General features: G+C 75.6%; 55 protein-coding genes (1 of these 55 cut by a window edge). 27 read left to right on the top strand and 28 right to left on the bottom strand.

Annotated features, from left to right (window positions below; genetic code table 11):
- From J5O08_RS03930 to J5O08_RS03915, 4 genes are all read left to right on the top strand, one after another.
- On the top strand, positions 1-342 hold the 3' portion of the coding sequence (locus J5O08_RS03930) for an ABC transporter substrate-binding protein (RefSeq protein WP_255589261.1). 1,359 nt of this gene lie to the left of the window's left edge; only the last 342 of its 1,701 coding nucleotides appear in the window; its start codon lies beyond the left edge, outside the window; it ends in the stop codon at positions 340-342.
- A 67-nt stretch (positions 343-409) separates the two neighbouring features.
- Positions 410-1,405: an ABC transporter permease gene (locus tag J5O08_RS03925; protein ID WP_218705541.1), complete on the top strand. Its 996-nt coding sequence runs from the start codon at positions 410-412 to the stop codon at positions 1,403-1,405.
- On the top strand, positions 1,402-2,277 hold the full coding sequence (locus tag J5O08_RS03920) for an ABC transporter permease (RefSeq protein WP_308281327.1): 876 nt from the start codon (positions 1,402-1,404) through the stop codon (positions 2,275-2,277). Before J5O08_RS03925 ends, J5O08_RS03920 begins: the two co-directional genes overlap by 4 nt.
- A complete protein-coding gene (locus J5O08_RS03915; RefSeq protein WP_218705539.1) occupies positions 2,277-4,184 on the top strand; it encodes an ABC transporter ATP-binding protein in 1,908 nt (635 codons plus the stop codon). The genes J5O08_RS03920 and J5O08_RS03915 overlap by 1 nt, the downstream gene beginning before the upstream one ends.
- A 12-nt stretch (positions 4,185-4,196) precedes the next feature.
- Here J5O08_RS03915 and J5O08_RS03910 read toward each other — a convergent pair whose 3' ends face one another.
- A complete protein-coding gene (locus tag J5O08_RS03910) occupies positions 4,197-5,210 on the bottom strand; it encodes a methyl-accepting chemotaxis protein (protein ID WP_218705538.1) in 1,014 nt (337 codons plus the stop codon).
- Positions 5,211-5,359: 149 nt separating this feature from the next.
- Between J5O08_RS03910 and J5O08_RS03905 the strand changes: the two genes are divergently transcribed.
- Both J5O08_RS03905 and J5O08_RS03900 read left to right on the top strand, forming a co-directional pair.
- The gene (locus J5O08_RS03905; protein ID WP_374225921.1) at positions 5,360-6,208 is read left to right on the top strand and encodes a putative protein N(5)-glutamine methyltransferase; all 849 of its coding nucleotides are present in this window, start codon (positions 5,360-5,362) and stop codon (positions 6,206-6,208) included.
- A 174-nt stretch (positions 6,209-6,382) separates the two neighbouring features.
- Complete coding sequence (locus J5O08_RS03900) at positions 6,383-7,033, top strand: isochorismatase family protein (RefSeq protein ID WP_218705536.1); 651 nt, start codon at positions 6,383-6,385, stop codon at positions 7,031-7,033.
- A gap of 204 nt (positions 7,034-7,237) precedes the next feature.
- On the opposite strand, the gene J5O08_RS03895 is transcribed toward J5O08_RS03900, so the two are convergent.
- From J5O08_RS03895 to J5O08_RS03865, 7 genes are all read right to left on the bottom strand, one after another.
- Positions 7,238-8,662: a sugar MFS transporter gene (locus J5O08_RS03895; protein ID WP_218705535.1), complete on the bottom strand. Its 1,425-nt coding sequence runs from the start codon at positions 8,660-8,662 to the stop codon at positions 7,238-7,240.
- A 114-nt stretch (positions 8,663-8,776) separates the two neighbouring features.
- The gene (locus J5O08_RS03890) at positions 8,777-10,714 is read right to left on the bottom strand and encodes an ABC transporter ATP-binding protein (protein ID WP_255589274.1); all 1,938 of its coding nucleotides are present in this window, start codon (positions 10,712-10,714) and stop codon (positions 8,777-8,779) included.
- A gap of 143 nt (positions 10,715-10,857) precedes the next feature.
- The gene (locus tag J5O08_RS03885; protein WP_218705534.1) at positions 10,858-12,591 is read right to left on the bottom strand and encodes an ABC transporter ATP-binding protein; all 1,734 of its coding nucleotides are present in this window, start codon (positions 12,589-12,591) and stop codon (positions 10,858-10,860) included.
- 226 nt (positions 12,592-12,817) lie between these two features.
- The gene (locus tag J5O08_RS03880; protein ID WP_218705533.1) at positions 12,818-13,564 is read right to left on the bottom strand and encodes a TetR/AcrR family transcriptional regulator; all 747 of its coding nucleotides are present in this window, start codon (positions 13,562-13,564) and stop codon (positions 12,818-12,820) included.
- A gap of 652 nt (positions 13,565-14,216) precedes the next feature.
- A complete protein-coding gene (locus J5O08_RS03875; RefSeq protein ID WP_217615709.1) occupies positions 14,217-15,440 on the bottom strand; it encodes an SPFH domain-containing protein in 1,224 nt (407 codons plus the stop codon).
- A gap of 73 nt (positions 15,441-15,513) precedes the next feature.
- Positions 15,514-15,996 carry an NfeD family protein gene (locus tag J5O08_RS03870; protein ID WP_217615710.1) on the bottom strand — a complete coding sequence of 161 codons (483 nt, stop codon included), beginning with the start codon at positions 15,994-15,996 and terminating at the stop codon, positions 15,514-15,516.
- A gap of 170 nt (positions 15,997-16,166) precedes the next feature.
- Complete coding sequence (locus tag J5O08_RS03865; protein WP_217615711.1) at positions 16,167-16,952, bottom strand: ABC transporter ATP-binding protein; 786 nt, start codon at positions 16,950-16,952, stop codon at positions 16,167-16,169.
- Positions 16,953-17,007: 55 nt separating this feature from the next.
- On the opposite strand from J5O08_RS03865, the gene J5O08_RS03860 reads away from it, so the two are divergent.
- Entirely contained in the window at positions 17,008-17,832 is an 825-nt protein-coding gene (locus tag J5O08_RS03860) for a hypothetical protein (protein WP_218705532.1), read from the top strand.
- A 7-nt stretch (positions 17,833-17,839) separates the two neighbouring features.
- On the opposite strand, the gene glgA is transcribed toward J5O08_RS03860, so the two are convergent.
- Positions 17,840-19,060, bottom strand: a complete 1,221-nt coding sequence (gene glgA, locus J5O08_RS03855; protein WP_218705531.1) for a glycogen synthase — start codon at positions 19,058-19,060, stop codon at positions 17,840-17,842.
- Positions 19,061-19,130: 70 nt separating this feature from the next.
- Between glgA and J5O08_RS03850 the strand changes: the two genes are divergently transcribed.
- Together J5O08_RS03850 and serB are read left to right on the top strand one after the other, a co-directional pair.
- Positions 19,131-20,372 (top strand): glucose-1-phosphate adenylyltransferase, encoded by a 1,242-nt coding sequence (locus tag J5O08_RS03850; protein WP_217615714.1) that lies wholly within the window; start codon positions 19,131-19,133, stop codon positions 20,370-20,372.
- Between the two features lie 55 nt (positions 20,373-20,427).
- On the top strand, positions 20,428-21,072 hold the full coding sequence (serB, locus tag J5O08_RS03845) for a phosphoserine phosphatase SerB (RefSeq protein WP_308281324.1): 645 nt from the start codon (positions 20,428-20,430) through the stop codon (positions 21,070-21,072).
- Positions 21,073-21,082: 10 nt separating this feature from the next.
- Here the strand turns inward: serB and J5O08_RS03840 are convergent, their stop codons facing one another.
- The 4 genes from J5O08_RS03840 to J5O08_RS03825 form a co-directional block, all read right to left on the bottom strand.
- Complete coding sequence (locus tag J5O08_RS03840; protein ID WP_218705530.1) at positions 21,083-21,604, bottom strand: histidine phosphatase family protein; 522 nt, start codon at positions 21,602-21,604, stop codon at positions 21,083-21,085.
- 19 nt (positions 21,605-21,623) lie between these two features.
- Positions 21,624-22,391 carry an enoyl-ACP reductase FabI gene (gene fabI / locus J5O08_RS03835; protein WP_147793710.1) on the bottom strand — a complete coding sequence of 256 codons (768 nt, stop codon included), beginning with the start codon at positions 22,389-22,391 and terminating at the stop codon, positions 21,624-21,626.
- Positions 22,392-22,426: 35 nt separating this feature from the next.
- Complete coding sequence (gene fabG / locus J5O08_RS03830; RefSeq protein ID WP_218705529.1) at positions 22,427-23,161, bottom strand: 3-oxoacyl-ACP reductase FabG; 735 nt, start codon at positions 23,159-23,161, stop codon at positions 22,427-22,429.
- A gap of 208 nt (positions 23,162-23,369) precedes the next feature.
- Entirely contained in the window at positions 23,370-26,507 is a 3,138-nt protein-coding gene (locus J5O08_RS03825) for a GNAT family N-acetyltransferase (RefSeq protein ID WP_218705527.1), read from the bottom strand.
- Between the two features lie 189 nt (positions 26,508-26,696).
- On the opposite strand from J5O08_RS03825, the gene J5O08_RS03820 reads away from it, so the two are divergent.
- From J5O08_RS03820 to J5O08_RS03800, 5 genes are all read left to right on the top strand, one after another.
- On the top strand, positions 26,697-27,455 hold the full coding sequence (locus J5O08_RS03820) for a DUF1266 domain-containing protein (protein ID WP_218705525.1): 759 nt from the start codon (positions 26,697-26,699) through the stop codon (positions 27,453-27,455).
- A 7-nt stretch (positions 27,456-27,462) separates the two neighbouring features.
- Complete coding sequence (locus J5O08_RS03815) at positions 27,463-27,603, top strand: hypothetical protein (RefSeq protein ID WP_217615719.1); 141 nt, start codon at positions 27,463-27,465, stop codon at positions 27,601-27,603.
- A 61-nt stretch (positions 27,604-27,664) separates the two neighbouring features.
- Positions 27,665-28,090: a DUF3099 domain-containing protein gene (locus tag J5O08_RS03810; protein ID WP_218705524.1), complete on the top strand. Its 426-nt coding sequence runs from the start codon at positions 27,665-27,667 to the stop codon at positions 28,088-28,090.
- Positions 28,087-28,389, top strand: a complete 303-nt coding sequence (locus tag J5O08_RS03805; RefSeq protein ID WP_218705522.1) for a hypothetical protein — start codon at positions 28,087-28,089, stop codon at positions 28,387-28,389. The genes J5O08_RS03810 and J5O08_RS03805 overlap by 4 nt, the downstream gene beginning before the upstream one ends.
- On the top strand, positions 28,386-29,246 hold the full coding sequence (locus J5O08_RS03800) for an SURF1 family protein (protein WP_218705520.1): 861 nt from the start codon (positions 28,386-28,388) through the stop codon (positions 29,244-29,246). Before J5O08_RS03805 ends, J5O08_RS03800 begins: the two co-directional genes overlap by 4 nt.
- A 189-nt stretch (positions 29,247-29,435) precedes the next feature.
- On the opposite strand, the gene abc-f is transcribed toward J5O08_RS03800, so the two are convergent.
- Positions 29,436-31,034 (bottom strand): ribosomal protection-like ABC-F family protein, encoded by a 1,599-nt coding sequence (abc-f, locus tag J5O08_RS03795; RefSeq protein WP_217615723.1) that lies wholly within the window; start codon positions 31,032-31,034, stop codon positions 29,436-29,438.
- 322 nt (positions 31,035-31,356) lie between these two features.
- On the opposite strand from abc-f, the gene J5O08_RS03790 reads away from it, so the two are divergent.
- The 4 genes from J5O08_RS03790 to J5O08_RS03775 all read left to right on the top strand — a co-directional run bounded on the left by J5O08_RS03790 (position 31,357) and on the right by J5O08_RS03775 (position 34,319).
- On the top strand, positions 31,357-32,013 hold the full coding sequence (locus J5O08_RS03790; RefSeq protein ID WP_218705518.1) for a biotin transporter BioY: 657 nt from the start codon (positions 31,357-31,359) through the stop codon (positions 32,011-32,013).
- Complete coding sequence (locus J5O08_RS03785; RefSeq protein WP_218705516.1) at positions 32,010-32,729, top strand: energy-coupling factor ABC transporter ATP-binding protein; 720 nt, start codon at positions 32,010-32,012, stop codon at positions 32,727-32,729. Before J5O08_RS03790 ends, J5O08_RS03785 begins: the two co-directional genes overlap by 4 nt.
- Positions 32,726-33,328, top strand: coding sequence for an energy-coupling factor transporter transmembrane component T (locus J5O08_RS03780; RefSeq protein WP_246855123.1), 603 nt, complete (start codon positions 32,726-32,728; stop codon positions 33,326-33,328). The genes J5O08_RS03785 and J5O08_RS03780 overlap by 4 nt, the downstream gene beginning before the upstream one ends.
- Positions 33,329-33,425: 97 nt before the next feature.
- Entirely contained in the window at positions 33,426-34,319 is an 894-nt protein-coding gene (locus J5O08_RS03775; protein WP_218705514.1) for a neutral zinc metallopeptidase, read from the top strand.
- A 113-nt stretch (positions 34,320-34,432) separates the two neighbouring features.
- On the opposite strand, the gene J5O08_RS03770 is transcribed toward J5O08_RS03775, so the two are convergent.
- The 8 genes from J5O08_RS03770 to J5O08_RS03735 form a co-directional block, all read right to left on the bottom strand.
- The gene (locus J5O08_RS03770; protein ID WP_147793719.1) at positions 34,433-34,789 is read right to left on the bottom strand and encodes a metal-sulfur cluster assembly factor; all 357 of its coding nucleotides are present in this window, start codon (positions 34,787-34,789) and stop codon (positions 34,433-34,435) included.
- Positions 34,786-35,286 carry a Fe-S cluster assembly sulfur transfer protein SufU gene (gene sufU / locus J5O08_RS03765; RefSeq protein WP_218705513.1) on the bottom strand — a complete coding sequence of 167 codons (501 nt, stop codon included), beginning with the start codon at positions 35,284-35,286 and terminating at the stop codon, positions 34,786-34,788. The genes J5O08_RS03770 and sufU overlap by 4 nt, the downstream gene beginning before the upstream one ends.
- Before the next feature lie 43 nt (positions 35,287-35,329).
- Positions 35,330-36,652, bottom strand: coding sequence for a SufS family cysteine desulfurase (locus tag J5O08_RS03760; protein WP_218705512.1), 1,323 nt, complete (start codon positions 36,650-36,652; stop codon positions 35,330-35,332).
- A gap of 122 nt (positions 36,653-36,774) precedes the next feature.
- Positions 36,775-37,539 carry a Fe-S cluster assembly ATPase SufC gene (gene sufC / locus J5O08_RS03755; protein WP_218705511.1) on the bottom strand — a complete coding sequence of 255 codons (765 nt, stop codon included), beginning with the start codon at positions 37,537-37,539 and terminating at the stop codon, positions 36,775-36,777.
- A 20-nt stretch (positions 37,540-37,559) separates the two neighbouring features.
- Complete coding sequence (locus tag J5O08_RS03750) at positions 37,560-37,892, bottom strand: non-heme iron oxygenase ferredoxin subunit (RefSeq protein WP_166939651.1); 333 nt, start codon at positions 37,890-37,892, stop codon at positions 37,560-37,562.
- Between the two features lie 52 nt (positions 37,893-37,944).
- Positions 37,945-39,291: a Fe-S cluster assembly protein SufD gene (sufD, locus tag J5O08_RS03745; protein WP_218705510.1), complete on the bottom strand. Its 1,347-nt coding sequence runs from the start codon at positions 39,289-39,291 to the stop codon at positions 37,945-37,947.
- Complete coding sequence (gene sufB, locus J5O08_RS03740; protein WP_158373512.1) at positions 39,291-40,739, bottom strand: Fe-S cluster assembly protein SufB; 1,449 nt, start codon at positions 40,737-40,739, stop codon at positions 39,291-39,293. Before sufB ends, sufD begins: the two co-directional genes overlap by 1 nt.
- A 51-nt stretch (positions 40,740-40,790) precedes the next feature.
- Positions 40,791-41,582 (bottom strand): metalloregulator ArsR/SmtB family transcription factor, encoded by a 792-nt coding sequence (locus J5O08_RS03735; protein ID WP_217615731.1) that lies wholly within the window; start codon positions 41,580-41,582, stop codon positions 40,791-40,793.
- A 187-nt stretch (positions 41,583-41,769) separates the two neighbouring features.
- Between J5O08_RS03735 and J5O08_RS03730 the strand changes: the two genes are divergently transcribed.
- The 3 genes from J5O08_RS03730 (at position 41,770) to J5O08_RS03720 (ending at position 44,520) form a co-directional block, all read left to right on the top strand.
- Positions 41,770-42,720, top strand: a complete 951-nt coding sequence (locus J5O08_RS03730) for an ABC transporter ATP-binding protein (RefSeq protein WP_308281322.1) — start codon at positions 41,770-41,772, stop codon at positions 42,718-42,720.
- Positions 42,717-43,511, top strand: coding sequence for an ABC transporter permease (locus J5O08_RS03725; RefSeq protein WP_218705508.1), 795 nt, complete (start codon positions 42,717-42,719; stop codon positions 43,509-43,511). The genes J5O08_RS03730 and J5O08_RS03725 overlap by 4 nt, the downstream gene beginning before the upstream one ends.
- 82 nt (positions 43,512-43,593) lie before the next feature.
- On the top strand, positions 43,594-44,520 hold the full coding sequence (locus J5O08_RS03720; RefSeq protein ID WP_308161032.1) for a COX15/CtaA family protein: 927 nt from the start codon (positions 43,594-43,596) through the stop codon (positions 44,518-44,520).
- A gap of 18 nt (positions 44,521-44,538) precedes the next feature.
- Here J5O08_RS03720 and J5O08_RS03715 read toward each other — a convergent pair whose 3' ends face one another.
- The gene (locus J5O08_RS03715; RefSeq protein WP_218705507.1) at positions 44,539-45,297 is read right to left on the bottom strand and encodes a DeoR/GlpR family DNA-binding transcription regulator; all 759 of its coding nucleotides are present in this window, start codon (positions 45,295-45,297) and stop codon (positions 44,539-44,541) included.
- Between the two features lie 143 nt (positions 45,298-45,440).
- Here J5O08_RS03715 and J5O08_RS03710 point away from each other — a divergent pair, with 143 nt between their 5' ends.
- Both J5O08_RS03710 and J5O08_RS03705 read left to right on the top strand, forming a co-directional pair.
- A complete protein-coding gene (locus tag J5O08_RS03710; protein WP_255589259.1) occupies positions 45,441-45,746 on the top strand; it encodes a DUF4406 domain-containing protein in 306 nt (101 codons plus the stop codon).
- 270 nt (positions 45,747-46,016) lie between these two features.
- Positions 46,017-47,030, top strand: coding sequence for a DMT family transporter (locus J5O08_RS03705; protein WP_218705506.1), 1,014 nt, complete (start codon positions 46,017-46,019; stop codon positions 47,028-47,030).
- A 204-nt stretch (positions 47,031-47,234) separates the two neighbouring features.
- Here the strand turns inward: J5O08_RS03705 and J5O08_RS03700 are convergent, their stop codons facing one another.
- Positions 47,235-48,314: a LysR family transcriptional regulator gene (locus J5O08_RS03700; protein ID WP_218705505.1), complete on the bottom strand. Its 1,080-nt coding sequence runs from the start codon at positions 48,312-48,314 to the stop codon at positions 47,235-47,237.
- A 78-nt stretch (positions 48,315-48,392) separates the two neighbouring features.
- Between J5O08_RS03700 and J5O08_RS03695 the strand changes: the two genes are divergently transcribed.
- From J5O08_RS03695 to J5O08_RS03680, 4 genes are all read left to right on the top strand, one after another.
- Positions 48,393-48,584, top strand: coding sequence for a hypothetical protein (locus J5O08_RS03695; protein WP_218705504.1), 192 nt, complete (start codon positions 48,393-48,395; stop codon positions 48,582-48,584).
- A gap of 287 nt (positions 48,585-48,871) precedes the next feature.
- Positions 48,872-49,111: a helix-turn-helix transcriptional regulator gene (locus tag J5O08_RS03690; protein WP_147793731.1), complete on the top strand. Its 240-nt coding sequence runs from the start codon at positions 48,872-48,874 to the stop codon at positions 49,109-49,111.
- A 95-nt stretch (positions 49,112-49,206) separates the two neighbouring features.
- A complete protein-coding gene (locus J5O08_RS03685) occupies positions 49,207-50,181 on the top strand; it encodes an ATP-binding cassette domain-containing protein (protein WP_217615739.1) in 975 nt (324 codons plus the stop codon).
- Positions 50,181-50,987, top strand: coding sequence for an ABC transporter permease (locus J5O08_RS03680; protein WP_147793733.1), 807 nt, complete (start codon positions 50,181-50,183; stop codon positions 50,985-50,987). The genes J5O08_RS03685 and J5O08_RS03680 overlap by 1 nt, the downstream gene beginning before the upstream one ends.
- A gap of 30 nt (positions 50,988-51,017) precedes the next feature.
- Here the strand turns inward: J5O08_RS03680 and J5O08_RS21515 are convergent, their stop codons facing one another.
- The 4 genes from J5O08_RS21515 to J5O08_RS03660 form a co-directional block, all read right to left on the bottom strand.
- Positions 51,018-51,983, bottom strand: a complete 966-nt coding sequence (locus J5O08_RS21515; protein WP_218705503.1) for a GGDEF domain-containing protein — start codon at positions 51,981-51,983, stop codon at positions 51,018-51,020.
- Positions 51,984-52,096: 113 nt separating this feature from the next.
- Positions 52,097-52,711, bottom strand: a complete 615-nt coding sequence (locus tag J5O08_RS03670; protein WP_308281320.1) for an NUDIX hydrolase — start codon at positions 52,709-52,711, stop codon at positions 52,097-52,099.
- Positions 52,708-54,402 (bottom strand): CTP synthase, encoded by a 1,695-nt coding sequence (locus tag J5O08_RS03665; protein WP_218705502.1) that lies wholly within the window; start codon positions 54,400-54,402, stop codon positions 52,708-52,710. Before J5O08_RS03665 ends, J5O08_RS03670 begins: the two co-directional genes overlap by 4 nt.
- Positions 54,403-54,562: 160 nt before the next feature.
- Entirely contained in the window at positions 54,563-55,654 is a 1,092-nt protein-coding gene (locus tag J5O08_RS03660) for a glycosyltransferase (RefSeq protein ID WP_218705500.1), read from the bottom strand.
- Positions 55,655-55,831: the final 177 nt, after the last annotated feature.

Genomic DNA, 55,831 nt, shown 5'->3' with positions numbered 1-55,831 from the left:
TGCTCGATGTTCCAGAACTACGACGAGCCGCTCGGCTCGGCGAACACCGCCCCGATCGGCGAGCGGGCCACCACCAACGAGGTCCGCTGGTCCGACGCGCACACCGACGACCTGCTCGCGCAGCTCGCCGGCACGCCCGACGCCGACGAGCAGAAGCCGATCGTGCACCAGCTCCAGCAGGTGATGATCGACGAGGTCCCGTTCATCCCGCTCTGGTACGGCGGCAAGTGGTTCGAGTACACGACCAAGAACGCGACCGGCTGGCCCAGCGCCGAGGACCCGCACGCGGGCCCGGACAACCAGCACCTGATCTTCACGCGGCTGACCCCGGTCACCGGCTGACCGCCCGCGGCGGGGTGCGCCGGGCTCGACCCGCGCGCCCCGCCGCGACCAGCGACGGAGCGACGACATGGCCTACTTCGCGCGGCGCATCGGGTTCTTCCTCCTCACCCTGTGGGGCGCCGTCACCCTGAACTTCCTCATCCCCCGGCTCTCCGGCGGCGACCCCGCGCAGGCGATCCTGCAGCGGATCGCCGGCAAGGAGGCCCGGGTCGACCCCGCGCAGCTCGCCGCGGTGCGGACGATGCTCGGCGTCCCCGACGAGCCGCTGTGGCGGCAGTACCTCGACTACCTCGGCAACATGGCGAGCGGGAACTTCGGCGTCTCGTACACCTACTTCCCCTACTCGGTGTCCGACGTCATCGGCGAGGCCGTGCCGTGGACGATCGTGCTGGTCGGCGTCACCCTCGTGCTGTCCTTCGTCATCGGGACCCTGCTCGGCACCTGGGTCGCGTGGCGGCGCGGCACCACGTTCGACTCGGTGCTGACCGTGACGTCCGCGTTCGTCGGCACGCTGCCGTTCTTCTGGATCGCGCTGGTGCTCATCTACGTCTTCGCGATCACGCTCGGCTGGCTGCCGCCGTCGGGCGGGTACTCGGGGCTGATGGAGCCGGCGCCGACCGCCGCCTTCGTCGCCGACGCGTGGCCGTACTTCATCCTGCCGGCGGCCGCGATCATGATCACCGGCCCGATCGGCTGGCTGCTCGGCATGCGCAACAACATGGTCCAGTCGCTCGGCGAGGACTTCGCGCGGTTCGGCCGCGCCAAGGGCCTGTCGAACCGCCGGCTGGCGATCGCCTACGGCGCGCGCGTCGCGATCCTGCCGAACGTCACCGGGTTCGCGCTCGCCCTGGGCGGCCTGATCGGCGGCACCGTGCTGGTCGAGCAGACCTTCAACTACCCCGGCACGGGCCGCCTGCTGCTCGAGGCCGTCTCGAACAAGGACTACCCGCTCATGCAGACGATCTTCCTGTTCATCGCGGTCGGCGTCCTGGTCGCGAACCTGGTCGCCGACGTGCTGTACGGCGTCCTGGACCCGCGGGCCCGGCGCAAGGAGGCGGCGTGACCGCCGCGGCGCTGCGACCCCGCGCCCGGGCGCCGCAGTGGTTCACGATCCTGTGGCGGAACAAGAAGGCCCGGTTCGGGATGCTCCTGCTGCTGGCGTTCGTCCTGCTGGCGCTGCTCGCGCCGGTCATTGCGCCGTACGACCCGCGCGACCGGTCGTTCGCCGGCGGGCTGCCTCCGTCGGCGGAGCACTGGTTCGGCACCACCGGCAAGGGCTACGACGTGGCGTCCCAGGCGATCTTCGGCGCCCGGACGTCGCTGGTGATCGGCCTGGTCGCCGGGGCGATCGCGACCACGATCTCGCTGCTGGTCGGCATGACCGCGGGCTACCTCGGCGGGATGGTCGACGAGGTGCTGTCCTTCGTCACCAACCTCGCGCTCGTCGTCCCCGCGCTGCCGCTGATGATCACGCTCGCCGCCTACGTCCCCGGCGGCGGCAGCGAGTGGATGGTCATCATCGTCATCTCGATCACCGGCTGGGCCGGGGCCGCGCGGCTCAAGCGCGCGCAGATCCTCACGCTCCGGAACCGCGAGTACATCCAGGCCGCGCGCATGGCGGGCGACGGCACGTTCCACGTCATCTTCCGGGAGATCGCGCCCAACATGACGTCGCTGATCGTCGTCGGGTTCATCGGCGCGGTCGGCGGGGCCATCGGGGCCGAGGCCGGCCTCGCGTTCCTCGGCATCGGCAACCCCGACACCATCTCCTGGGGGACGATGCTCTACTGGGCGAACACCGACGGCGCCCTGTTGACCGGCGCGTTCGCCCGCCTGGTCGTGCCCGGCCTGCTGCTGGCCCTCCTCACCACCGCGCTCACCTTCGTGAACTTCGGGGTCGACGCGCTCAGCAACCCGCACCTGAGGGAGCCGTGATGCCGCTCGTCGAGGTCCGCCACCTGTCCGTCGACTACCGGTCCCGGGACCTGCCGCCCGCGCACGCCGTCCGGGACGTGTCCTTCGACCTCGCGGAGGGCGAGTTCGTCGGGCTGCTCGGCGAGTCCGGCTGCGGCAAGTCGACGCTCGGCAACGCCCTGCTCCGGCTGCTCGACCGGCCCGCGCACCACGCCGGCGGCGAGGTCCGGTTCGACGGCCAGGACCTGTACGCCCTGACCGACCGCGAGCTGAACCGGCTGCGCTGGCGGGAGATCGCCACGGTGTTCCAGTCGTCCATGAACGCCCTGAACCCCGTGCTCCGCGTCGAGCGGCAGTTCCGGGACGCCATGGAGGCGCACCACTGGGACCCGCGCACCGAGGGTGACCCGCGCGAGCGGGTGCTCGAGGTGCTGCGCGACGTGGAGCTCGACGCCGAGCGGGTGCTGCGGTCCTACCCGCACGAGCTGTCCGGCGGGATGCGGCAGCGGGTCGTGCTCGCGCTGGCGCTGCTGCTCCGGCCGCGGCTCGTCGTGCTGGACGAGCCGACCACCGGGCTCGACGTGGTGGTGCAGCGGTCGATCGTCGACCTGCTGCGCCGGTTGCAGCGGGAGCACGGGTTCTCGGTGCTGTTCATCAGCCACGACCTCGGCACCGTGCTGGAGATCGCCGACCGGGTGCTGGTGATGTACGCCGGGCAGGTCGTGGAGTCGCGGCCCAGCGCCGCGCTGGCGGCCGACCCGCTGCACCCGTACACCCGGGGGCTGCTCGGGTCGTTCGCGGACCCGCGGGACGAGCACGTGTCGGTGACCGCGGTGCCGGGGCGGCCGCCGTCGCTGGACTCGCCGCCTGCGGGGTGCGCGTTCGCGCCCCGGTGCCCGGTGCGGGTGGCGGCGTGCGCGGCGGTGCCGCCGGTGCTGGCCCCGCCCGGGGTCGGGGGCGCCGGCGGCGCGGAGCCCGGTGCCGACGACGAGGACGGGCTGGTGCGCTGCCACCGGCAGACTCCCGAGGGAGCCGACGAGCCGACCGTCCCGGACGCCGCACCGCCGTTCCCGGAGGTGATGGCATGGGCGTCCGGGCCGGTGAGGTCCGGCGGGGCCACCACCGCGCCCTCGCCGCTGCTGGTCGCCGACGGCCTGGTGAAGACCTACACCCGCCGCCGCGGGCTGCGGCGCGAGGAGGTGCGCGCCGTCCGCGGTGTGTCGTTCGCGCTCGCGCCCGGTCGGGTCCAGGCGCTGGTCGGCCAGTCCGGCTCCGGGAAGTCGACGGTCGCCAAGATGCTCACCGGCACCGAGCGGCCGACGGCCGGCACCGTGACGCTGGAGGGCCGGGACGTCACGCACCTGCGCGGCGCCGACCTGCGGGCGTACCGGTCGCAGGTGCAGATGGTGTTCCAGGACCCGTTCGCGGCGCTCAACCCGACGAAGTCCGTCGGCGCCTCGGTCAGCCGCCCGCTGCGCAACCACCTCGGGCTGTCCGGCGACGCGCTCCGCGAGCGGGTCGTCGCGCTGCTCGACGGCGTCGGGCTGTCGCCCGGGTCGCTGTACGTCGACAAGCTGCCGCACCAGCTCTCCGGCGGGCAGCGGCAGCGCGTCGTCATCGCCCGGGCCATGGCGCCGCGCCCGCGGCTGCTCATCGCGGACGAGCCGATCTCGATGCTCGACGTGTCGATCCGCGCGGAGATCCTCGAGCTGCTGGCGACCACCGTGCAGGAGCAGGACGTCGCCATGCTCTACATCACGCACGACCTGCTGAGCGCGCGACTGCTCGCCGACGACCTCATGGTGATGCGGGACGGCGCGGTGGTGGAGCAGGGGCCGACGGTGCGGGTCGTGCGGGAGCCGGAGCACGCGTACACCGAGACGCTGCTCGCGGCGGTGCCGCGTCCGCCGGGGGTCGTGGCGCGGTGAGTCGCCCGGGGCTCAGCCCTGCTGCACCAGCGCGCCGTACCAGCCGAGCCCGGCGTACGTCTCGTACCCCGGGGTGGCCGCGAATCCCACCGCCCGCCCGTCCTCCTCGTAGGCCCCGGTCGCGCGGTCGCCGGTCCGCAGCGCGACCCGCTCCGCGAGCACCCCCGCCCGGTCGGACGCCGCGAGCACGAGCCCGTCCCGGTCGAGGATGAGCACGCGGGTGGCCTCGCGCTCGCCCGGTCCGAGCCGCACGCCGTCGACGATCGCCTGCGCCTGCCGCTCCCAGTCGAAGAACACGCCCAGCGCGCCCAGCGGCCGGCCGTCGGCGCGGCCGCCCTCCCGCACGGCGGTCGCGTACGTCGCCGTGAGCGCGCCGAGCGCGCGGTGCGGGGCGACGTCGAGGGCGGCGTAGTCGTCGCCGGACCGGGTGGCGAGCGCGGCGCGGAACCACGGCTCGTCGCGCACGTCCGAGCCGACCACGCCGGGAGCACCGCCGGTGCCCGCCCGGGCGACGACCCGACCGGACGCGTCGGCCAGCCAGAGATCGAGGTAGACGGTGTAGCTGCGCAGGATCGTCGCCAGCCGGTCGCCGGCGTGCCGCGCCGCCGCCGGGTCGCCCGTCGCCAGCGCGTCGACCAGCGCCCCGTCGGTCGCCCACCACCGCACGTCGCAGGACCGCTCGTACAGGTTGCGGTCCATCAGCTCGATCACGTTCAGCGCCAGGTCCGCGAGCCGCTGGCCGCGCACCCGGCCGACGAGCTCGTGCCCGAGGACCGTCAGCTCGTCGATCCGCGGGCGCAGCTCCGACGACAGCTCCTCCGACAGCGCCCGCGCGCGATCGGCGACCTCGCCGACCTCCCGCGCGACGACCGCGAACCCCGCGCCCGCCTCCCCGACGCGCGCCGACTCGATGAGCGCGTTCAGCGCGAGCATCTTCGTGCTGCGGGCGACCTGCTCGATGCCCTGCAGCTTCTCACCCGTGACGCGACCGACCTCCTCGGCCAGCCGCACGACCCGTTCCGGCACGACGTCGTCCCTCCGACGAACCCCAGTCCCCCGACTCGTCCGCTCTATCGGCGGGCGAGGCCCCGCGCTGAGCGACCCGGGGGCGTGGGTTCGGCCGGCGGCGTTCGGCTGGCGGGTGCGCGCGGCGGCGTAGATTGCCCGCCGTGCCCCTGGATCTCGACTCTGCCGCGCTGGCCGCGCTCGTCGCCCGGCTGCGCGCCGCCGGGTGCGTGTTCGCCGAGGACGAGGCGGCGCTGCTCGTCGCCGAGGCCCGGGACGCGGCGGAGCTGGACGCGATGACCGCACGCCGGGTGGCCGGCGAGCCGCTGGAGCAGGTCGTCGGGTGGGCCGAGTTCCGGGGACTGCGGATCGGGGTGGAGCCTGGGGTGTTCGTGCCGCGGGCGCGCACCGGGCTGCTGGTGCGCGAGGCGGTGCGGGCGCTGCGGGGCGGCGCGGGCAGCGCGATCGGCGCGATGGGCGTGACCGGCGCGACCGGCGCCCGTCCCGTTGTGGTCGACCTGTGCTGCGGCACGGGCGCCGTGGGGCTCGCGGTCGCCGCGGAGCACCCCGGCGTCGCGCTGTGGGCCGTCGACCTCGATCCCGCGGCCGTCGCGTGCGCGCGCCGAAACGCGGCGGCGCTCGGCCCGGCGGATGCGACCGTGCTGCTCGGCGACCTCGACGCCCCGCTGCCCGCCGAGCTCGAGGGCCGGGTCGACGTCCTGGTGGCCAACGCGCCGTACGTCCCGACCGCCGAGATCGCCCACATGCCGACCGAGGCCCGGGACCACGAGCCGCGCGTCGCCCTCGACGGCGGCGCCGACGGCGTCGACCTGCACCGCCGGGTGGCGGCGTCCGCGCCGCGCTGGCTCGCGCCGGGTGGGCACCTGCTGATCGAGACCAGCGTCCGGCAGGCGGGCGACACCGCCGCGGCGTGCGAGGGCCAGGGCCTGACGGTGCGGGTCGTGCACGACGACGACCTGGACGGCACCGTCGTGATCGCGACCCGCCGCGGCGCGTAGCCCCGCGACGCCCAGCGGCGCGCTCCACGAGCCCGATCACCACCCCTTTCTCGCGCGGACCCCCGATCGATCGGGGGTCTGCGCGAGAAACGGGTGGGGAACGGCTCCGCCCCACCCGCGCCTAGGGTGGGTGCGGACGGGCGCACCCCGGCGCCCGGCGAGGAGGAGGTCCCGGTGGCTCGCGCGCTGATCGTGGTGGACGTGCAGAACGACTTCTGCGAGGGCGGCGCCCTGGCCGTCGTGGGCGGCGCGGCGGTCGCCGAGCAGGTCACCGCCTTCCTGTCCCGCGCGGCCGACGCGTACGACGTCGTCGTCGCGACCGCCGACTGGCACGAGCCGCTCCCCCACGACAACGCGGGCCACTTCGCGGTGGGCGCCGAGCCGGACTACGTCGCCACCTGGCCCGAGCACTGCGTCCGCGATACCGCAGGCGCGGCGTACCACCCGGCGCTGCGGCTGCCCGCGGACGCCGTGCACGTGCGCAAGGGGCAGGGGCGGCAGGACTACTCGGGCTTCGAGGGCGTGCTGACGCCCGAGTCCGGCGGGACGGGTGCCGAGTCCGCCGCCGAGGCCGGGGCACTCGCCGACGCCGCCCCCGCCGGGCTCGCCGACGCGCTCCGGGCGCGGGACGTCGACGGCGTGGACGTCGTCGGCCTCGCCACCGACCACTGCGTGACCGCCACGGCGCTCGACGCGCTGGCCGCCGGGTTCGACGTGCGGGTGCTCACCGACCTCACCGCGGGCGTCGGGGTGCGGACCACGATCGACGCGCTCACCCGGCTCGCCGCGCGCGGCGTCACGCTCACCACGTCCGACGCCCGCTGACCGCACGGGCGTCGGCGAGCACCGGGGCCGTCTCGCCACGTGCCGACCGCCCTCGCGACCCGTCAGGTCGTCACACTCGTTTGTGACGACCTCGTTGCGGTGTGACGACCTCGTCGCGGTGTGACGACCTCGTCGCGGTGTGACGACCTCGTCGCGTGCTGACGACCTCGCGCCGACGTGACGACCTCGGCCCGCGCGCCCCTGTCAGGCCGGCTCGCCCGCCGCGACCGGCACGCCCAAACGCTCGCGCCGCCACGCGCGCCCGCCGGCCACCGCCGCCACCCCGCCGACGACCGCCAGCACCGGCACCACCAGGAACGCCGTGTGCGACCCCACGGCGTCCGCGAGCGCCCCCAGCAGGAACGGCGCGAGCCCCACGGCCACCCCACCGCCGACGGTCGCCCGGGCCTGCGCCGCGTCCGTCGCGCCGCCCGCGGCGCCGAGCAGCAGGGCGATCCCGAGCGGGTACTGCGCGCCGTACCCGAGCCCGGCCAGGAACAGCCCGGCGAGCGCGACCGCGGCGCTCGTCGCGGTCCACAGCACGGCCCAGCCGGCGACTGCCACGCCGAACGAGGCGGCCAGCAACCGGGCCGGCGACACCCGCAGCGACAGCGGCCCGACGACGAACCGGATCAGCGTCATCCCGGCGACCAGCCCCGCGGTCGTCGCGGTGGCGATCCCGGCGCCGGCACCGGTGCGGTCCCGGACCAGGTCGGTCGCCCAGTAGGTCGTGGCGTTCTCGAGCGCCAGCGCCGCGACGACCGCGACCAGGAACCACCGCGACGCCAGCACCGCGCGCCCGGCTGCGGCCGCGCCCGACCGCGAATCCCGCTGATCCGCACGCGCCCGCACCTCGGCGGCGCCGGGGTCGCGCGACAGGTCCGGGCTCGCAGGCCCGGGCGCCGCTGCGCTCGACGCCGGCCGCTCCGGGCGCGACGTCCCGGGCCCGGGTACCCCCAGGCGCGACGCCGGCCGGGGAGCCGCCCCCGGTGGACGGGACGCCCGCGCCGTCGCGGGTTCCGGCACGCGCCGCGGCCGCCCCAGCGCCCCCTCCTCGGGCAGCAGCCGCACCGCCACCGCGGTCGCCAGCGCGAGCGCCGCGGTCACCGCGACCGCCGGCCGCCAGCCCCAGCCCGCCGCCACGCACGCGCCGACCGCGAGCGGCCCGAGCAGCCCGATCCCCGACCCGACGCCGTTCGCCTCGGTGACCGCCGCCGACGCGGTGCGCCCGTGGTGCAGCACCAGCCCCGCCTGCGCCGCGCTCACCGCGACGTTGCCGCCGACCGACACCACGACCATCCCGGACAGCGTCGCGGGCAGCGTCCAGCCGCTGGTCAGCAGGCCGATGCCGACGGCGATCAGCACGCCCGCGCCCACCAACGCCGCCCGGCGCCCGAGCCGGAGCACGGTCCAGGGCGTCAGAGCCGCGGCCAGGACCGCGCCCACGGCCATCGCGGTGCCGTGCAGGCCGGCCTGGGCGTTCGACACCCCGAGCTCGGCGGCCAGCAGCGGCACGCTCGGGTTGAAGGAGTAGAGCAGCCAGCCCCACGTGACGAACACGCCGTCGAGGGTGAGGGTGAACCGGTCCCGGTAGAGCCTAGGCGCCGGTGCCGGGGTCTGCGTCGTCACGCCGCCGACCCTAGTGGCGGCGGTGCGCCGCGGGCCGGGACCCCGGATCGGGACCCCGGCCCGCGGCCGGGCGAGCAGGTGGGCTGGGCGGTGTCGCCGCCCGCCCCGTCGCTGTCAGTCCTGGACGGCCACCGCCGCGGCGAACTGGCTCGCGTACAGCCGGGCGTACGCGCCCCCGGCGGCGAGCAGCTCGTCGTGCGACCCCTGCTCGACGATCGACCCGTGCTCCATGACGAGGATGACGTCCGCGTCCCGGATGGTCGACAGCCGGTGCGCGATGACGAACGACGTCCGCCCCGACCGCAGCGCGTTCATCGCCTGCTGCACGAGCACCTCGGTCCGGGTGTCGACGGAGGACGTCGCCTCGTCGAGCACGAGGATCGCCGGGTCGGCGAGGAACGCACGGGCGATGGTCAGCAGCTGCTTCTCCCCCGCCGACAGGTTCGCCGCCTCGTCGTCGATCACGGTGTCGTAGCCGTCGGGCAGCGCGCGCACGAACTGGTCGACGTGCGTGGCGACCGCGGCCTCGACCAGCCGGTCCTCCGGGACGTCCTCGACGCCGTACGCGATGTTGTCCCGGATCGTGCCGCCGAACAGCCAGGTGTCCTGCAGCACCATGCCGACCCGTGAGCGCAGGTCGTCGCGCGTGAGCTCCCGGGTGTCGACGCCGTCGAGGGTGATCCGCCCGCCGTCGATCTCGTAGAACCGCATGAGCAGGTTGACCAGCGTGGTCTTGCCGGCGCCGGTGGGCCCGACGATCGCGACGGTCTGCCCGGGCTCGGCGACCAGGGACAGGCCGTCGATGAGCGGCGTCTCCGGCACGTACCGGAAGGAGACGTCCTCGAACGCGACCCGTCCCTGCACCCGCGCCGGCAGTCGCGCCGGCCGCGCCGGGTCGGGCTCCTGCTCGTCGGAGTCGAGCAGCTCGAACACCCGCTCGGCGGACGCGACGCCCGACTGCAGCAGGTTCATCATCGAGGCGATCTGGGTGATCGGCTGCGTGAACTGGCGGGAGTACTGGATGAACGCCTGCACGTCGCCGAGCGTCAGGGTCCCGGACGCGACCCGCAGGCCGCCGACCACCGCGACGATCACGTAGTTGAGGTTCGCGATGAAGCCCATCGCCGGCTGGATGATCCCGGAGATGAACTGCGCCTTGAACGACGCGGTGTAGAGCTCGTCGTTCTGGTCGTGGAACTCCTGCACCGCCTGGCGCTGCCGGCCGAACACCTTGACCAGCGCGTGCCCGGTGTACATCTCCTCGATGTGGGCGTTGAGCTTGCCGGTCCAGGTCCACTGCCCGATGAACTGCGGCTGGGACCGCTTGGCGATCGCGGCCGTCACGGCCACGGACAGCGGGATGGTCACGAGCGCGACCAGCGCCAGCAGCGGGGAGATCCAGAACATCATCCCGAGCACGCCGACGACGGTCAGCACGGCCGTGATGAGCTGGGACAGCGTCTGCTGCAGCGTCTGGGCGACGTTGTCGATGTCGTTGGTGACCCGGCTCAGCACCTCGCCGCGCGGCTGCCCGTCGAAGTACTTGAGCGACAGCCGGCCGAGCTTGGCCTCGACCTGCTCGCGGAGGCCGAACACCACGCGCTGCACGACGCCCGTCGTGATCCAGCCCTGCAGCCAGCCGAACAGCGCCGAGACGACGTAGATCGCGACGACGGCGAGCAGCAGGTTCCGCAGGCTGGTGAAGTCGATGCCCTGCCCGGGCACGACGTCCATGCCGCCGAGCATGTCGGCGAGCCGGTCCTGCCCCTGCGCGCGCAGGCCCTCGATCGCCTGGGCCTTGGTGACGCCCTCGGGCAGCTGCGCGCCGACGACGCCGTTGAAGATGACGTTGGTCGCGTTGCCGAGCACCTTCGGCCCGGTGACCGCGAGCGCCACCGAGACGATCCCGAGCAGCAGCACCGCCGCGAGCTTCGGCCACTCGGGGCGCAGCACGCCGGCCAGGCGCTTGAGGGAGCCCCTGAAGTCGAGGGACTTCTCCCCGGGCATGCCCATCCCCATGCCGGGGCCGGGCCCCATCCCGCGCCGGGGCATCCGCCGCGGGGTCTGGGCGGCCGGCGCCGCGGCGGCGGAGGCCTGGGCGGGCGGCTCGGTGGCGGTGTCCCGGGCGACGCCCGCGACGTCCCGGCTGTCGTCCGGGGTCGGGTCCGGGGTCCGGGCGGTCCGGTCCTGCGCGCTCACGCCGCCTCCTCCACGCTCAGCTGGGACAGGACGATCTCCTGGTAGGTGGCGCACGACGCCATGAGCTCGGCGTGCGTGCCGGTGCCGACGACCGCGCCCTCGTCCAGGACGACGATCCGGTCCGCGTCGCGGATCGTGGCGACGCGCTGGGCGACCACGACGACCGCCGACCGGCGCGTCTCCGGCACCAGCGCGGCCCGGAGCGCCGCGTCGGTGGCGAAGTCGAGCGCCGAGAACGAGTCGTCGAACAGGTAGATCGCCGGCTTGCGGACCAGGGCCCGGGCGATCGCGAGCCGCTGCCGCTGCCCGCCCGACACGTTGGTGCCGCCCTGCGCGATCGGGGCGTCCAGGCCCCCGGGCATCTCGGCGACGAACGACCGCGCCTGCGCGACCTGCAGCGCGTGCCAGAGGTCCTCGTCGGTGGCGTCGGGGTTGCCGTACCGCAGGTTCGACGCGACGGTGCCGCTGAACAGGTAGGGCCGCTGCGGCACGAGACCGACCATCGACCACAGGTCCTCGGGGGCCAGGTCGCGCACGTCCACCCCGTCGACGGCGACCGTGCCGGCCGTCGCGTCGAACAGCCGCGGCACCAGGTTGACGAGGGTGGTCTTGCCCGAGCCCGTCGAGCCGATGACGGCGGTGGTCTGCCCGGGCTCGGCGACCAGGTCGACGCCGTGCAGCACGGCCCGCTCGGCGCCCGGGTACCGGAACTCGACGCCGCGCAGCTCCAGGCGGCCCTGGGGACGCTCGAGCCGGACGGGCTGCGCCGCGGGGACGACCGACGACTCGGTGTCGAGCACGGCCGTGATGCGCTCGGACGACACGACGGCGCGGGGCACCATCACGAACATCATCGTCGACATCATGACCGCCATCAGGATGTACATGATGTAGCTGAGGAACGCGGTCAGGGCGCCGATCTGCATGTCGCCGGCCTCGATCCGGCCCGCCCCGAACCACAGCACGCCCACGCTGGTGATGTTCATGATGAGCATGACCGTCGGGAACATCAGCGACATGAGCCGGCCGACCCGCAGCGAGGTGTCGAACAGCGCGTCGTTCGCCTCGGCGAAGCGGGCGGCCTCGCGGCGCTCCCGCACGAACGCGCGGATGACCCGCAGGCCGGTGATCTGCTCGCGCATCACGCGGTTGATCGCGTCGATCCGCTTCTGCATCGTCCGGAAGTACGGCACCATCCGGCTGACGATCAGCCCGACGACGATGCCGAGCACCGGGACGACGACGAGCAGCAGCCCGGACAGCGCCACGTCCTCCTGCAGCGCGAGCACGACACCCCCGACCAGCATGATCGGGGCCATCAGCATGATGGTGAACGACAGCAGCGCGACCATCTGCACCTGCTGCACGTCGTTCGTGGTGCGGGTGATGAGCGACGGGGCGCCGAACTGGCCCATCTCCTGGGCGGAGAAGTCCTGCACGCGGGTGAACAACCCCTCGCGCAGGTCCCGGCCGAAGGCCATCGCGACCCGGGCGCCGAAGTACACCGCGGCGATCGAGCAGGCGACCTGGAGCAGGCTGACGCCCAGCATCAGGGCGCCGATCCGCATGATGTAGCCGGTGTCGCCCACGGCGACGCCCTTGTCGATGATGTCGGCGTTCAGGCTGGGCAGGTACAGCGTCGCGATGGTCTGCGCGAGCTGGAGCAGCAGCACGGCGACGACCTGGGGCCGGTAGGGCCTCAGGTAGTCCCGGAGCAGGCGGAGCAGCATGGGTCTCCCGGGTGGGGCGGCGGGCCGGGGTGGGGCGGTGCGTCCGCGGCGCTGGCCGGGCGGGGCGGACGGGTGCGGCGCCCGGCGGCGAGGCCGGGGTCGTGGCGGGCGGCCCCGGGGATCGAGCCGGGGCCTGGGTGGGTCAGCTCCCCCGCTCGGGCGCAGGGGTGGTGTCGGGGCGCCGGGTCGGTCGCGACGCGCTCGGTGGTCTTCGGGGGCGCGGGCCTCAGGTGCGGGCGGCGCCGTGCAGCAGCACGTCGACGAGCTCGGTGACCGGGACCCCGTCGTCGTCGGGCAGGACCGGCGGGCCCTGCCCCATCACCGCTGCGATCAGCAGGTGCGCGAGCCGCTCGGGCTCGATGCGCAGCTCGCCACGGTACGCCTCGACGCGCCGGACCACCGCGGCACGGACCTCGGCGAGCGCGCGCAGCCGGGCGTCGCGGCCGGAGGGGCCGTGCAGCGGGAGCCGGTCGCCGGGGCGGTGGCCGGGTGCGTGCGCCGCGTCGTCGGCGTGCGCGGCGTCGGCGCCGGCACGCGCGGGCCCGGCGATCGGCCGACCGAGCGGGTCGGCACCGCGCGCCCCGCGCACGGCGGCGGCGCGGCGGCCCTCGTCGGACGCCAGGATCGCGTGCACCGCGAACATGACGCGCCGCACCCGGCGTCCACGGGCGGCCATCACGTCGGCGAGCTGGGTGAGCTCGGCCGCGAGGTCCGCGGCCCGGGGCAGGTCGTCGATCTCCGCGACCCCGGCGGCCGGGTCGAGCGCGCGCTCCGCGGCGGCGGTCAGCAGCTCGACCTTGTCGTCGAACGCCCGGAACAGGGTGCCCTCCGCGACCCCGGCGGCCACGGCGATCTGCCGGGTCGACACCTGCGCGCCGTGCGCCTCGAGCAGCGGGACCGTGGCGAGCGCGATGGCGGCGCGTCGCTCGTCGCGGCTCATCGGCCGCGCGCGTCCGGTCCGGGGCTCGTCCATGCCGCCGAGCGTAAGTGAGTGAGCACTCACTCGTCCAGGCCGTTCGTCCCGGGCGAACGCCCGCGGCTACTCGCCTCGGCGGCGACTCCCCCAGCGGCAATCCCACCTCGCGGCAACCCCGACCGCCCGGCGCCCCCACCGCCCGGCGCCTCCAGCCGTCGAGATAGGACCGCCGCGCCGAAATAGGACTCTGGACGGTCCTACCTCGGCGCAACGGCCCTATCTCGGCACCGCGTGTCGACGAGTTCGCCCGCGCGGTCGGCGAGTTCGGTACGTGCCGCCGAGTTCGGCGCGTACGGCCACCGAACTCGGCGACACCCACCGAACACGACGCTCGACCCCGTGAGATCGGTGGTTCGCGTCGAGATCGGCGTTTCCAGCCACCGTTCTCGACGCGAACCACCGTTCTCGGCACGAGCCACCGTTCTCGGCACGAGCCACCGATCTCGGCACGAGCCGCCGATCTCGGCACGAGCCGCCGATCCCGACGCGAGCCGCCGATCCCGACGCGAGCCGCCGATCTCGACGCGAACGACCGATCTCGCCACGAGCTGCCGCCACCGCCGCCGCACGCGACGACGCCCGCCGCACCCCGAAGGGTGCGACGGGCGTCGGACCGAGCGTCCTGCGCGTCAGCGCGCGCGGCCCCGGCTCACGGCGCGGGCGGCGCCGGCGGGCCCGGCTGCACGGGCGGCTCGGGCTCGGCCGGCGGGACCTGACCCGGGCCCGCGTCACGCTGCTCGCGCCGCGTCGCCCCCGGCTGCGGCCGCTGCCCGGCCTCGGCGACCGGGTCGAACGGCCGGCCGCTGTAGGTGCCGGCGCTGGTGGCGTCGGCCGTGGCGGCCTCGGACTCGCGCCGCGCCTCGGCGAGCGCCTCCTTCGGGTCGGTCAGCGCGACCGGCGGGAGGTCGTCCGGCCCGAGCGGGGACTCCCCCGCCGCCCGGCCCGACGGCGCACCCTCCGGCGCCGCGCCGCCCGCGCCGCCGAACGCGCCCGCGAACCCCTGCGTGAACTGGCCGAGCATGCCGGTCAGCTCGGACGGCACGATCCACACCTTGTTGGCGGGGGTCGCCGCGAGCTTCGGCAGCGCCTGCAGGTACTGGTAGGCCAGCAGCTTCGGGTCGGCGTCGCCGCGGTGCACGGCGTCGAACACCTGGAGGATCGCGCGGGACTCGCCCTCGGCGGTGAGGATCGCCGACTGCGCGGCACCCTCGGCGCGGAGGATCGCGGCCTGCTTCTCACCCTCGGCGGTGAGGATCTGGGACTGCTTGACGCCCTCGGCGGTGAGGATCGCGGCGCGGCGGTCGCGCTCGGCGCGCATCTGCTGCTCCATCGCGCCCTGGACGGAGGCGGGCGGGTCGATGCTCTTGAGCTCGACGCGGTTCACGCGGATGCCCCACTTGCCGGTCGCCTCGTCGAGGACGCCGCGGAGCTGGCCGTTGATCTGGTCGCGGCTGGTGAGCGTCTGCTCGAGGTCCATCGAGCCGATGACGTTGCGGAGCGTGGTCACCGTGAGCTGCTCGATACCGGTGATGTAGTTCGCGATCTCGTAGACCGCGGACTTGGGCTCGGTCACCTGGAAGTAGATGACGGTGTCGATGCTCACGACGAGGTTGTCGGAGGTGATCACCGGCTGCGGCGGGAAGGACACGACCTGCTCGCGCAGGTCGACCCCCGCCCGGACCCGGTCGATGAACGGGATGATCAGGTGCAGGCCGGCGTCCATGGTCCGGTGGTACCGGCCCAGCCGCTCGACGAGCAGCGCCACGGTCTGCGGGACGACCCGCACCGCCCGCGCCAGGGTCACCACGACGAAGATCACGAGGATGGCGAGGAGCACCCACCCCACGATCGTGCCGATGCTCGGGTCGTCCACTGCGTCTCCTCCCAGCCGCGGCCCGGGTGGGGCCGCACGTGCGCGGCGGCGACCGGTCGGCCGCCGCCGTCCGTCAGATGCCCGCGGGGGCCCCGGGTGCTCCGGAGCCGTCGGTCGCGGGCCGGTCGCCGACGGCCTCCACGACCGCCGTCGCCCCGTCGATCCGCGCGACGCGGACCTCGGTGCCGGTGTCGAACGAGGTGCCCACCACCAGCGAGCGCGCGGACCAGACCTCGCCGCCGAGCTTCACGCGACCGCCCGAGGCGTCGGTCGGGGCGACGACCACGGCGGGCCGCCCGACCAGCGCGGCCGAGTTGGTCTCGACCAGCTGGGTGCGCTCGCGCAGCCGGTGCAGCAGGAACGGCCGCAGCGCGAACAGCAGCAGCAGCGCGGCGGCCGCGGCCACGATGATCTGGACCGCCAGCGGGGCGTCGAGGGCCGCGGCGAGCGCGCCCGCCAGGGCGCCGCCCGCGAGCATGAGGAAGATCAGGTCCAGCGAGAACATCTCGGCGACGCCCAGCAGCAGCGCGCCGCCCAGCCACCACAGCCAGTCCATCGTCGGCCCCTCTCAGCCCGGGCGCCCGGGACCGGGCGCCACTGTCCGTCACCTCACGTGCGGGCGACCGCCGAGCGGCCGCTCACCACCGATCCTAGACGATCCCTTGACCGACCTGTGAGGAAATCCGGGAGCCTGTCGACCGACCGGACGAACCAGGATGAACCAGGTCAGCGCCGCCCGCGAGCGGTCCACCGGTCGCCGGACCGCTCGACCTCGAGCGGCGTGCCGAACGCCCCGGTGAGGTTCTCGGACGTGAGGACCTCGTCGACGGGTCCGGCCGCGTGCACCTTCCCGTCGGCGAGCAGCAGCAGGTGCGTGAAGCCGGGCGGGATCTCCTCGACGTGGTGCGTGACCAGCACGAGCGCCGGCGACCGGCGATCGGCGGCCAGCTCGGCGAGCGCGGCGACGAGCTCCTCGCGACCGCCCAGGTCCAGCCCGGCGGCGGGCTCGTCGAGCAGCAGCAGCTCAGGGTCGCTCATCAGCGCGCGGGCGATCTGCACCCGCTTGCGCTCGCCCTCGCTGAGCGTGCCGTAGAACCGGTCGGCGAACCGCTCGACGCCGAAGGCGGCCATGAGGTCGGCGGCCCGCGACTCGTCGACGGCCTCGTAGGCCTCGCGCCAGCGGCCCGTCACGCCGTAGGCCGCGGTCAGCACGACGTCCTTGACGACCTCGCCGCCCGGGATGCGCTCCGCGAGCGCCGCGCTGGCCAGGCCGATGCGCGGGCGCAGCTCGAACACGTCGACGCGCCCGAGCCGCGAGCCCAGCAGGTCGGCGGTGCCGGAGGTGGGGTGCATCCGGCCCGAGGCCACCTGGAGCACCGTCGTCTTGCCGGCGCCGTTGCGGCCCAGCACCACCCAGCGCTCGCCCTCGCGGACCGTCCAGGACAGCCCGTCGAGGATCGTCGTGGTGCCGCGGCGGATGGTCACGTCCTGCAGGTCGAGCACGGAGGTCATGGACACCAGACCCTAGCCGCCCGGGGCGGCCCGGACGTGGACGTACGTTGGTGGCGTGGACCGCACCGCCCTCGCCCTGCCCCGCTCCGTGCGCCTCGCCCTCTGGCTCGACCAGGCGGGCTCCGGCGCCGACCCCGTCCAGCGCACGCTCGTCGCCGTCCAGGGCGACGACGAGCCGCACCGCGTCGTCGTGCCCGACGCCGACGTGCCCGGGCTGGACGACGGCGCGCGGGGCTCGGTGACCCTCGCGGACCTGGTGGCGGCGTGGGCGAGCGGGCCGCGGGTCGTGGCCGCCGTGCTGCCGGCGCCCGGCGACCCCGCGGGCGCCCCGGTGTCGGTCGCGGGGGCGGCGCAGGAGGCGGGCGAGGCCGTCCTCGTGAGCACCCCCGACGGCGACTACGCCGCGGTCCCGCGGGTGGAGGTGTTCGGCAGCGTCTACGAGGCGGGGCACCTGGTGACGTGGTCCGTGCACCCGGTCGCCCCGTGGCGCACCGCGCTCGTCGGGCACGTCGGGACCCTGGCCGAGGCGGACCGGGAGCTGACCACGGCGCTCACCCGCGCGACCGAGGCGCTGACCACGCTCGACGTCGCGCGCTGGCGGCCGGACGCGGCGGAGCGGATCGCGGCGCTCCGCGACACCCCGGACGCGCGCGGCGTGCTCCCCCCGGGGCTCGACCCCCGGAGGGTGCGGGTCATCGGCTCGGCGCTGCGGCTGCGTGCGATCGTCGACATCGCGGCGGCCGACGACGGCGCCGCGGTCAACCTGTGGCAGGCCGACCAGCGCACGTCGGCGCTGCGGGACGTCGACCGCGCGGCGCGCCGCGCGCTGGCGGTCGCGACGCACCCGGCGCACGACGCGCCGGACCCGCGCCGGGGCTGACCGCGGCTCAGCCCAGGACGGAGCGGTACACCTCGAGCGTCCGGTCGGCGATCGCGTCCCAGGAGAAGTGGTCCTCCACCCGCCGGCGCGACGCGACGCCCCACGCCCGTGCGCGCTCCGCGTCGGACACGGCCTCCGCAAGGGTCTGGCCGAGGTCGGCCACGAACCGGTCGGGGTCGACGGGTGTGCCGGTGCCGTCCTGCACCTGCTCGATCGGCACCAGCCAGCCCGTGGCCCCGGCGTCCACGACCTCCGGGATGCCCCCGGTCGCGGTGCCGACGACCGGCAGCCCGACGGCCATGGCCTCGAGGTTGACGATGCCCAGCGGCTCGTAGACCGACGGGCAGGCGAACACGGTCCCCGTCGCGAGCACGGCCACGAGCTCGTCGCGCGGCAGCATCCGCTCGATCCACACCACGCCGTCCCGCTTCGCGCGCAGCTGCTCGACCAGCCCGGTCACCTCGGCGAGGATCTCGGGCGTGTCCGGCGCCCCGGCGCACAGCACGAGCTGCACCTCGGGCGGCAGGGACTCGGCGGCGCGCAGCAGGTACGGCAGGCCCTTCTGCCGGGTGATCCGCCCGACGAACACGACCGCCGGCCGGTCCGGGTCGATGCCGTTGGCGCGCGCCACGTCCCGGGCGGTCGTCCACTCGTCGTCCGTCTCCGGGCGGCGCCAGCCGGACAGATCGATCCCGTTGTGCACGACGCGGACCTTCTCCGGGTCGATCGCCGGGTAGCAGCGCAGGATGTCCGCACGCATGCCCGCGCTCACCGCGATCACGGCGGCGGCGGACTCGAAGGCCGTCTTCTCGGCCCAGGACGAGAGCGCGTACCCGCCACCGAGCTGCTCGGCCTTCCACGGGCGCAGCGGCTCCAGGCTGTGCGCCGACACCACGTGCGGCACGCCGTGCAGCAGCGAGGCGAGGTGGCCCGCGAGGTTGGCGTACCAGGTGTGCGAGTGCACCAGGTCGGTCGCGGGCCCGTCGCCCCGGCCCACGCCGTCGACGATCGCCAGGTCCACCCCGAAGGTGGCCAGCGCGGGGTTGGCGTCGCCGAGGGGTGCGGGCACGTCGTAGCCCGTCACGCCGGGCTCGTCGCGCGCGCCGTCGAAGCAGTGCACCCGCACGTCGACGCTGCGTCGCAGCACCGCGGCGAGCTCCGCCACGTGGACGCCGGCGCCCCCGTAGACGTGGGGCGGGTACTCCCGGGTCAGCAGGTCGACTCTCACGCGCGACACGCTAGCGCGGAACGGGAAGTTCGCCTCGCCGAGACGCAGGTGGTGGCACTACGGTCGGGGCATGGCAGCGCCGCGCATCCTGGCAATCGTCCTCGCAGGTGGAGAGGGCAAGCGGCTCATGCCGCTGACCGCCGCCCGCGCCAAGCCCGCCGTGCCGTTCGGGGGCATCTACCGCCTGGTCGACTTCGCCCTGTCGAACCTCGTGAACTCGCGGTACCTGCACATCATCGTGCTGACGCAGTACAAGTCGCACAGCCTCGACCGGCACGTGTCGAAGACCTGGCGCATGTCCACGCTGCTCGGCAACTACGTCTCCCCCGTGCCCGCGCAGCAGCGGGTCGGCAAGCACTGGTACCTCGGCAGCGCCGACGCGATCTACCAGTGCCTCAACATCCTGGACGACGAGCGGCCCGACATCGTCGTCGTGGTCGGCGCCGACCACGTGTACCGCATGGACTTCTCGCAGATGGTCGACCAGCACATCGCGACCGGGGCCGAGATGACCGTCGCCGGCATCCGGCAGCCGATCGCGATGGCCGACCAGTTCGGCGTCATCGAGACGGCGCCCGACGACCCGACGAAGATCACCGCGTTCCGGGAGAAGCCGTCCGACCCGGTCGGGCTGCCGGACTCCCCCGGCGAGATCCTCGCGTCGATGGGCAACTACGTGGTCAACACCGACGCGCTGATCCGCGCGGTGACGGAGGACGCGGAGAACCCCAGCAGCCGGCACGACATGGGTGGCGACCTGGTCCCCGCGTTCGTCGAGCGCGGCACGGCGGCGGTCTACGACTTCATCAACAACGACGTCCCGGGTTCGACCGACCGGGACCGGCAGTACTGGCGGGACGTCGGGACCCTGGACTCGTACTACGACGCGAACCAGGACCTCATCTCGATCGAGCCGGTGTTCAACCTCTACAACGACGCCTGGCCGCTGTACACGGGCTACACCGGCCTGCCGCCGGCCAAGTTCGTGCACGCCGGCGCCGGGCGCCTCGGCCACGCCGCCGACTCGATCGTGTCCCCGGGCGTGATCGTGTCCGGGGCGACGGTGTCGGGCTCGGTGCTGTCGCCGGGCGTGTACCTGCACTCCTGGGCTCAGGTCACCGACTCGGTGCTCATGGACGGCGTCATCGTCAACCGGTACGCCCAGGTGCACCGCGCGATCCTCGACAAGAACGTCGTGGTGCACGAGCGGGCGCGGGTCGGCATCGACCGGGAGCACGACCTCGAGCGCGGGTTCACCGTGACGGAGTCGGGCATCACGGTCGTGCCGAAGGGCGCGGTCATCGAGCTGTAGGCACGGGCGTGGACGCGCCCCGCACGCGCGGGACGCGTCCCGCTAGCCTGCCCGGGTGAGCCTTCCGCGACCCACCCGCCTCGTCGTCATGGACGTCGACTCGACGCTCATCACCCAGGAGGTCGTCGAGCTCCTGGCCGAGCACGCCGGCTCCCGCGCCGAGGTCGCCGACATCACCGAGCGCGCCATGCGCGGGGAGCTCGACTTCACGGAGTCGCTGCGCGCGCGGGTCGCGACGCTGGCGGGGCTGCCGGTGTCGGTGTTCGAGGCGGTGCTGGCCGAGGTCGTCGTGACGCCCGGGGCCGTCGAGCTCCTGGCGGAGCTGGACCGGCGCGGTTGGCCGGTCGGGCTGGTGTCCGGCGGGTTCGTCGAGGTCGTCGGGCCGCTGGCCGACCGGCTGGGCATCCCCCGGTACCGCGCGAACGCGCTCGAGGTCGAGCACGGCGCGCTCACCGGCCGCGTGGCGGGCGAGGTCGTGGACCGCGCCGTGAAGGCCCGGACGCTGCGCGAGTTCGCCGCCGAGACCGGGGTGCCGCTGGAGCGCACGGTCGCGATCGGCGACGGGGCGAACGACCTCGACATGCTGGCGGCCGCGGGGTTCGGGATCGCGTTCAACGCCAAGCCGGTCGTCTGCGCGCAGGCGGACGCCGAGGTGCGCGACCGCCTGGACGCCGTGCTGGACCTGCCGCCGTTCGCCTGACGCGCTCGGCTCAGGCCGGGTCGACCACGCGCAGCAGGCGGGCGCCGTCCGGCTCCAGGTCGGCCCACGCCGTCGGCACCTCGAGCACCGAGTACGACGCGGTCGACACCCCGACGCGCACCCGCGCGAGCGCGGCGTCGTCCGACCCCGGGCCCGCGAGCGCGGCGGCGGTCTGCGAGACGGTCGGCTCGTGGCCGACGACGAGCACGGTGCCGGCGGACTCGTCGAGCTCGCGGAGCAGCCCGAGCAGCTGCCGGATGCCGGCGGCGTAGACGTCGTCGGACAGCCGGGCGGTCTCCGCCAGCACCTCGAGCCCGGCGCGGACCAGGTCCCAGGTCTGCCGGGTGCGCAGCGCCGACGACACCAGCGCGAGGTCGGGCACCAGGCCCGCCGCCCGCAGCCCCGTGCCGACCTCGGAGGCCTGCTTCCGCCCGGCGAGGGCGAGGGGTCGGAGCTGGTCGTCGAGGGAGCCCGGGTGCTCCGCCTTCGCGTGGCGGAGCAGGACGAGCTGGTGCGCGGAGCCGTGGGTCACGCGCACCAGCGTCCCACGACTACTGACCCATGGCGTGCACGCCGCCGTCGACGTGCACCATCTCCCCCGTGGTCTTCGGGAACCAGTCGGACAGCAGGGCGGCCACGGCGCGGGCGGTCGGCTCCGGGTCGTGCACGTCCCAGCCGAGGGGCGCGCGGCCGTCCCAGCCGCCCTCCATCGACTCGAAGCCCGGGATGGACTTCGCGGCGGTGGTGCGGATCGGGCCCGCGGACACCACGTTGACCCGGATGCCCTGCGGGCCGAGGTCGCGGGCCAGGTAGCGGGAGGTCGACTCGAAGGCCGCCTTGGCGACGCCCATCCAGTCGTAGACGGGCCAAGCGAACCGGGCGTCGAACGTGAGGCCGACGATCGAGCCGCCGCCGGTCAGCAGCGGCTGCGTGGCGGTGGCCAGCGACTTCAGCGAGAACGCGGACACCTCGAGCGCGGTGGCCACGTCGGCCCACTCGGCGGCGAGGAAGTTGCCGCCCATGACGGACTGCGGCGCGAAACCGATCGAGTGCACGACGCCGTCCAGGTGGTCGACGTGCTCGCGGACGCGCTCCGGGAGGGCGGCCAGGTCGTCGGCGTCGGTGACGTCGAGCTGCACGACCGGCGCCTCCTTCGGCAGCCGGCGGGCGATCGCCTGGGTGAGGCGGAACTGGCGGCCGAACGAGCTCAGCACGACCTCGGCGCCCTCCTCCTGCGCGAGCCGCGCCACGTGGAAGGCGATGGAGCCGTCGGTGAGGACGCCGGTGACGAGGAGCTTCTTGCCGTCGAGCAGGCCCATGGTGTTTCCGATCGTTCGAGGGTGCGGGGAGGAGGTCAGTGGCCCATGCCGAGGCCGCCGTCGACCGGCAGCACGGCGCCGGAGATGTACCCGGCGGCGGGCGAGGCGAGGAACTCGACGGCGGCGGCGATCTCGTCGACCGCGCCGAACCGGCCCGCGGGGATGGACGACAGGTAGGCGTCCTGGCGGTCCTGCGGCAGCTCCGCGGTCATCTGGGTCTCGATGAACCCGGGCGCGACGACGTTCGCGGTGATGCCGCGGCCGCCGAGCTCGCGCGTGACCGAGCGCGCCATGCCGACCAGGCCGGCCTTGGTCGCGGTGTAGTTCACCTGGCCCGCGTTGCCGTACAGGCCGACGACCGAGCCGATCATGACGATGCGCCCGCGGCGCAGCCGGATCATGCCCTTCGACGCGCGGCGCACGCACCGGAACACGCCCGTGAGGTTGACGTCGAGCACCTGCTGGAAGTCGTCGTCCGACATCCGCATGAGCAGGCCGTCGCGGGTCACGCCGGCGTTGGCCACCAGGACCTCGACGGGGCCGTGCTGGGCCTCGACCTCGGCGAACGCGGCGTCGACGGACGCGGTGTCGGTGACGTCGCCGGTCAGCGCCAGGACGCCGTCGGGGGCGCCGCCGCTGCGGACGATGGTCGCGACCCTGTCGCCGTTCGCGACGAACCGCTCGGCGATCGCGCGGCCGATGCCGCGGTTGGCCCCGGTCACGAGCACGCTGCGCGGCTCCGGGCTGCTGGGCTGGGAGTTCTCGGACACGGAAGTCGACGCTATCCGACGGCTCCGGGGCGACGGTGCACCGCCGCGGCACAGGATGGCGGTCCGGCGTTGTCCGGTTCGCACAATCCGCGGTCCGTCGCAGCGGGCGGCACCTCCCGACAGTGGAAGGTTGTGACGGACACGCCGTCGGAGTGTCCGTCACAACCCTCCACTGTCGACGTGGGTGGGTGGGTGGGCGGACGGCCGGTCAGAGGGGGCGGCGCATCCGGTAGTTGGTCAGGGTCACGCCCCGACGGACCGGGTGCTGCTCCGCGACCACCTCGAAGCCGTGCGCCTCGAAGAACGGGCGGGCGGTGACGCTCGCGTGCGTGGTCAGCTCGGTGGCGCCGTCGGCGGCGGCCGTCCGAACCGCCCAGTCGAGCAGCGCCCGGGCCACCCCCTGCCGGGCGGCCCCCGGGTCGACGAACATCATGTCGACGTAGCCGGCCGCGTCCACGTCGGTGAATCCGACGACCGCACCGTCGCGCACGGCCACGCGGGTGCGCGCCGCCGCGCGTCGGGCGCCCCAGGCGTCCGGGTCGATGTCGTCGGGCGCCCACGCGGCGACCTGCTCCGGGGTGTAGTCCCGGGCCGCGGTGACGGTGATCGCGCGCCGGAACACGGCGAGCGTCGCGGCGGCGTCGTCCGGGGTGTGGTCGCGGAGCAGGAGCGCACCGCCGGCCGCGGCCGCGTCGGGCGCCCGCGGACCGGGCTGCCCCGCACCCGCCTGCGCGGCACCCGCCGCCTCGAGCCCGGCGAGCGCGCGCGCCTCCTCCCCCGCGTCGCCCGCCGCGCGCGCCAGCGCGAGCGCGCGGTCGAAGCGGTCCCGCGCGTCGCCGGCCAGCCCCGAGGCGAGCGCGACCGCGCCCAGGGCGTTCAGGGCCTCGACCTCGACGAGCCCCGCCCGGATCCGCGCCGCCTGGTCGCGCGCGCCCGCGAGCGCCTCCTCGGCGGCGTCGAGGTCACCCACCCGGTGCAGCGCGCGCCCCAGCACCGTCCGCGCCTCGGCCTGCGCCTCGACGTCCCCGAGGTCACCGGCCCGCTCGGCCAGGGCGCGCAGGGCCGGAACGGCGGCGCGGAGCTCGGCGGGGTCGCCGGCCGTGAGCACCAGCCGCTGCTCGTGCAGGGCGGTCCGCAGGCCGAGGTTCGCGTCGCCGAGCCGGTCCGCCGCCGCGCGCGCCTGCGCGACCCGGGCCCGCGCCTCGGCGATCCGCCCGACGTGCTCCAGCGCCAGCGCCGAGTTGCTCGTCACGACCGCCACGTTGAGCACGTCGCCCACCCGCTCGGCGAGCGCGAGGGCCAGGTCGTAGCCCGCGAAGGACTCGTCGTGCCGCCCGAGCACCCGCAGCGCGTCGGCGTGGTTGCCCACCGCGCGCCCCTCGCTCACGACGTCGCCGCCGGCGCGGGCCGCGGCCGCCGCGTCGGCGTACGCGCGCAGGGCCTCGTCGGTGCGCCCGAGCCGCTTGTAGACGTTCCCGATCCGGTTGAGGGTCTGGCCCGGCCGCGGGTCGTGCCCGGACTCGTGCGCCCGCACCAGCTGGGCCAGCGCCTCGTCGTACCGGCCGAGGTGCTCGAGCACCCGGCCCAGGTCCCGGCCCGCGCGGCTCCGGCCGGCCGGGTCCGCGGCCGCGGCGGCCGCGCCGTGCAGCACCAGCGCGTCGGCGTAGTGGCCGGCGGTGTCCAGGTACGCCGCCAGGAGCCCGGACAGCTCGCCGAGCGGGGCGGCGATCCCGAGGTCCGCGCATCGCGCGCCCGCCGCCACCGCCACCGGGCGGAGCGCGTCGAGCCCCTCGCGGGCGACGGCCGGCGACGCGGCCACGGGCGAGGACCCGAGCGCCAGGTCGTGGTGCGGCGCGACGACGGCGACCAGCGGGCGGGCCACCTCCACGACCCCGGCGACCAGCCGCTCCACGGCGGCGCGGCGCGCGCTGACCGGCTCGTCGTCCTGCGCGGCCTCCCGCGCGTACCGCCGCACGAGCGCGTGCACCGTCGACCGGCCGCCCGGCGCCGGGAGCACCAGGTGCGCGTCCTCCAGCGCCGCGAGCGCCCGGCGCACGCTCGGCGCGTCCAGCCCCGCGAGCACGGCGAGCCACGTCGACGACAGCGCGGCGTCCAGCAGCGCGAGCCGGCGCAGCACGAGCGCCTGCTCCGGGTCGAGCGCGCGGTAGGCCGCGTCGAGGGCGGGCAGGGCGTGCGACGACTGCGCCACCCGGTGCACCTGGTCCGCCAGCGACCAGGCCGGGCGCTCGGCGACCTGGCCCGCCGCCACCGCCAGCGCGACGGGGAGGTGCCCGCACGCCGCGGCGAGCGCGGCGGCGGCCTCGGGCTCGGCGGCGACCCGCTCGGGGCCCACCAGGTCGCCGAGCATCGCGACGGCCGCTTCCGGGGCCAGCGGGGCGAGTCGGACGGTACGGGCGCCGGCGACCGGGAGCGCGCGGCGGGCGGTGACCAGCAGGGACCATCCGGGGGCGGCCTCGGCGAGGGCGCGCGCGACGGCGACGGGGCGGTCGGGGTCGTCCACGTCGAGCAGGACGAGGAGGCCGGGGGCGCGGGACGTCCCCGGGGCGGAGGGCGCCGCGGGCGGGGCCGCCGGCGTCGCGGGCAGGGCCGTCGCCACGAGGTCCGGGTCGAGGTCGCCCGGGCCGAGCAGGACCGGCGCGGCCCCGCGGGCCCGGTGCGTGCGGGCGACCGACTGGGCGAGCGCGGTGAGGCCGGAGCCGGGGACGCCGGTGAGCACGGCGACCCGGGCGGGGTCGGGTCCGGCGTCCGCGCCGGGGTCGACGTCCGCACCCGAGTCCGCGGCGGCACCCGCGTCGGGGGCCCCGGGCGCACCGGCCTCCGCGCCCGCACCGGCGGCCGCGGCCGCGCCCGACGCCCAGGCCAGCAGCTCCGCGAGCTCGGCGTCCCGCCCGCGCAGCACGGGCGCCGGTGCCGCGTCGTCGGGCGTGCGCAGCAGCCCGGTACCCGCCGCGGCGCCGTCCGGCGCGTCGCCCGCCCCCGCCGCGGTCCCGTCCCCGCCGGCCCGCGGCGCCGCGAGCGCCGTCGCCACCGCCGCGTGGGCCGCCCGCCACCGGGCCGCGTCCTCTGCGGTGCCGCCCAGCGCGCGCACCAGGTCGGCGACCAGCTCGACGTCGAGCCGCGCCCGCCCGTCCCGGAACGCGTCGTAGACCGTCACCCGGCCGGGTCGCCGCTCCGGCCCGGGCACCCCGCGCGCGGCGCGGACGGCGTCGACCCGGCGCACCAGGTCGGCGTAGGACGGCGAGCCGGCGGCGACGCGGAGCGCGCGCAGGCGGCCGGTGAGGTCGTCCCAGCGGACCGGGTGCGGCGGCGGGGCGACGTCGGGCACCGCCTCAGGCTAGCCACTCCGCGCGAGCCGCCGTCGCCCCGTCCGCGGTCCGGGCGCTGGTCCAGGCGGGTCCGGCGCGGCGTTCGGGTTCGTTCGGGAGCGCTGCGCCGGTGCCCGCTCGCCGGGTGCGATGGGGCCTCCCCCGCGCCGTGGCCGCACGACGCGCCCGTTCCCGAGGAGCCGCACCCGATGGGCCTGTTCGACAAGATCAAGGCGATGTTCGCGACCGAGTTCACCGTGCTGGAGGGCGCCCCCGCCCTCACGCCGGAGCAGGACCGCGCGCTCGCGCTCGGCGCGGTCTACGCCGCCGAGGGGCACCTGCCGATCAACGCGCCCACGATGGAGGCCGACCCGCGCACCGCGCAGAAGCTGCTGTCCGGCGCCTGGGACGTGCACGGACCGGACGACGTCGACGGCGCGTACGGGTACCTCCTGCACCAGGGCCACCGTGGGTACTACGCGCTCGTCGCGCCGCGGGTCGACGAGGTGTTCGCCGCGCGCGGCGGCCGGAAGCTGCAGGACGAGCACCAGGCCCGGATCGCGCAGGAGGCCGGCGAGCGCGGGCTGGACCCCGAGCGCGCCCGCCGCTGGTACGTGGGCTGGACCGGCGCGGCGGTCGCCGGCGGGCACGCGGCGCTCCAGGACCCGCTGCCCGCGAGCATCGTCGCGTGGGACGCGGCGCGGGTCGTGCACCTCAGCCGGCTCCTGCTGGACGCCGGGCTGGTCACCCCCGACCGGGCGTGGGACGCGATGGGCGAGGCAGTCGGGCTGGCGCGGCCGGCGTACCGCGGCTGGGAGGAGTTCGGCCGGGCGTTCGTCGTCGGGCGCGCGTTCTGGACGGCCGGCACGAGCCGGAACCCGGTCGACGGCGACATCGGGAAGTTCGACGGCGCGGTCGACGACCTGCTGAAGGTCGACGGCTCCCCGTGGCTGCGGCTCGCGTACTGAGCCGGCCGTGCCGCACCGCACGGGCTGGGTCGGCCTGCTCCTGATGCTGCTGCTGGTGGCCGCCGGGATGGTCGTCGTCGCCGTCTGGGGCGACGACCTGCGGCCCGCGGTGCACGCGTTCCTGCAGAACGCCGCCCGCCGGCTGTGAGCGGGCTGAGACGGAGGCGCCGCCGGGAGGGAGGAACGCCCGGCGGCGCCTACGATCAGGTGTGAGCAGGCGGACCCCACCACCGGCGCAGAGCGTCACCAGCGCCCCCGAGCCCCTCGGCGCCGACCAGGCGCGCCGGGCCCGCCGCTACCTGATCCAGATGGGGATCCGGGTGGTGTGCTTCCTCGCCGCCGTGCTGACCTGGTCCCGCGTCCCGCTGTGGGTGAGCCTCGTGCTCATCGTCGGCGCCGTCGTGCTGCCGTACATCGCCGTGCTGTTCGCCAACGCCGGCCGCGAGCGCCGCGACGACGCGCCCCCGGGGTACCTGCCGCACCTGCTCGACGCCGCGCCGACCGCGCGGCCGGTGGCACCCGCGCCCCCAACGCCCGGGCCGGGCCCGGCGGACGAGCCGTGGCGCGCCGGCGACCGGCCGGCCGGGCACGACGCCGCGGCGGACGACGACGACACCCGCGGAGGCAGCCGATGACCGCGCCCACCCCCGACGCCGTCGGCGAGGACCTCGTGTGCAGCGCCCGCGGCTGCCGCGCCGACGCCTCCTGGGGCGTGCTGTGGAACAACCCGCGCCTGCACACGCCGGAGCGCCGCAAGGTGTGGCTCGCGTGCGACGAGCACCGGGAGCACCTCGAGGAGTACCTGCGGGTGCGCGCCTTCTACGCCGACACCGTCCCGGTCGCGGACCTGCCGCGGATCGAGCTCGGCGAGCGCCCGGGTCTGCCCGGGCTGCCGGGCCTGGGCGGCCTGCCCGGGACCCCGGGGTCGCGATGAGGCTGCTGCGCGGCAACCCCGCGGCCCGGCGCGCCGTCGGGCTGGTGCTGCTCGCCGTGGCCGTGTCGGTGGCGTGCGTGTTCCTCGGCCGCTGGCAGTGGCACCGGCACGTCGCCCGGGACGCCGCCATCCGCCTCGTCGAGCAGAACTACTCCGCCGACCCGGTCCCGCTCGACGCGCTGCTGCCGGAGCCCGGGGCGGAGCTGGACCCCGGCGACGTCTGGCGGCAGGCGACGGTCACCGGCACCTACGACGCCGATGCCGCCGTGCTGCTGCGCAACCGCCCCGTGAACAGCCAGCCCGGCTTCCACGTCCTCGTGCCGCTGGTGCAGGCGGACGGGTCGGCGCTGGTCGTCGACCGCGGGTGGGTGGCCTGGGACGACGACGCGAGCGGCGAGGTCGCCGTGCCGGCCCCGCCGTCCGGCGAGGTCACCGTCACCGTGCACCTGCGCCGGGACGAGGCCGCCGACCCGCGGTCCGCGCCGGCCGGGCAGGTGCAGGCCATCAACGTGGGCCAGGTCCTGGCGGCCGGCGGGTCGGACGCCGCGTCCTACGCCGGGTACGGCGGTCTGGTCGACGAGACGCCCGCCCCGGCGGTCGCGCTCGGGCGGCTCCCCGCGCCGAGCACCGACCCGGGGTCGCACCTGTCGTACGCGTTCCAGTGGTGGACGTTCTCCGTCGGGTCGCTGGCGGCGTTCGGCTGGCTGGCCCGGCGCGAGCTGCTCGAGGGCGCGGAGGCGGCGGCCGGGGGCGGCGACGGCACGCCGCGTCCCGCGCGCCCGGCGCCCGCGTCGCGCCGCCGGCGCACCTCGGACGAGGACGCCGAGGACGCCCTGATCGACTCCCAGCTCGGCTGACCCGGCACGCCCCCGGGGGGGTCCAGCGGAGACGAGTGGAGGGGGGGGGCCCCCCCCCCCGGGGGGGGGGGGGGGGCCCCGGGCCCCCCCCCCCCCCGGGGGGGGGGGGGCGGGGGGCGGGGGGGGGGGGGCCCCCCCCCCCCGGGGGGGGGGGGGCCCCCCCCGCTCCACTCGAGCCAGGACGGGGCGTCAGGCCAGGGTGACCAGGTCCAGGTAGGACGGGTTCCACAGGTCCTCGTCGCCGTCGGGCAGCAGCACGACCCGCTCCGGGTTCAGCGCCTCGACGGCCCCCTCGTCGTGGCTCACCAGCACGACCGCGCCGGTGTACCCCCGCAGCGCCGCCAGGATCTCCTCGCGGCTGGCCGGGTCGAGGTTGTTGGTCGGCTCGTCGAGCAGCAGCACGTTCGCGGCCGACACGACCAGGGCCGCGAGCGCCAGCCGGGTCTTCTCGCCGCCGGACAGCACCTTCGCGGGCTTGTCGGCGTCGTCACCCGAGAACAGGAACGAGCCCAGCACCGACCGCACCTGGGTGTCGGTCAGGTCGGGCGCCGACGAGCGCAGGTTCTCGACGACCGTGCGGTCCATGTCGAGCGTCTCGTGCTCCTGGGCGTAGTACCCGAGCTTGAGGCCGTGCCCCGGCCTCACCTCGCCGGTGTCCGACTCCTGCAGCCCCGCGAGCATCCGCAGCAGCGTGGTCTTGCCGGCGCCGTTGAGCCCGAGCACGACGACGCGCGAGCCCCGGTCGATCGCCAGGTCGACGCCGGCGAACACCTCCTGCGAGCCGTACGACTTCGACAGGTCGGACGCCGTCAGCGGGGTGCGCCCGCACGGGGCGGGCTCGGGGAACCGCAGCTTCGCGACCTTGTCGGACGCCCGGACCTCGTCGAGGCCGGACAGCATCCGCTCGGCGCGGCGGGCCATGTTCTGCGCGGCGACCGCCTTGGTGGCCTTCGCGCGCATCTTGTCGGCCTGCGCGAGCAGCGCGCCGGCCTTCTTCTCCGCGTTCGCCCGCTCGCGGCGGCGGCGCTTCTCGTCCGTCTCGCGCTGCAGCACGTAGGCGTCCCAGCCGAGGTTGTACTGGTCGAGCTCGCCGCGGTTGGCGTCCAGGTGGAACACCTTGTTGACGGTGGCGCGCAGCAGCTCGACGTCGTGGCTGATGACCACGAAGCCGCCCGGGTAGGTCTTGAGGTAGTCGCGCAGCCAGGCGATCGAGTCCGCGTCGAGGTGGTTCGTCGGCTCGTCGAGCAGCAGCGTGTCGTTGCCGGAGAACAGGATGCGCGCGAGCTCGACGCGGCGGCGCTGGCCGCCGGACAGGGTGCTGAGGGGCTGGCCGAGGACGCGGTCGTCGAGGCCGAGGTTCGCGGTGATCCGGTGCGCCTCGCTCTCGGCGGCGTACCCGCCGCCGGCCGTGAACCGGGCCTCGAGCTTCGGGTACCGCTCCATGGCGGCCTCGCGCACCGCGTCGTCCGTGGACGCCATCAGGCCCTCGGTCTCGCGCATCTGCTCGATGATCCGGTCCAGGCCGCGCGCCGACAGCACCCGGGACATCGCGAGGTCGGACAGCTCGCCCGACCGCGGGTCCTGCGGGAGGTAGCCGATGTCGCCGCTGCGGGAGATCTGCCCGCCGGTCGGCTGGGTCTCCCCCGCCAGCGTCTTGGTCAGCGTGGTCTTGCCGGCGCCGTTGCGGCCCACGAGGCCGATCCGGTCGCCGGGCGCCACCCGGAAGGTCGCCTCGGACAGCAGCACGCGGGCACCCACGCGCAGCTCGACGCCCTGAACGGTGATCACTTCGGTTGTCCCTGCTCCCTCTCGCCGTGCACGCCCGCGGTCGATGCCGCGCGCCCCGTCGCGGGCCGGCACAAACGCCGCCCATCCTACGAGTCCCAGCGCCCCGGACCCGACCGGAATTCCGTGGGCTCCCCCACGTCGCGCGCGGTCGCCGGCCCGCGACCCCGCGCGCCCCCCGGGGTGCGGAACCCGACAGGCGCCGCGCGGCAGCGTTGGACACCCCCGCACGACCCCGGCCGCGCGCGCCGCACTAGCGTGGCTCGCGGCGACCGGCCCTCCGCGGACGGCGCCGCCCCAGCCGACCGCACCCCCGCGAGGTCCGATGTCCGAGCACCGCCCCGAGGCCGCCCCCGCGGCCGACGCCGCCGCGCACGCCGGCCCTGCGCCCGTCGCCGCGGCCGCCCCGACCCCCGTGGCCCGCACCTCGGTCGCCACAGACGTCGCGCTGATCGCCACGTTCGCCGCGTTCGTCGCGGTGTGCGCCGTGCTGCCCGCCATCCCCACCGGTGGGGCCGTGCCGATCACCCTGCAGACCTTCGGCGTCGCGCTCACCGGCCTGGTGCTGGGCCCGCGCCGCGGCGCCCTCGCGCTGCTGCTGTACGTGGCCGTCGGCCTGGCGGGCGTCCCGGTGCTGTCCGGCGCGACCGGCGGGCTCGGCGTGCTGGCGTCGCCGTCGGCCGGCTACCTGCTCGCGTTCCCCGCGGCCGCGGCGATCGCCGGCGGGTTCGGGCTGCTGGCGCGCCGCGCGCCCGGCCGGTGGCGGGTCCCCGCGCTGTTCGGCGCGGCGACCGCCGGCTCGCTGCTGGTGATCCACCCGCTCGGCATCGCGGTCATGGGCTGGCGGCTGGGCCTGTCCGCGTCCGAGGCGGTCGCCGCCGGCGCCGTCTTCCTGCCCGGCGACCTGATCAAGAACGCGCTCGCCGCCGTGGTCGCCGCGGCCGCGCTCCGCGCCTTCCCGGACCTGCTGCGCGGCCGGTGATCGAGCTCGACGGCGCGGTCGTCACGGCGTACGCCCCGGGCGAGGCGCGCCGCGGGGCCGAGCGGGTCGTCACCCTGCTGGGCCCGGTCACGGCGACGCTCACGGAGCGCCGCGTCGCCGTCGTCGGCGCGAACGGCTCGGGCAAGTCGACGCTCGCCCGGCTGCTGAACGGCCTGACACTGCCGTCCGCGGGCTCCGTGCGGGTCGACGGCCTCGACACGGCGCGCGACGGCGCCGCGGTGCGCCGCCGGGTCGGCTTCCTGTTCACGGACCCCGACGCCCAGGTCGTGATGCCCACCCCCGTCGAGGACGTCGCACTCTCCCTGCGCCGCCTCGGCGTGCCGGGTCGCGAGCGCGACGCCCGGGCCCGGGAGGCGCTGGACCGCGTGGGCCTGGCGTCCCGCGCCGACCTGCCCGTCCGGGCGCTGTCCGGCGGCCAGCGGCAGCTGCTCGCGCTGGCCGCGGTGCTCGCCACCGAGCCCGCGGTGCTGGTCTGCGACGAGCCCACAACGCTGCTCGACCTGCGCTGGCGCCGCGTCGTCGACGGCTTGCTCGCCGACCTCCCCCAGCAGGTGGTCCAGGTGACGCACGACCTCGACGCGGCGGCGCGGGCCGACCGGGTGCTGGTCGTCGACGGCGGCCGCGTGGTGCACGACGGCGCGCCCTCGCCCGCCCTCGACGCGTACCGCGCGCTGATGGCGGTCGAGCCCGCGTGACGCTGCTCGGCGCGCACCGCACCGCCCGCACCCCGCTGGACCGGGCGCCGGTCGGGGCCAAGCTCGCGGCGCTGGCGCTGCTCGGCGTCGCCGTCGTGGCGACCCGGGGCGTGCCGGCGGCGCTCGTGCTTCTCGGGGTGGCGGTCGCGGCCGCCGCCGTCGCCGCGCTCCCCCCGCGCCCCACGCTCCGCGGGCTGCTTCCGGTGCTCGTGACGGCGCTGCTCGCCGGCGCGTACCAGGCGTGGGCCCGCGGGCCCGGGCCGGCCGTCGAGGTGGTCGCCGACCTGCTGACCCTGGTCCTCGGCGCCGCGGTGGTCACCGCCACCACCCCCGCCGACCGGCTCCTCGACGCCCTCGCGCGCGCCGCCCGGCCGCTGCGCAGGGTCGGCGTCCCACCCGACCTGGTCGCCCTCGCGGTCGCGCTCGTGCTCCGGTCGGTGCCCGAGATCGCCCGCACCGTGCACGAGGTCCGGGACGCGGCGCGCGCCCGCGGAGTCGAGCGCGACCCGCGGGTGTGGCTGACCCCGGCGGTGCTGCGGGTCGTCGGCCGGGCGCGGGACCTGGGCGAGGCGCTGGCCGCGCGCGGGATCGTCGACTGACGCGCGCGGAGTTCGTGCACCCGGCCTGCCGGCATCTCGCCGCGACTCCCTGCCGCTCGCCGCGCGCCGCCCCGCGCCCCGGGCTACCGTCCCCGGCATGACGTTCCAGGACGGCGGCCGGTTCGAGGGCGGCCGCGTGCAGTCCCGCCGCGGCGGGGGCCGCGGGCGGGGCATCGCGGTGGGCGGCGGCCTCGGCACGCTGGTGCTCGTGGTGGTCGTGACGCTGCTCGGCGGCAACCCGGCGCAGCTGCTGTCCGGCGACGGCGGGACGGGCGCAGGCTCGCAGGAGCAGGTCTCCGAGATCGGGGACTGCACGGCCGAGCAGGCCAACGCCGAGCGCGAGTGCCGGCTCTCGGCGACGGTCCAGTCGCTCGACACCTACTGGCAGCGCACGCTGCCCGAGCTCGCGCAGGACCCGGACGTCGAGCCCGCCGTGGTGTCCTTCCAGGACGCCACCGAGACGGGCTGCGGCAGCGCCTCGTCGTCGACGGGGCCGTTCTACTGCCCGCCGGACCGGACGATCTACCTCGACCTGTCGTTCTACGACCTGCTCGCCTCGCAGTACGGCGCGCAGGGCGGCCCGCTGGCCGAGATGTACGTCGTGGCGCACGAGTACGGGCACCACATCCAGCAGCTCACGGGGATCTTCGACAGCGCGGACCGGTCCGGGACCGGCGACGACTCCGACTCGGTCCGCGTCGAGCTCCAGGCCGACTGCTACGCGGGCCTCTGGGCCGGCGACGCCGCCACGACGGTCGACCCGGACACCGGCGTGACGTTCCTGGAGCCGATCACCGAGGCGCAACTCGCCGACGCCCTGTCCGCCGCCGCGGCAGTCGGCGACGACCACATCCAGCAGCAGTCCGCGGGCGGGGTGAACCCCGACACCTGGACGCACGGCTCCAGCGAGCAGCGCCAGCGCTGGTTCACGACCGGCTACCGCGACGGCACGGTCGCCTCGTGCGACACGTTCGCGGCCGCCTCGCTCTGACCCCGGACGCACGAACGCCGAGATAGGTCCTCCCGCGCGAGATAGGACCGTCCAGGGTCCTATCTCGGCGCGGAGGTCCTATCTCGGCGTCTGAAGAGGGCGAGGCCGCAGGCTCAGATGTTGAAGCCCAGCGCCCGCATCATCGCGCGGCCGTCGTCGGTGATCTTCTCCGGGCCCCACGGCGGCATCCAGACCCAGTTGATCCGCACCGAGTCGACCAGGCCCTCGAGCGAGGTGCCCGCCTGGTCCTCGATGACGTCCGTCAGCGGGCACGCCGCCGAGGTGAGCGTCATGTCGATGACGACGTTGCGGCCCTGCTCGATCGCGATGCCGTAGACCAGGCCGAGGTCGACGACGTTGACGCCGAGCTCGGGGTCGATGACGTCGCGCAGCGCCTCCTCGACGTCGGCGGCGTTCACGGGCGCCGGCGCGGCGCCGTCCTGCTGCGGGGACACCGTGGTGTCGCTCATCGCCCCTCCTCGGGGTTCGTGGTCGTCACGGAGGCCTGCGCCACCGCGTCCTTCATGGCCGCCCAGCCGAGCAGGGCGCACTTGATGCGGGCGGGGTACCGGGCGACGCCGACGAACGCGACGGCGTCCTCCATCTCCTCGGCGAGGCCGTCGCCCTCGAACTTCTCGGGCAGCACGCCGCGCGAGTCCATGAGCTCGCGGAAGTCGTCGGACAGCGCGATCGCGTGCTCGACCGACCCGCCGGCGACCGCCTGCGACATCACCGAGGCGGAGGCCTGCGAGATCGAGCAGCCCTGCCCGGTCCAGGTGAGCTCGCCGATGACCGGCGCGCCCGACGCGTCCGCGTCCAGGCGCACGCGCAGCGTCACCTCGTCCCCGCAGGTGGGGTTCACGTGGTGGACCTCGACGTCGTACGCCTCCTGCGCCCCGCGGTGGGCGGGGTGCTTGGCGTGGTCGAGGATCAGCTGCTGGTACAGCTGCTCCATGCCGGTGCTCATGCGGTGCGGCTCTCGCTTCCTCGGGTGGCTCGTCGTCCCAGTATCAGTCGGACAGTCCGAAGAACGTCCGGACCCCCGCCAGTGCTTCCCGGAACACCGCGATCTCCTCGTCCGTCGTGTAGACGGCGGCCGACGCGCGGGCGGTGGCGGCGACGCCGAACCGGCGGTGCAGCGGCTGCGCGCAGTGGTGCCCGACCCGCACGGCCACGCCGCGGTCGTCGAGGACCTGACCCACGTCGTGCGCGTGCACGCCGTCGACGACGAACGACACCGTCGCGAGCCGGTCCACGTTCTCGGTGGGGCCGATGACCCGCACGCCGGGGACCGAGGCCACCGCGTCGAGCAGCAGCCCGGCGAGGTGCCGCTCGTGCGCGGCGACCGCGTCCATGCCGAGCTCGGCGAGGTACGTCGCGGCGGCGCCCATGCCGACGGCCTGGGACACCATCTGGGTCCCGGCCTCGAACCGGCGCGGCGGCGGCGCGTAGGTGGTCTGCTCCATCGTGACGACCTCGACCATCGAGCCGCCGGTCGTGACGGGCGGCATGGCCTCGAGCAGCTCGCGGCGGCCGTACAGCGCGCCGACGCCGGTGGGGCCGAGCATCTTGTGCCCGGAGAACGCGGCGAAGTCGACGCCCAGCGCGGCCAGGTCGACGGGCAGGTGCGGCACGCTCTGGCAGGCGTCGAGCACCGTCAGGGCGCCGACCTCCCGGGCGCGGGCCACGAACGGCGCGACGTCGGTGACGGCGCCGGTGACGTTCGAGGCGTGCGTGAACGCGAGCACCTTGGTCCGGTCGGTCACGACGGTGCCGAGCTCGTCCGCCCGGATGCGGCCGTCGTCGTCGACGCCGAGCCAGCGCAGCGTGGCGCCGGTGCGGGCCGCGAGCTCCTGCCACGGCACGAGGTTCGCGTGGTGCTCGGCCTCGGTGACGACGATCTCGTCGCCGGGCGCCAGCGCGAACCGCTGCGCCGCCGCTCCCCCGCGACCGAGCGTCGCGTTCGACATCGCGTACGCCACCAGGTTGAGCCCCGCGGTGGCGTTGGAGCTCCAGACGATCTCGTCGTCCTGCACGCCCACGAACGAGGCGACCTCGTGCCGGGCGGTCTCGAACGCCTCGGTGGCCTCCTCGGCGAGCTGGTGCGCGCCGCGGTGCACGGCGGCGTTCCGCTGCGTGTAGAAGTCCTGCTCGGCGTCGAGGACGACCTCGGGCTTCTGCGAGGTCGCACCGGAGTCGAGGTAGACCAGCGGCCGGCCGTCGCGGACGGTCCGCTGCAGCAGGGGGAAGTCCGCGCGCACGGCGGCCAGCTCGGCGGCGTCCAGCGTCCGCCCCTGCCCGTCCTGCGCGGCCCGGTCCAGCGTGTCGGTCATCTCGGTGTCCTCGTCGTCGTGCGTCGTGGCGTGCTGCCCGGTCGCCCTCCGGGGGTGCGGGGCCCCGGGGGCGGCGGCGGTGCGGCCGCCGCCCCGTGGGCCTCGCGGGTGGTGCGCAACCGTCAGGCGGAGGCGCCCGAGGTCAGGAACCGGTCGTAGCCCTCGTTCTCGAGGCGCTCGGCGAGCTCGGGCCCGCCCTCCTCGGCGATCCGGCCGTCGACGAACACGTGCACGAAGTCCGGCTGGATGTACCGCAGGATGCGCGTGTAGTGCGTGATGAGCAGGACGCCCACGTCGGTCGACTCCTTGGCGCGGTTCACGCCCTCGGAGACGATGCGCAGCGCGTCGACGTCGAGGCCCGAGTCGGTCTCGTCGAGGATCGCGAACTGGGGCTTCAGGAGCTCCATCTGCAGGATCTCGTGGCGCTTCTTCTCGCCGCCGGAGAAGCCCTCGTTGACCGAGCGCTCGGCGAACGAGGAGTCCATGCGCAGGCGCTTCATGGCGCCGTCGACGTCCTTGATCCAGGTGCGGAGCGCGGGCGCCTCGCCGTCGATCGCGGTCTTGGCGGTGCGCAGGAAGTTCGACACCGAGACGCCGGGGACCTCGACCGGGTACTGCATGGCGAGGAACAGGCCGGCGCGGGCGCGCTCGTCGGCCGACATCGCGACGAGGTCCTCGCCGTCGAGCGTGACGGTGCCCGAGGTGATCGTGTACTTCGGGTGCCCGGCGAGCGAGTAGGCCAGCGTGGACTTGCCGGAGCCGTTCGGGCCCATGATGGCGTGCGTCTCGCCGCTGTTGATGGTCAGGTCGACGCCGCGGAGGATCGGCTTCGGACCCTCCTTCGTCTCGACGCTGACGTGCAGGTCGCGGATCTCCAGGGTGGGCATGGGGTTCTCCTCGGGAAAGCTCAGGCAGCGCCGTCGACGTCGACGAGCACGCGCTCGCCGTCGACGGTCAGGGGGTAGACGGGGACGGGGCGGACGGCCGGGGGGCCCAGCGGCTCGCCGGTGCGCAGGTCGAACCGCGACCCGTGCAGCCAGCACTCCACGGTGCAGCCCTCGACCTCGCCGTCGGACAGCGAGACCGCGCCGTGCGAGCAGATGTCGCTGATGGCGTGCAGCGCGCCGTCCTCGTCGCGGACGACCGCGACCTCGACGGGGCCCGACGGCCCCTCGAGCTCGACACGGAAGGTGCCGGCCTCGGGGACGTCGGAGGTCATGCAGGCGAGCTGTGCGGTCACTTCGGGGCCCCCGCGAGATCGGGAGCGCAGCGAGCGATGTCGTGGGGAGTGCTCATGCGGGCTCGTCCGCGGAGGCGACGGAGGCGGGCTCGTTCAGGATGGCGCGCTCGGCGTCGGTCTCGTCGGTGACGTCGGAGGCGAGGTCGCCGCCGGCCACGGCCGGGGCGCCCTGGAACTCCGTCATCGACTGCGCCAGCTCGGCCTCGATCGCGGCGATGAGCCGCTCCTCGACCTCGGGCACGCCGATCTGGTGGATCAGCTCGGCGAAGAAGCCGCGCACGACCAGGCGGCGGGCGTCCGTCTCCGGGATGCCGCGCGAGCGCAGGTAGAACAGCTGCTCGTCGTCGAACCGGCCCGTGGCGCTGGCGTGGCCCGCGCCCTCGATGAGGCCCGTCTCGATCTCGAGGTTCGGCACCGAGTCCGCGCGCGCGCCGTCCGTGAGGACCAGGTTGCGGTTGAGCTCGTAGGTGTCGGTGCCCTCGGCCTCCTTGCGGATCAGCACGTCGCCGACCCACACGGTGTGCGCGCCCTCGCCCTGCAGCGCGCCCTTGTAGGTCACGCGGCTCTTGCAGTTCGGGACCGCGTGGTCGACGAACAGGCGCTGCTCCTGGTGCTGGCCGGCGTCGGCGAAGTACACGCCGAGCATCTCGACCGATCCGCCCTCGCCGGCGAACTCCGCGTCCGGGGTGAGCCGGACGACGTCGCCGCCGAGCGTGACCACGATGTGCTTGACGGTCGCGTCGCGGCCGAGGCGCACCCGGTGGGCCGCGTTGTGCACGGCGCCCTCGGCCCAGTCCTGCACGGAGACGACGGTCAGGTGTGCGCCGTCCTCCGCCACGACCTCGAAGGTCTCGGTGAGCAGCGCGGACCCGACGTGGTCGATGACGACCGTCGCCTGGGACATCGGCTTGGCGTGCACGAGCAGGTGCGTCGCTGTGGGCTGGCCCCCTGCGCCTTCGATGCCCTCGACCCGCACCGAGGTCACCGTCGACGCGACGGCCTCCTGCGGCACGGTCACGACGGTGGCACGCGGGAACGAGGCCCACGCGACGGCCGCGGCGCGGTCGCCGGGCTTCCCGGCGACACCCAGGCGGGCGTCGTCGCGGTCCACGATCTCGACCTCGACCTCGGGCGCGTTCACGACCGTGGTGAGGACGCCGTGGCCCGTGAGCCGGCCCGACTCGGGGGCGAACAGCGGGGCGAGCCGGTCGACCGGCGAGAACCGCCACTCCTCCTCGCGCCCGTTCGGCACCGGGAAGTCCGCGACCTCGAACGAGGTGGCACGGGCCGCGCGGGACGACTCGGGGACGGTGCCGACGCCGTGGCTGTGCGCCTCGTCGGCCGTCGCGCGGGAGTGGTCGGTGGAGAGACCGGGGGTCTCGGGTGTGGTGGTCGACATCAGCCGACGGCCCCTTCCATCTGCAGCTCGATCAGGCGGTTCAGCTCGAGGGCGTACTCCATGGGCAGCTCGCGCGCGATGGGCTCGACGAACCCGCGCACGATCATCGCCATGGCCTCGGTCTCGGTCATGCCGCGGGACATCAGGTAGAACAGCTGGTCCTCGCTCACGCGGGACACCGTCGCCTCGTGACCCATCGACACGTCGTCCTCGCGGACGTCGACGTACGGGTAGGTGTCCGAGCGCGAGATCTGGTCGACGAGCAGGGCGTCGCACAGGACGTTGCTGGCGGAGTGGCTCGCGCCCTCCAGCACCTGGACCAGGCCGCGGTACGAGGTCCGGCCGCCGCCGCGGGCCACCGACTTCGACACGATCGACGACGAGGTGTGCGGCGCGGCGTGCACCATCTTGCAGCCGGCGTCCTGGTGCTGGCCCTCGCCCGCGAAGGCGATGGACAGCGTCTCGCCGCGGGCGTGCTCGCCCAGCAGGTAGATCGCCGGGTACTTCATGGTGACCTTGGAGCCGATGTTGCCGTCGACCCACTCCATCGTCGCGCCCTCGGCCGCGGTCGCCCGCTTGGTCACGAGGTTGTAGACGTTGTTCGACCAGTTCTGGATCGTCGTGTACCGCACGCGGGCGTTCTTCTTCACGATGATCTCGACGACCGCGGAGTGCAGCGAGTCCGACTGGTAGATCGGCGCGGTGCAGCCCTCGACGTAGTGCACGTACGAGCCCTCGTCCGCGATGATCAGCGTCCGCTCGAACTGGCCCATGTTCTCGGTGTTGATCCGGAAGTAGGCCTGCAGCGGGATCTCGACGTGCACGCCCGGCGGCACGTAGACGAACGAGCCGCCCGACCACACGGCGGTGTTCAGCGACGCGAACTTGTTGTCGCCCGGCGGGATGACCGAGCCGAAGTACTGCTCGAACAGCTCCGGGTACTCGCGCAGGCCGGTGTCGGTGTCGACGAAGATGACGCCCTGCGCCTCCAGGTCCTCGCGGATCTGGTGGTACACGACCTCGGACTCGTACTGCGCGGCGACGCCGGCGACGAGGCGCTGCTTCTCGGCCTCCGGGATGCCCAGGCGGTCGTAGGTGTTCTTGATGTCCTCCGGGAGCTCCTCCCAGGACGTCGCCTGCTTCTCCGTCGACCGGACGAAGTACTTGATGTTGTCGAAGTCGATGCCCGACAGGTCCGCGCCCCACCAGGGCATCGGCTTCTTGTCGAACAGGCGCAGCGCCTTGAGGCGGGTCTTCAGCATCCACTCGGGCTCGTTCTTGAGCGCCGAGATGTTGCGCACCACGTCCTCCGACAGGCCGCGCTGCGCCGTGGCGCCCGCGTCGTCGGCGTCGTGCCAGCCGTAGCCGTAGTTGCCGATCGAGGCGATGGCCTCGTCCTGGCTCATCGGCTCGGCCGCTACCGGGCGTCCGGGGTCCGTCGTCGTCATTTCATCGTCCTTCCGCGGGTGCACGGGGGTCGGGGGGCTCGGGTAAGTCGGTCAGTCCGTCGTCGTCGGCCGGCGGACCGGCACGATCGGGATGTTCGTGGTGCAGACGTGGCCGCCGCGGGCCAGCGTCGCGAGCCGCTGCACGTGCACGCCGAGCATGCGGGAGAAGGCGTGCGCCTCCGCCTCGCAGAGCTCGGGGAACTCGCTTGCGACGTCCTGCACCGGGCAGTGGCCCTGGCACAGCTGGATGGCGTGGCCGCCGGGCACGGGGCGCGCGGTGGCCGCGAAGCCGTCGACAGCGAGGCCGTCGGCGAGCACCTGCGCCCGGCGGACCGGGTCGTCGCCCGCCTCCGCCAGCGCGTCGGCGTGCCGGACCTCGAGGTCGCGGACCCGCTTCTCGGCGAAGCTGCGCACCGCGTCCGCGCCGCCGATCTCGGCGACGAACCGCAGCGCCTGCGACGCGAGCTCGGAGTACTGCTGGGTCAGCGCCGCCTGCCCGGCCGCGGTCACGACGTACCGCTTGGCGGGGCGGCCGCGGCGCGCCGGCCCGACGGCGCCGCCGTCGTGCACGCCGATCTGCTGCTCGCCCTCCAGCACCGCGAGGTGCCGGCGGACGGCGGCGGCGGTGAGGTCGAGCTCGGCGGCCAGCTCGGCGGCGGACACGGGGCCGTCGGCGGCGATCAGGTCGAGCACCCGGCGGCGGGTGCCGGCCTCGGCCTCGGACTCGTGCTCCTGGCGGGGCGGCTCCGCGGGTCGGAGCGCGGGGCGGGGCGTCGCGGCGGCGGCCTCGGTCGCGCAGTCGGCCTCCGGCGCGGCGGCGGTCCCCGGCGTGCTGGCGCTCATGGCACACACCTCCGGTTCACTGCTGCGCGGCTGGATCGCGGGGCGGACCGCCGTGGCGGCGCCGGCCCCGCGGAGCCCCGACGAGGGCTCCCGATATCGGCAACATCCTTGTTGCCGAAATAAGTCCTGGCAAGCAAGGTCAGCCTCACCACACCCTGGGAGCGGCCGCGACCCCTACACTCGCGGGGTGCTCGGCCAGTCCTCCTCCCCGCCCGCCGTCGAGGTGCGCGGGCTCGTCAAGCGGTACGACGGTCGCGCCGTCGTCGACGGGCTCGACCTGCACGCGTCCCCCGGTCGGGTGACCGCGGTGCTCGGCCCGAACGGCGCGGGCAAGACCACCACCGTGGAGTGCTGCGAGGGCCTGCGCACCCCGGACGGCGGCTCCGTGCGCGTCCTCGGGCTCGACCCCGTCGCCGACGCCGCCGCGCTCCGCCCCCGCGTGGGCGTCATGCTCCAGGACGCCGGGCTGCCCACCGGCGTGCCGGCCCTGGGCGTGCTGCGCCACGTCGCCGAGATGTACGCCCGGCCGCGCGACGTCGGCGAGCTGGCCGAGCGGCTGGGCCTCACCCCGTTCGCCCGGACGACGGTGCGCCGGCTGTCCGGCGGGCAGCGGCAGCGGCTCGCGCTGGCGACCGCGGTCGTGGGACGGCCGGACGTCGTGTTCCTCGACGAGCCCTCGGCCGGGATGGACCCGCAGGCGCGCCGCGCCGTGTGGTCGCTGGTCGAGGAGCTGCGCGCCGACGGCGTGGCGGTCCTGCTGACCACGCACCTCATGGACGAGGCCGAGGCGCTGGCCGACGAGGTCGCCGTCGTCGACCACGGCCGGGTCATCGCCCACGGGTCGGTGCCGGCGCTGCTCGCCGGGGCCGACTCCTCGACGCTGACGTTCCGGGCCGAGCCCGGGCTCGACCTCGCCGCGCTGGGGGCCGCGCTGACGCCGACCGGCGCCGCGACGAGGGCCGCGGTCACCGAGACCGGCCCCGGCGCGTACGCCGTCGACTCCCCCGCCACCCCGGCGCTCGTCGCCGCGCTCGCCGCGTGGTGCGCCGACCGCGACGTGCTGCTCGCCCGGGTGGACGTCGGGCGCCGCACCCTCGAGGACGTGTTCCTCGACCTGACCGGACGGAACCTGCGATGACCGCGCCCGCTGCTGCCCCGACGGGCGCCGCCATCGCGGCCGACCGCGCCGCGCCCGCCGGCCGGCGGGTCCGCGCCCAGGCCCGGTTCGAGACCCTGGCGGTGCTGCGCAACGGCGAGCAGCTGCTCGTCACGCTGATCATCCCCGTGGTCGCGCTGATCGCCCTCGGGCGCGGGTCGTTCCTCGACATCGGGGTCGGCGACGCCGAGCGGATCGACGTCGTCACCCCGGGGATCCTCGGGCTGGCCGTGATGGCGGGCTCGCTGACCTCGCAGGCCATCGCCACCGCGTTCGACCGGCGCAACGGCGTGCTGCGGCTGCTGGCCACGACGCCGCTCGGGCGCGGCGGGCTGCTCGCGGGCAAGGCGCTGGCGGTGCTCGCGGTCGCGGCGCTGCAGGTGGTCGTCGTCTCGGTGACGGGGCTCGCCCTCGGCTGGCGACCCGACCCCGCCGGCCTGCCCGGCGCCCTGCTCGCGCTGCTGCTCGGGGTCGCGGCGTTCACCGCGCTGGCGCTGCTGCTCGCGGGGACCCTGCGCGCGGAGGCGGTGCTGGCGGTCGCGAACCTGCTGCTGGTGGTGCTGGCCGTCGTCGGCGGGCTGGTCCTGCCGGTGTCCGACCTGCCCGGGTGGTGGGCCTCCGTCGCCGAGTGGCTGCCGCCCGGTGCGCTGGGCGAGGCGCTGCGCGCGTCCCTCGTCGACGGGGCGTTCCCGGTCGCGCACCTCGCGGCGCTGGCGGCGTGGGCGCTGGCCCTGGCCGCGGCGGTGCGGCGCTGGTTCCGCTGGTCCTCCTGACCCCGGCGCGGGGCCCGGCGCGTGATCAAGACCTCGTGCACCGCGGCACGAGCGCGGGTCGCCGGACCGTAGGCTGGGCGCCGTGAGCCCCGACGTCGCCGCCGCCCCCGTCAGCCCCGCGCCCTCCCGGTTCGCGGCGTGGCGGGAGCGCCTGACCTACCCGGTCCTCGTGGCGAACCTGGTGGCGCAGATCGGCATCGTCGTCACCGGTGGGGCGGTCCGGCTCACCGGCTCCGGCCTCGGCTGCTCGACGTGGCCGCAGTGCGAGCCCGGGCAGTTCACCGCGGCGTTCCACCCCGAGACGACGTACCACCAGTACGTCGAGTTCGGGAACCGGACCCTGACCGGCGTGCTCGGCGTCATCGCCGTCGCCGTCGCGCTCCTCGTCTGGTTCGACCGCGACCGGTCCCGCTCCTACCGCTGGCTGGGGTTCGCCCCGCTGGCCGGCGTCGTGGCGCAGGCGCTGATCGGCGGCGTCGTCGTCCTGCTGCACCTGCACCCCGCGTGGGTCAGCCTGCACTTCATGGTGTCGATGGCGCTGGTCGCGGCGTCGACGCTCCTCGTGCACCGCAGCCGGGAGGGCGACGGTCCGCGGATCCCCGTCGTCGGGCCGTGGTCCCGGCGGCTCGCGCCGGTGCTCGGCGCGCTGCTCGTCCTCGTGCTCGCGCTCGGCGTCATCACCACGGGCGCCGGCCCGCACTCGGGCGACGAGGAGGTCGGCTACCGGATCGCCGTCGACCCGTACCTGATGGCCCGCGTGCACGCCGCGTCGGTGTGGCTGTTCACGGGGATGCTCGTCGTGCTGCTGTGGCTGAACCGGCGCGGGCCGCGCCTGCTGCGCCGCCGCGGCTGGGTGATGGTCGGGCTCGTCGCCCTGCAGGGCGTCATCGGGTACGTCCAGGTGTCGACCGACCTGCCGATCCTGCTCGTGATGCTGCACATGCTCGGCGCGGCGCTGCTCGCGGCGGGGACCACGCGGTACCTGCTGACGTTCCGCACGCGCGCCTGAGCCCGGGCGGGGTCCCGCTCAGCCCGCCGCCACCAGCGGCACCCCCGCGTCCGCGAGCGCCCGCGCCGCCGGGTCCGCCGGGTCGACGTCGGTGACCACCCCGGCGACCTCGTCCAGCGGCAGCACCCGGAACGGCGACGCGGCGCCGATCTTCTCCGCGCTGGCCAGCACGTAGGTGTCCCCCGCGCGCCGGGCGAGCGCCCGCTTGGTCGCCGCCTCCTCGGCGTCGCCGGTCGTGAGCCCCGCCTCCGGGTGCACCCCCGTGACGCCGAGCAGGAACACGTCGGCCCACACGCCGGCCGCTGCCTCGGCGAGCAGCGCGCCCGACGTGACGACCGAGTGCTTGAACAGCCGCCCGCCGAGCACCAGCACCTCGACCGTCGGGTGCTCCGCGAGCGCCGCGGCGACCGTCGGGCTGTGCGTGACGACCGTCGCCCGCAGGTCCGGCGGCAGCGCCCGGGCGACGGCGAGCGCCGTGGTCCCTCCGTCGAGGATCGCCGTCGAGCCCGGGCGCACGAGCTCCGCCGCCCGCCGGGCCACCCGGTCCTTGTTCTCGACCGCGACCGTACGGCGGCCCGCGTAGTCCGCGACCGCGGGCGACACCGGGAGCGCGCCGCCGTACACCCGCTGGCAGAGCCCGGCCGCCGCCATCTCCCGCAGGTCGCGCCGGACCGTGTCCTCGGACAGGCCGAGCCGCTCGGCGGCGTCCTTGGCGACGACGCGCCCCTCGGTGCGCAGCACGCGCAGCAGCTCGTCCCGTCGCTGTGCCGGCAGCATCGCGTTCTCCTTGGTGATCGCCCGGTCTTTCTCGCTAGTGCCAAGTCTTGCACGGTTCTGCGCGTTATGGTCGGAGCCATGACCGCACAGCTGATCCTCATCGCCGGCCCCTACCAGTCCGGACGGGCGGCGACCCCGCCGCCATGGCCGCCAACCTCCGCCGCCTCGAGGAGGCCGCCTGGCCGATCTTCGAGCGCGGGCACGTCCCGATGATCGGCGAGTGGGTCGCACTCCCGGTGCTCGCGAGCATGGGCGCCGACGGCCCGACCGACCCCCGCGCCCAGGACGTGCTCTACCCGACCGCCGAGCGGCTGCTCGCCCACTGCGACGCCGTGCTCCGGCTGCCCGGGGAGTCGGCGGGCGCGGACAACGACGTGGCGATCGCCCGGCGGCGCGGGATCCCGGTGTACACGTCGGTCGACGAGATCCCGCGGGCCACGGCGGCCTGACGAGGGGCGGGGACGGCGGCGGGACGGCGCGGCCCCGGGCGGGCGCGGGCGCTCCCCCGCACCCGGGCCCGCCCGCCATGCGGACACGGCGCGGACCGCGCACGACCAGGACGTACGCTCGCGCCATGGATCCGATGAGCAACCGGGGCTGCGCCCCGCGCCGGGGGCCCGGGGCCTGACCCCGGCACGCCCGACGTCCGCGTCGGCGTGCCGCGCAGGCACCCCGACCACCGCCCGCCGCACCGGTGGGCCGTCCCGCTGAGGACTCCCATGCTCTCGTTCCCCCTCGGCGCGCGCCCGCGCGCCCTCACCGCCGCCGCCTTCGTGCTGGCCGGCTCCGCGTCCGTGCAGATCTCGGCCGCGCTCGCGTCGTCCGCCTTCGGGTCGCTGGGCACGCTCGCCGTGTCCGGCTACCGCATGACGGCCGCCGCGCTCGTCCTGCTCCTGCTGACCCGGCCCGCGCTGCGCAGACGCAGCCGGTCGGAGTGGGCCGGCATCGCGCTGTACGGCGTCGCGATGGCCGCCATGAACGTGCTGTTCTACGCCGCGCTCGACCGCATCCCGCTCGGCGTCGCGGTGACCCTGGAGTTCTGCGGCCCGCTGGCGGTCGCCGCGGTGGCGTCCGTCGGCCGGGCGCGGCTGCTGCCGTTCGTCGCGCTCGTCGGGGTCGTCCTGGTCGTCGGCACCCCGACCGGCGGGCTCGACCCGGTCGGCGTCGCGCTCGGGCTCGGCGCGGCCGCGGCGTTCGGCGGGTACACCGTGCTCGCGGGCCGCGTCGGCTCCGGGTCGGGCGGGCTCGGCGACCTCGCGCTGTCGGTCGCGGTCGGCGCCCTGCTGCTGTCGCCGTTCCAGGTCGCGCAGGCCCCGGCGCTCGAGGGCGGGCACGTCGCCCCTCTGGTGCTGTCCGGGCTGATCGGGGTGGCGCTGGCGTTCTCGCTCGACTTCCAGGCCGCCCGGCTCGCCGGCACCCGGGTGGTCGGCACGCTGTTCGCGATCGACCCGGCGATGGCCGCGCTCGTCGGGGCGGTCGCGCTCGGCGACCGGCTGCCGGTCGCGGCGCTGGGCGGGATCGCGCTGGTCGTGCTCGCCGGTGCGGGCGCGGTGTGGTCCGCGGGCCGCGGCACCCCGGCGTCGGCGCAGGAGGCGGTCCGGGCCCCAGCGGCGGTCGAAGCCCCGGAGGCGGCGCCCGAGGCAGCTCGCCCCGCGGAGGCGGTCGCGGCACCGGAGGCGCTCGCGCCCGCCCCGCTGGAGCCGGTTACGCCCGCCCCGCTCCCGCTCGACTGACCGCCCCACCCGCGATCGCGGTCTCCGCGAGTGCACAGCCGACACGTCGAGTGCCTATCCACGCCGGTAGGCACTCGACGTGTCCGGTAGGCACTCGACGCCGGCGGGGCGGCCGGGGTGCGTGCGCGAGAGGGCAGCCGACACGTCGAGGGAGTAGCCGCCGACTACCCCCTCGACGTGTCGACCACCCCGTCGGCGGACTGGTCAGGCGTCGGCGCCCGGGAGGGCGCCGGTGCGGGCGCGGGACAGGACGTGGTCGAGGAACAGGCGCGCCGCGGGCGGCAGGGCGTCCTCGGCGAACGTGCTGAGGCCCACGTCCCGCGTCGCGCCCTCGTCGAGGACGCGGAGGTGCCGCACCGGTCCGGCGTCGGCGGCCGACCCGTCTCCGCCGGTACCACCCGCACCGCTGCCCCCGCCGTCGACACCGCCGTCCCCACCGTCAGCGCCGCCGACACCCCCGCCACCACCGCCCGCACCACCGCCCGGGGCGCCACCCGCACCACGCCCGCCCGCGCCGCCCGCGCCGCCTGCTGCCGCCGGGGAGCCCGCTGGGGAGCCCGCCGGCAGCAGCGCCACCCCGAGCCCCGCCGCGACGAACCCGTGCAGCGTGGGCACGTCCTCGCCCTCGAACGCCGGCGTCGGCCGGAACCCCGCCGCCTGGCACAGCCGCTCGGTCTGCCGCCGCAGCGTCGAGGGCGGCCGGAGCAGCAGGAAGGGCTCGCCCGCGGCGTCCGCCAGCCGCACCGCCTCGCGCTCGGCGAGCCGGTGCCCGGCCGGCACGGCCAGCCGCAGCGGCTCGGTCAGCAGCACCCGGTGGTGCACCGCGGGGCCCGAGGGCGGCACGGTGGAGATCAGCAGGTCGACCCGTCCGGAGTCGAGCAGCGCGTCGGCGAGGTGGTCGGGCGTCTGGGTGAGCTCGAACCGCACCCGCGGGTGCTGCCGGCGGAACGTCCGCACCAGCTCGGGCACCAGCCACGAGCCGAGGGTCGTCTGGAACCCGAGGGTCACGGTGCCCGTGTCCGGCTGCACCGCCGCGTCGACGGCGGCCAGGCCGTCGTCGAGCTGGTGCAGCACGCCGTCGAGGTGCCGTTTGAACACCGCTCCGGCGTGGGTCATCCGCAGGTGCCGGCCCGACCGGCGCAGCAGCGGCGCGCCGACCTCGCGCTCCAGGCGCGCCAGCGCCCGGGAGACACCGGGCTGGCTGACCTGCTCGATGTCCGCCACCTCGGTCACGGTCGCGCCGTCGGCCACCTGCTGGAACCACCGCATCGCCTGCACGTCCACGTCGCATGACGCTAGCGCATGGATCGGTGGCACTCGCGTCATTGGACGCATGGGCAGCGCGTTACGAGACTGGGTGCCATGTCGACGACCTCCACCCGCACCCCGTTCGCGACCACCCTGCGCCGCGCGTTCGCGCCGTACGCGGCGACCACCGCGGTCGAGATCCGCACCGCCGGCTGGACCCGCAGCGTCGCGCCCGTGGCTCACCGGGCGCCGACCGCGACCGCCGCCCGGACCGGGCGCGCGCAGGACGTCCCCGTCGCCGCCTGAGCCCAGGCCCGCTCACCGCCTCGTCGCTCACCCCCCGCCCCTGCCGCCCATCTCCGGGCGTCGGGGGCGCTGCTCCATCCGGGTGGACCTGCAACGCCGGCCGGAAGGCGCTTGCCTCCGGCGCGACCTGCACCGGGACCGCCAGGGCCTGCGGCCCCGGCTCCGGCGCGACGGGTGATTGAGGATTCATCTACCCATCCGGATCGTTCTCCGTACCGAATGAACGGGTGAGCGCCCGCTGCAGCCAACCGGCGAGCGCGACCCGCCCAGTCGCATCGGAGCCCCCCATGACCGCCCTCGCAGACGCCCCCCGAGCCGTGACCGACCTGTTCGGCGAGCCCCTCAGCCCCCGGGAGCGCGTCGTCCTCGCCGAGCTCGCCGAGGACGTGACGCTCGAGGACATCGCCCGCAAGCTGTTCGTCTCGCGGAACACCGTGAAGACCCAGGTGCGGTCGATCTACCGCAAGATCGGCGCGTCGACGCGCGCCGAGGCGGCCGCGTGGGCGGAGGCCGCCGGCCTGCGCTGACGCCGTGACGCGCTGACCTGCGCCCGCGTCCGCGCGCCGGAGATCGCCGGGCAATCCCCTTCAGGTGTGTCGTAGGTCACATCTACGCTCGCTCCATGGAACAGGCGATCGAGGCCCGCGGGCTCGTCAAGCGCTACAAGGGCGTCACCGCCCTCGACGGCGTCGACCTCACGGTGCCGTCCGGCACCGTGCTCGGTCTGCTCGGCCCGAACGGGGCCGGCAAGACCACCATCGTCCGGGTCCTGTCCACGCTGCTGCGCCCCGACGCGGGCAGCGCGCGGGTCACGGGCGTCGACGTGCTCGCCCGCCCCGCCGAGGTCCGGCGGCGCATCGGCCTGTCCGGCCAGTACGCGGCGGTGGACGAGTACCTGTCCGGCTACGAGAACCTCGAGATGATCGGGCGGCTCTACCACCTCGGCAAGCGGCGGTCCCGGGACCGGGCGCGCGAGCTGCTGGCGTCGTTCCGGCTCGAGGACGCCGCCGACCGGCCGGCCAAGACCTACTCCGGCGGCATGCGGCGCCGGCTCGACCTGGCGGGCGCGCTCGTCGCCGACCCGCCGGTGATCTTCCTCGACGAGCCGACGACGGGCCTGGACCCGCGCGGCCGGACCGAGATGTGGGACGTCATCCAGACGCTCGTCGCCGGCGGCACCACGCTGCTGCTGACCACGCAGTACCTGGAGGAGGCCGACGTCCTCGCCGACGAGATCGTCGTCATCGACCACGGCCGGATCATCGCCCAGGGCACCGCGGACCAGCTCAAGCGGCAGGTCGGCGGCGAGCGGCTGGAGCTGACCGTCGCGGACGTCGCGCTGCTCGCCGGCGTCGAGGAGGTGCTCGCCCCGCTCGGCGTCGGGCGGCCCACCGTGGACGACGGCCGCCGGTCGTTCGTCATGCCGGTGTCCGGCGGGCCCGAGGTGCTCAGCGAGGCGCTGCGGCGGCTCGACGAGCGCCAGGTCCGGCTGGAGGACGTCGGCCTGCGCCGCCCCACCCTGGACGACGTGTTCCTCGCCCTGACCGGCAAGACCGCGGAGCAGGACGGCAACCCCGACCCGAAGGCAGGTGCGTGATGCCGGTGCCACCCGTGATCGCGGACGCCTCCGTGGTCGCCAAGCGGAACATCATCAAGATCAAGCGGGTGCCCGACCTCCTGGTCTTCACCACGCTGTCCCCCATCATGTTCGTCCTGCTGTTCTCCTACGTGTTCGGCGGCGCGATCGACCAGCAGGGCGGCGGGCAGGCGTACCGGGAGTTCCTCATCGCGGGGATCTTCGCCCAGACCGTGATCTTCGGCGCGACCGTCACCGGGGCGGCCCTCGCGGAGGACCTGAAGAAGGGCATCCTCGACCGGTTCCGGTCGCTGCCCATGGCGCCGTCGGCGGTCCTGACCGGGCGCACGTTCTCCGACGTCGTGAACAACGTCATCGTGCTGATCGTGATGGGCCTGACCGGGCTCGTGGTCGGCTGGCGCATCCGGTCGTCCGTGCTGGACGCCCTGGCGGGGTTCGGCCTGCTGCTGGTGTTCGCCTACGCGATCAGCTGGATCATGGCCTGGATCGGGATGCTGGTGCCGAGCCCCGAGGTGGTGAACAACGCGTCGTTCATCGTGATCTTCCCGCTGACGTTCGTGGCGAACACGTTCGTCCCGCTCGACACGCTGCCCGCGCCGCTGCAGACGTTCGCCGAGTGGAACCCGGTGTCGGCGGTGACCCAGGCGGCGCGGGAGCTGTTCGGCAACATCCCGCCCGGGGTGCCCGAGCCGACGGCGTGGCCGCTGCAGCACCCGGAGGTGTACACGCTCATCTGGTCGGCGCTGTTCCTGGTGGTGTTCGTGCCGCTCGCCAACGCGCAGTACCGGGTGTCGACCAGCCGCTGACCGCGGCCCCGGCGCCGCCCCGACCGGGCGTCAGACCGACCCGCCGACCCGCCGTCCCTTGCGCGCGTACAGCGCCTCGTCGGCGCGGGCCAGCGCGTCCCGCACGGGCTCGTCGCCGTCGGCCTGCGCCACGCCGTGGCTCCAGGTCGGGTCGCCGGCGACGTGCCGCAGCCCGGCGGCCGTCACCCAGTCCTCGGCGGCCGCCGCGTCCCGGCCGGCGAGCACCACCGCGAACTCGTCGCCGCCGACCCGGCCGATCAGGTCGTCGTCGGCGAGGCCCGCGCGCCAGCCGTCCACGAGCCGCACCAGCACCTCGTCGCCGGCCGCGTGCCCGAGCGTGTCGTTCACGACCTTGAAGTCGTCGACGTCCAGGCACACGACCGCGGCGGGCCGACCCCGCCGCGCGGCGTCGTGCAGCACCAGCGCGGCGCGCTCGTCGAACGCGGCGCGGGTCAAGGCGCCGGTGAGGTCGTCGGTCGTGGCCAGCAGGCGCAGCCGCTGCAGCAGGTACGTGACCAGGCCGCTCATCACGACGGTGGTGAGCGCGAGCACCAGCCACGTCGTCAGCGCGAACGGCACGGGCGACGCGAGCATCGCCAGGCCGAGCACGACGACCACCAGCCCGAGCACCCGGCGCACGGTGCGGGGCTCGCCGAGGAGGGCCGCCGCCTGGCCCGCGACGACCAGGCCCAGGCTCGTCGTGACGACCCCCGCGAGGGTCTGGCAGCTCGCGACCAGCACCCCGCCGATCCCGACGGCGGCGACCAGCGCGGCGAGCGGGGCGCGCGGCCGGTCACGGAGCAGCAGCAGCGCCACAGCCAGGAGGGCGAGCGCCGCCGACCCGCCGTACCAGACACCGACCAGGGTCAGGCGCGAGGGCGGCCAGACCGCGCTGACCAGGCAGAGGACCGCGCAGAGCAGCAGGGCGCCGGCGGTGTGCGAGGCCGCGAGGAACAGACGACCGCCGTCTCTCGGGGGGCGGGTCCGCGCGCGCACGGCCACCCCATCGGCCGCGGGCGGGGTCACCTGACCGGTGGCCGCCGGGACCACCCGTCCGGGCGAACGGGCCGCTCCGGGCGGGCGGCGGCGATCACCGCCCGCCCCGCGAGTCAGTCGACCGGGCGCAGCGTCCGCCAGCCGCGGTCCCGTGACGCGGCCGCGGCGAGGATGCCGACCGCGGCGCTCGGGCTGCGCAGCCGGCCGGCGAGGACCGCCTCGACGGCCTCGTCCAGGGGCACCCACACGGGCACCATCGCGGCCTCCTCGTCCTCCCGGGTGAACCGGTCGGCCTCGGGGACCTCGGACAGCCCGCGGGCGAGGTACACGAGGATGTGCTCGTTCGAGCCGCCCGGCGAGTTCGCGAACTCCGCCAGCAGCGACCAGGAGTCCGCGCGCAGGTCGGCCTCCTCCCCCAGCTCCCGGGCGGCGGTGACGTGCGGCGGCTCGCCGTCGACGTCGCGCAGCCCGGCCGGCGGCTCCCAGAGCTCGGCCCGCACGGGGTGCCGGTACTGCTGCAGCAGCAGCACGCGGTCGTCCTCGTCGAGCGCGATGACCGCGACGGCGCCGGGGTGGTCGACGAACTCCCGGACCACCTGCGAGTCGCCGAGGTCCACGGTCTCCGAGACGAGGTCCCAGATCTTCCCGTGGTGCAGGTCGGTGTGCTCCAGCACGGGCCGCACGGCGGGCCGGTCAGCCGGCCCGCCGTGCGTGTCCTGCGTCGTCACGCGCGCGCCTTCGCCTTCGGCGAGACCGTCGCGCCGCGGGCCTCGAGGGCGGCGCGGATCAGGCCGGCGAACAGCGGGTGCGACCGGGTCGGCCGCGACTTGAACTCCGGGTGCGCCTGCGTCGAGACGTAGTACGGGTGCACCTCGCGCGGCAGCTCGACGAACTCGACCAGCGACGAGTCCGGCGAGACGCCCGAGATGACCAGGCCGGCCTCCTCGAGCTTGTCGCGGTAGGCGTTGTTGACCTCGTACCGGTGCCGGTGCCGCTCGGTGACCCGGGTGGAGCCGTAGGCCTCGGCCGCGACCGAGCCCTCGGCGAGCACGGCCTCGTAGGAGCCGAGCCGCATCGTGCCGCCGAGGTCGCCCTCGCCGCCCACGATCGCGAGCTGCTCCGCCATGGTGGCGACGACCGGGTGCGCCGGGTCGGCGTCGAACTCGGACGACGAGGCGCCGGCGAGGCCGAGCACGTTGCGGGCGTACTCGATGACCATGGTCTGCAGGCCCAGGCAGATACCGAGCGTCGGCACCCTGCTCTCGCGGGCCCAGCGCAGCGCGCCGAGCTTGCCCTCGATGCCGCGCACGCCGAACCCGCCCGGGACCAGCACCGCGTCGACGCCCCCGAGCGCGCGCTGCGCACCCTCGGGGGTCTGGCACTCGTCGGACGGCACCCAGCGGATTTTGACCCTGGCGTCGTTGTGGAAGCCGCCGGCGCGCAGCGCCTCGGTCACCGACAGGTAGGCGTCCGGCAGGTCGATGTACTTGCCGACCAGCGCCACCTCGACGTGGTGCGCCGGCTGGTGCACCCGCTGCAGCAGCTCGTCCCAGCCGCTCCAGTCGACGTCGCGGAACTGCATGCCGAGCCGCTGCACGACGTAGGCGTCCAGGCCCTCGGCGTGGATGACCCGAGGGATGTCGTAGATGCTCGGCGCGTCCACGCAGGAGATGACGCCCTGGGTGTCGACGTCGCACATCAGGGCGATCTTGGCCTTGATCGACTGCGGGATCTCGCGGTCGGACCGCAGCACGATCGCGTCCGGCTGGATGCCGATGCTGCGCAGCGCGGCCACCGAGTGCTGCGTCGGCTTGGTCTTCAGCTCGCCCGACGGGCCGATGTACGGCACCAGCGACACGTGCAGGAAGAACACGTTGTCCCGGCCGAGCTCGTGGCGGACCTGGCGGGCCGCCTCGAGGAACGGCTGCGACTCGATGTCGCCGACCGTGCCGCCGATCTCGGTGATGATGATGTCGACGTCGTCGGCGGCCTGGGACCGCATCCGCGCCTTGATCTCGTCGGTGATGTGCGGGATGACCTGGACCGTGTCGCCCAGGTACTCGCCGCGCCGCTCCTTCGCGATCACGTGCGAGTAGACCTGGCCGGTCGTGACGTTCGCGGAGCCGACCAGGTCGACGTCCAGGAACCGCTCGTAGTGACCGACGTCGAGGTCCGTCTCGGCCCCGTCCTCGGTGACGAAGACCTCGCCGTGCTGGAACGGGTTCATCGTTCCCGGGTCGACGTTGAGGTAGGGGTCGAGCTTCTGCATCGTGACCCGGAGGCCGCGGGAGCGGAGAAGTCGTCCCAGGCTGGAGGCGGTCAGGCCCTTGCCCAGTGAGGAGGCGACGCCTCCCGTGACGAAGATGTGCCGGGTCGTGGAGTCCGACCGCCCGGAGAGTCGATTTGCGCGCTCTGCCACGGGATTCCAGTGTACCCGAGACGCGCGGCCCCTGTGCGTCCCACGCCGGTGACCCGCGCCACGGGCGCGCCGCCGGGGCCGCCGTCGGGTGGAAGGTTCTGCCGGACACGCCGGCGGCGTGTCCGGCAGAACCTTCCACTCTGGGGTCTGACCCCGCGTCTCAGGGGGCGTAGGCCGCGTCCAGCTGGGTCAGGACGTCGGCGATCCCCGGGAGGGTCGCCGCGCGGGCCCGGGCCGCGTCGCGCAGCGCGGCGCGCCGCGCGTCGTCGGCCAGCACCGCAGTCAGCGCCTCCGCGAACGCCGGGGCGTCCCCGACCGGCACGAGCACCGCCGCGTCCCCGGTGACCTCGCGGGTGCCGCCCGCGTCGGTCACGACGAGCGCCGCGCCCAGCGCCAGCGCCTCCTGCACGGCCAGCGGCTGGCCCTCCCACACGGCGGTCGAGGCGACCACGTCCGCGGCCGCGAGCAGGTCGGCGACGTCCTCGCGACGGCCCAGCAGGTCGACCGGCGCCCCCGCCTCGGCCGCCCGCGCGCGCAGCCCGTCGAGCAGGGGCCCGTCGCCCGCGACGACCCAGCGCAGCCCGGGCCGGGTCCGTCCCGCAGCGGCCGCGGCGTCCACGAGGGTGTCGAGGCCCTTCTGCGGGGCGAGCCGGGCCACGGTGACGACCAGGTCCTCCCCCGGCGCGACACCGAGCCCCGCGCGCACGGCCTCCCGGTCCTGCGCAGGGGCGCGGAGCGCGGGGGCCGGCACCAGGGCGCGTTCGGCCCGGCGGGCGCCCTGCCCCCGCGCCAGCTCGACGAGGTCGCCCGACACGCCGAGCACCACGTCGGCGCCGCGCGCGACCACCCGGCCGAGCACCGCCGAGACCGTCCGGATCGCGCGGCCGCCGACGGGCAGGTTGTGCAGCGTGACGACCACGCGGGGCCGCGACCCGGCGGGGTGCGGCCGCCCGCGGACCGCCAGCACGGCGAGCGCGCCCGCGCGCAGCCCGTGGGCGTGCACCGCGTCGGCGTCCCGCGCCAGCTCGGCCAGCCGGGCGACCGCCCGCGCGTCGGAGGCGTGCGGGCGGTCGGTGATCTCGACCGCCGCGAAGCCCACGCCGTCGCCCGCGGCGACCGTGGAGGCCAGCGACGAGGGGCCCGCGACCAGGACGCGGTCGCCGGCCGCCGCCAGGGCGGTCGACACCTGCGCGACGTGCCGGGCGACGCCGCCCGCGCTCGAGCCCAGCACCTGCAGTACGCGTCGGGTCATCGGCCCGCCTCCCGGGGGTCGTCGGGCCCGGGGGCCGCGGGTCCGGCGCCGGGCGCCGGGGTGGTCGTGGGGGTGGCGGCCGTCGCGGGGGCCGCGTGGGTGCCGGCGGACGCAGGGTCGCCGGCGGACGCGGGCCCACCGGCGGACGCTGCCGTGCCCGGCGACGCCGCCGCGGGC

This window comes from Cellulomonas sp. PS-H5, assembly GCF_019265565.1.
Lineage (GTDB): Bacteria > Actinomycetota > Actinomycetes > Actinomycetales > Cellulomonadaceae > Cellulomonas.
Note: the sequence above shows the minus strand (reverse complement) of the source record. Positions and strands in the feature narration are given on the sequence as shown.

Excerpts from the sequence above, each read along its gene's own strand:
- J5O08_RS03925 (WP_218705541.1), top strand. The coding sequence starts at position 410 with ATGGCCTACTTCGCGCGGCGCATCGGGTTCTTCCTCCTCACCCTGTGG.
- J5O08_RS03915 (WP_218705539.1), top strand. The coding sequence starts at position 2,277 with ATGCCGCTCGTCGAGGTCCGCCACCTGTCCGTCGACTACCGGTCCCGG.
- J5O08_RS03890 (WP_255589274.1), bottom strand. The coding sequence starts at position 10,714 with ATGCCCCGGCGCGGGATGGGGCCCGGCCCCGGCATGGGGATGGGCATG.
- J5O08_RS03885 (WP_218705534.1), bottom strand. The coding sequence starts at position 12,591 with ATGCTGCTCCGCCTGCTCCGGGACTACCTGAGGCCCTACCGGCCCCAG.
- J5O08_RS03880 (WP_218705533.1), bottom strand. The coding sequence starts at position 13,564 with ATGGACGAGCCCCGGACCGGACGCGCGCGGCCGATGAGCCGCGACGAG.
- J5O08_RS03870 (WP_217615710.1), bottom strand. The coding sequence starts at position 15,996 with ATGGACTGGCTGTGGTGGCTGGGCGGCGCGCTGCTGCTGGGCGTCGCC.
- J5O08_RS03865 (WP_217615711.1), bottom strand. The coding sequence starts at position 16,952 with ATGACCTCCGTGCTCGACCTGCAGGACGTGACCATCCGCCGCGGCACC.
- J5O08_RS03850 (WP_217615714.1), top strand. The coding sequence starts at position 19,131 with ATGGCAGCGCCGCGCATCCTGGCAATCGTCCTCGCAGGTGGAGAGGGC.
- fabI (WP_147793710.1), bottom strand. The coding sequence starts at position 22,391 with ATGGGCCTGCTCGACGGCAAGAAGCTCCTCGTCACCGGCGTCCTCACC.
- J5O08_RS03820 (WP_218705525.1), top strand. The coding sequence starts at position 26,697 with ATGGGCCTGTTCGACAAGATCAAGGCGATGTTCGCGACCGAGTTCACC.
- J5O08_RS03805 (WP_218705522.1), top strand. The coding sequence starts at position 28,087 with ATGACCGCGCCCACCCCCGACGCCGTCGGCGAGGACCTCGTGTGCAGC.
- J5O08_RS03800 (WP_218705520.1), top strand. The coding sequence starts at position 28,386 with ATGAGGCTGCTGCGCGGCAACCCCGCGGCCCGGCGCGCCGTCGGGCTG.
- J5O08_RS03790 (WP_218705518.1), top strand. The coding sequence starts at position 31,357 with ATGTCCGAGCACCGCCCCGAGGCCGCCCCCGCGGCCGACGCCGCCGCG.
- J5O08_RS03775 (WP_218705514.1), top strand. The coding sequence starts at position 33,426 with ATGACGTTCCAGGACGGCGGCCGGTTCGAGGGCGGCCGCGTGCAGTCC.
- J5O08_RS03770 (WP_147793719.1), bottom strand. The coding sequence starts at position 34,789 with ATGAGCGACACCACGGTGTCCCCGCAGCAGGACGGCGCCGCGCCGGCG.
- sufU (WP_218705513.1), bottom strand. The coding sequence starts at position 35,286 with ATGAGCACCGGCATGGAGCAGCTGTACCAGCAGCTGATCCTCGACCAC.
- J5O08_RS03760 (WP_218705512.1), bottom strand. The coding sequence starts at position 36,652 with ATGACCGACACGCTGGACCGGGCCGCGCAGGACGGGCAGGGGCGGACG.
- sufC (WP_218705511.1), bottom strand. The coding sequence starts at position 37,539 with ATGCCCACCCTGGAGATCCGCGACCTGCACGTCAGCGTCGAGACGAAG.
- sufD (WP_218705510.1), bottom strand. The coding sequence starts at position 39,291 with ATGTCGACCACCACACCCGAGACCCCCGGTCTCTCCACCGACCACTCC.
- sufB (WP_158373512.1), bottom strand. The coding sequence starts at position 40,739 with ATGACGACGACGGACCCCGGACGCCCGGTAGCGGCCGAGCCGATGAGC.
- J5O08_RS03735 (WP_217615731.1), bottom strand. The coding sequence starts at position 41,582 with ATGAGCGCCAGCACGCCGGGGACCGCCGCCGCGCCGGAGGCCGACTGC.
- J5O08_RS03725 (WP_218705508.1), top strand. The coding sequence starts at position 42,717 with ATGACCGCGCCCGCTGCTGCCCCGACGGGCGCCGCCATCGCGGCCGAC.
- J5O08_RS03715 (WP_218705507.1), bottom strand. The coding sequence starts at position 45,297 with ATGCTGCCGGCACAGCGACGGGACGAGCTGCTGCGCGTGCTGCGCACC.
- J5O08_RS03710 (WP_255589259.1), top strand. The coding sequence starts at position 45,441 with ATGGCCGCCAACCTCCGCCGCCTCGAGGAGGCCGCCTGGCCGATCTTC.
- J5O08_RS03705 (WP_218705506.1), top strand. The coding sequence starts at position 46,017 with ATGCTCTCGTTCCCCCTCGGCGCGCGCCCGCGCGCCCTCACCGCCGCC.
- J5O08_RS03695 (WP_218705504.1), top strand. The coding sequence starts at position 48,393 with ATGTCGACGACCTCCACCCGCACCCCGTTCGCGACCACCCTGCGCCGC.
- J5O08_RS03690 (WP_147793731.1), top strand. The coding sequence starts at position 48,872 with ATGACCGCCCTCGCAGACGCCCCCCGAGCCGTGACCGACCTGTTCGGC.
- J5O08_RS03685 (WP_217615739.1), top strand. The coding sequence starts at position 49,207 with ATGGAACAGGCGATCGAGGCCCGCGGGCTCGTCAAGCGCTACAAGGGC.
- J5O08_RS03680 (WP_147793733.1), top strand. The coding sequence starts at position 50,181 with ATGCCGGTGCCACCCGTGATCGCGGACGCCTCCGTGGTCGCCAAGCGG.
- J5O08_RS03660 (WP_218705500.1), bottom strand. The coding sequence starts at position 55,654 with ATGACCCGACGCGTACTGCAGGTGCTGGGCTCGAGCGCGGGCGGCGTC.